Origin of the sequence: Pseudomonas sp. 14P_8.1_Bac3 (genome assembly GCF_025466085.1) — a bacterium.
In the GTDB taxonomy this organism is placed as follows: domain Bacteria; phylum Pseudomonadota; class Gammaproteobacteria; order Pseudomonadales; family Pseudomonadaceae; genus Aquipseudomonas.
This window is the reverse complement of the sequence record NZ_JANLOD010000010.1, coordinates 1-57671: the sequence shown is the minus strand read 5'-3', so window position 1 is coordinate 57671 and position 57671 is coordinate 1. Positions and strand designations below refer to the sequence as shown.

At 61.0% G+C, this 57671-nt stretch carries 44 protein-coding genes, 4 tRNA genes and 1 riboswitch; of the genes, 15 read left to right on the top strand and 33 right to left on the bottom strand.

Annotation, left to right across the window (positions count from 1 at the left end; all coding sequences use genetic code 11):
• The first annotated feature begins 123 nt into the window (after nucleotides 1-123).
• On the top strand, nucleotides 124-1122 hold the full coding sequence (locus tag NTD84_RS03970; RefSeq protein ID WP_262163710.1) for an AraC family transcriptional regulator: 999 nt from the start codon (nucleotides 124-126) through the stop codon (nucleotides 1120-1122).
• Between the two features lie 158 nt (nucleotides 1123-1280).
• On the opposite strand, the gene NTD84_RS03965 is transcribed toward NTD84_RS03970, so the two are convergent.
• Genes NTD84_RS03965 through NTD84_RS03955 form a run of 3 tightly spaced genes read right to left on the bottom strand, consistent with a single transcriptional unit; the run spans nucleotide 1281 to nucleotide 3646 of the window.
• Entirely contained in the window at nucleotides 1281-2627 is a 1347-nt protein-coding gene (locus NTD84_RS03965) for an ATP-binding protein (RefSeq protein ID WP_262163709.1), read from the bottom strand.
• A complete protein-coding gene (locus NTD84_RS03960) occupies nucleotides 2624-3301 on the bottom strand; it encodes a response regulator (protein WP_054054836.1) in 678 nt (225 codons plus the stop codon). The genes NTD84_RS03965 and NTD84_RS03960 overlap by 4 nt, the downstream gene beginning before the upstream one ends.
• Before the next feature lie 42 nt (nucleotides 3302-3343).
• Nucleotides 3344-3646 (bottom strand): hypothetical protein, encoded by a 303-nt coding sequence (locus NTD84_RS03955; protein ID WP_262163708.1) that lies wholly within the window; start codon nucleotides 3644-3646, stop codon nucleotides 3344-3346.
• Nucleotides 3647-3787: 141 nt separating this feature from the next.
• On the opposite strand from NTD84_RS03955, the gene NTD84_RS03950 reads away from it, so the two are divergent.
• Both NTD84_RS03950 and NTD84_RS03945 read left to right on the top strand, forming a co-directional pair.
• Nucleotides 3788-4579: a dienelactone hydrolase family protein gene (locus tag NTD84_RS03950; RefSeq protein WP_262163707.1), complete on the top strand. Its 792-nt coding sequence runs from the start codon at nucleotides 3788-3790 to the stop codon at nucleotides 4577-4579.
• 161 nt (nucleotides 4580-4740) lie between these two features.
• Complete coding sequence (locus NTD84_RS03945; protein ID WP_262163706.1) at nucleotides 4741-5466, top strand: 4'-phosphopantetheinyl transferase; 726 nt, start codon at nucleotides 4741-4743, stop codon at nucleotides 5464-5466.
• Between the two features lie 115 nt (nucleotides 5467-5581).
• Here the strand turns inward: NTD84_RS03945 and NTD84_RS03940 are convergent, their stop codons facing one another.
• Together NTD84_RS03940 and NTD84_RS03935 are read right to left on the bottom strand one after the other, a co-directional pair.
• Nucleotides 5582-7192 carry an ATP-binding protein gene (locus NTD84_RS03940; RefSeq protein WP_262163705.1) on the bottom strand — a complete coding sequence of 537 codons (1611 nt, stop codon included), beginning with the start codon at nucleotides 7190-7192 and terminating at the stop codon, nucleotides 5582-5584.
• Nucleotides 7189-7911, bottom strand: a complete 723-nt coding sequence (locus NTD84_RS03935) for a response regulator (protein ID WP_262163704.1) — start codon at nucleotides 7909-7911, stop codon at nucleotides 7189-7191. Before NTD84_RS03935 ends, NTD84_RS03940 begins: the two co-directional genes overlap by 4 nt.
• A gap of 736 nt (nucleotides 7912-8647) precedes the next feature.
• Here NTD84_RS03935 and NTD84_RS03930 point away from each other — a divergent pair.
• Nucleotides 8648-11542, top strand: a complete 2895-nt coding sequence (locus NTD84_RS03930) for a ribonucleoside-diphosphate reductase subunit alpha (RefSeq protein WP_262163703.1) — start codon at nucleotides 8648-8650, stop codon at nucleotides 11540-11542.
• A 414-nt stretch (nucleotides 11543-11956) separates the two neighbouring features.
• Here the strand turns inward: NTD84_RS03930 and flgE are convergent, their stop codons facing one another.
• The 6 genes from flgE to NTD84_RS03900 form a co-directional block, all read right to left on the bottom strand.
• Nucleotides 11957-13297: a flagellar hook protein FlgE gene (gene flgE / locus NTD84_RS03925; RefSeq protein WP_262163702.1), complete on the bottom strand. Its 1341-nt coding sequence runs from the start codon at nucleotides 13295-13297 to the stop codon at nucleotides 11957-11959.
• A 31-nt stretch (nucleotides 13298-13328) separates the two neighbouring features.
• Nucleotides 13329-14051 carry a flagellar hook assembly protein FlgD gene (flgD, locus tag NTD84_RS03920; RefSeq protein ID WP_262163701.1) on the bottom strand — a complete coding sequence of 241 codons (723 nt, stop codon included), beginning with the start codon at nucleotides 14049-14051 and terminating at the stop codon, nucleotides 13329-13331.
• Nucleotides 14052-14066: 15 nt separating this feature from the next.
• The gene (gene flgC, locus NTD84_RS03915; protein ID WP_262163700.1) at nucleotides 14067-14510 is read right to left on the bottom strand and encodes a flagellar basal body rod protein FlgC; all 444 of its coding nucleotides are present in this window, start codon (nucleotides 14508-14510) and stop codon (nucleotides 14067-14069) included.
• Nucleotides 14511-14513: 3 nt separating this feature from the next.
• Entirely contained in the window at nucleotides 14514-14921 is a 408-nt protein-coding gene (gene flgB / locus NTD84_RS03910) for a flagellar basal body rod protein FlgB (RefSeq protein ID WP_262163699.1), read from the bottom strand.
• A gap of 271 nt (nucleotides 14922-15192) precedes the next feature.
• Nucleotides 15193-16020 (bottom strand): protein-glutamate O-methyltransferase CheR, encoded by an 828-nt coding sequence (gene cheR / locus NTD84_RS03905; protein ID WP_262163698.1) that lies wholly within the window; start codon nucleotides 16018-16020, stop codon nucleotides 15193-15195.
• A gap of 46 nt (nucleotides 16021-16066) precedes the next feature.
• Complete coding sequence (locus NTD84_RS03900) at nucleotides 16067-16999, bottom strand: chemotaxis protein CheV (protein WP_262163697.1); 933 nt, start codon at nucleotides 16997-16999, stop codon at nucleotides 16067-16069.
• An 81-nt stretch (nucleotides 17000-17080) separates the two neighbouring features.
• On the opposite strand from NTD84_RS03900, the gene flgA reads away from it, so the two are divergent.
• The 4 genes from flgA to NTD84_RS03880 all read left to right on the top strand — a co-directional run bounded on the left by flgA (nucleotide 17081) and on the right by NTD84_RS03880 (nucleotide 19688).
• Nucleotides 17081-17842, top strand: a complete 762-nt coding sequence (gene flgA, locus NTD84_RS03895) for a flagellar basal body P-ring formation chaperone FlgA (protein ID WP_262163696.1) — start codon at nucleotides 17081-17083, stop codon at nucleotides 17840-17842.
• A 165-nt stretch (nucleotides 17843-18007) separates the two neighbouring features.
• A complete protein-coding gene (gene flgM / locus NTD84_RS03890; RefSeq protein ID WP_262163695.1) occupies nucleotides 18008-18334 on the top strand; it encodes a flagellar biosynthesis anti-sigma factor FlgM in 327 nt (108 codons plus the stop codon).
• 48 nt (nucleotides 18335-18382) lie between these two features.
• On the top strand, nucleotides 18383-18850 hold the full coding sequence (locus tag NTD84_RS03885; protein WP_262163694.1) for a flagella synthesis protein FlgN: 468 nt from the start codon (nucleotides 18383-18385) through the stop codon (nucleotides 18848-18850).
• Nucleotides 18851-18941: 91 nt separating this feature from the next.
• Nucleotides 18942-19688 (top strand): flagellar brake protein, encoded by a 747-nt coding sequence (locus NTD84_RS03880; protein ID WP_262163693.1) that lies wholly within the window; start codon nucleotides 18942-18944, stop codon nucleotides 19686-19688.
• An 85-nt stretch (nucleotides 19689-19773) separates the two neighbouring features.
• Here the strand turns inward: NTD84_RS03880 and NTD84_RS03875 are convergent, their stop codons facing one another.
• From NTD84_RS03875 to NTD84_RS03855, 5 genes are all read right to left on the bottom strand, one after another.
• Nucleotides 19774-21144 (bottom strand): MFS transporter, encoded by a 1371-nt coding sequence (locus tag NTD84_RS03875; protein ID WP_262163692.1) that lies wholly within the window; start codon nucleotides 21142-21144, stop codon nucleotides 19774-19776.
• A gap of 70 nt (nucleotides 21145-21214) precedes the next feature.
• Nucleotides 21215-22456, bottom strand: coding sequence for a glutamine synthetase family protein (locus tag NTD84_RS03870; RefSeq protein WP_262163811.1), 1242 nt, complete (start codon nucleotides 22454-22456; stop codon nucleotides 21215-21217).
• Nucleotides 22457-22654: 198 nt separating this feature from the next.
• Nucleotides 22655-23347 carry a sensor histidine kinase gene (locus NTD84_RS03865; RefSeq protein WP_262163691.1) on the bottom strand — a complete coding sequence of 231 codons (693 nt, stop codon included), beginning with the start codon at nucleotides 23345-23347 and terminating at the stop codon, nucleotides 22655-22657.
• The gene (locus NTD84_RS03860) at nucleotides 23344-24948 is read right to left on the bottom strand and encodes a tetratricopeptide repeat-containing response regulator (protein WP_262163690.1); all 1605 of its coding nucleotides are present in this window, start codon (nucleotides 24946-24948) and stop codon (nucleotides 23344-23346) included. The genes NTD84_RS03865 and NTD84_RS03860 overlap by 4 nt, the downstream gene beginning before the upstream one ends.
• 215 nt (nucleotides 24949-25163) lie before the next feature.
• Nucleotides 25164-25240 (bottom strand) — tRNA-Arg (locus tag NTD84_RS03855).
• 294 nt (nucleotides 25241-25534) lie between these two features.
• Here NTD84_RS03855 and NTD84_RS03850 point away from each other — a divergent pair.
• A complete protein-coding gene (locus NTD84_RS03850) occupies nucleotides 25535-25768 on the top strand; it encodes a hypothetical protein (RefSeq protein WP_262163689.1) in 234 nt (77 codons plus the stop codon).
• A 22-nt stretch (nucleotides 25769-25790) separates the two neighbouring features.
• Nucleotides 25791-25970, top strand: coding sequence for a PA3371 family protein (locus NTD84_RS03845; protein WP_262163688.1), 180 nt, complete (start codon nucleotides 25791-25793; stop codon nucleotides 25968-25970).
• Here NTD84_RS03845 and phnN read toward each other — a convergent pair.
• Entirely contained in the window at nucleotides 25945-26508 is a 564-nt protein-coding gene (gene phnN / locus NTD84_RS03840; RefSeq protein ID WP_262163687.1) for a phosphonate metabolism protein/1,5-bisphosphokinase (PRPP-forming) PhnN, read from the bottom strand. The genes NTD84_RS03845 and phnN overlap by 26 nt on opposite strands.
• 389 nt (nucleotides 26509-26897) lie before the next feature.
• Between phnN and NTD84_RS03835 the strand changes: the two genes are divergently transcribed.
• Nucleotides 26898-27224, top strand: coding sequence for an Arc family DNA-binding protein (locus NTD84_RS03835; RefSeq protein WP_028620557.1), 327 nt, complete (start codon nucleotides 26898-26900; stop codon nucleotides 27222-27224).
• A 101-nt stretch (nucleotides 27225-27325) separates the two neighbouring features.
• Here NTD84_RS03835 and mgtE read toward each other — a convergent pair whose 3' ends face one another.
• Entirely contained in the window at nucleotides 27326-28768 is a 1443-nt protein-coding gene (gene mgtE, locus NTD84_RS03830; RefSeq protein ID WP_262163686.1) for a magnesium transporter, read from the bottom strand.
• A gap of 320 nt (nucleotides 28769-29088) precedes the next feature.
• On the opposite strand from mgtE, the gene NTD84_RS03825 reads away from it, so the two are divergent.
• A complete protein-coding gene (locus NTD84_RS03825; protein ID WP_262163685.1) occupies nucleotides 29089-29607 on the top strand; it encodes a cell envelope protein SmpA in 519 nt (172 codons plus the stop codon).
• Nucleotides 29608-29626: 19 nt separating this feature from the next.
• On the opposite strand, the gene NTD84_RS03820 is transcribed toward NTD84_RS03825, so the two are convergent.
• The 7 genes from NTD84_RS03820 to ltaE all read right to left on the bottom strand — a co-directional run bounded on the left by NTD84_RS03820 (nucleotide 29627) and on the right by ltaE (nucleotide 35594).
• Nucleotides 29627-29703, bottom strand: a tRNA-Arg gene (locus NTD84_RS03820).
• A 71-nt stretch (nucleotides 29704-29774) separates the two neighbouring features.
• Nucleotides 29775-29851, bottom strand: a tRNA-Arg gene (locus NTD84_RS03815).
• A gap of 108 nt (nucleotides 29852-29959) precedes the next feature.
• Nucleotides 29960-30050, bottom strand: a tRNA-Ser gene (locus NTD84_RS03810).
• A gap of 62 nt (nucleotides 30051-30112) precedes the next feature.
• On the bottom strand, nucleotides 30113-30301 hold the full coding sequence (gene csrA / locus NTD84_RS03805) for a carbon storage regulator CsrA (protein WP_002554426.1): 189 nt from the start codon (nucleotides 30299-30301) through the stop codon (nucleotides 30113-30115).
• Between the two features lie 187 nt (nucleotides 30302-30488).
• On the bottom strand, nucleotides 30489-31730 hold the full coding sequence (locus NTD84_RS03800; RefSeq protein ID WP_262163684.1) for an aspartate kinase: 1242 nt from the start codon (nucleotides 31728-31730) through the stop codon (nucleotides 30489-30491).
• Between the two features lie 91 nt (nucleotides 31731-31821).
• The gene (alaS, locus tag NTD84_RS03795) at nucleotides 31822-34443 is read right to left on the bottom strand and encodes an alanine--tRNA ligase (RefSeq protein WP_262163683.1); all 2622 of its coding nucleotides are present in this window, start codon (nucleotides 34441-34443) and stop codon (nucleotides 31822-31824) included.
• A 146-nt stretch (nucleotides 34444-34589) separates the two neighbouring features.
• Nucleotides 34590-35594, bottom strand: coding sequence for a low-specificity L-threonine aldolase (ltaE, locus tag NTD84_RS03790; RefSeq protein ID WP_262163682.1), 1005 nt, complete (start codon nucleotides 35592-35594; stop codon nucleotides 34590-34592).
• Between the two features lie 197 nt (nucleotides 35595-35791).
• Nucleotides 35792-35962: riboswitch (FMN riboswitch) on the top strand.
• Nucleotides 35963-36063: 101 nt separating this feature from the next.
• Here ltaE and NTD84_RS03785 point away from each other — a divergent pair.
• A complete protein-coding gene (locus NTD84_RS03785; RefSeq protein ID WP_262163681.1) occupies nucleotides 36064-36573 on the top strand; it encodes a 6,7-dimethyl-8-ribityllumazine synthase in 510 nt (169 codons plus the stop codon).
• A gap of 121 nt (nucleotides 36574-36694) precedes the next feature.
• Here the strand turns inward: NTD84_RS03785 and astE are convergent, their stop codons facing one another.
• The 7 genes from astE to NTD84_RS03750 form a co-directional block, all read right to left on the bottom strand.
• Complete coding sequence (astE, locus tag NTD84_RS03780; protein ID WP_262163678.1) at nucleotides 36695-37705, bottom strand: succinylglutamate desuccinylase; 1011 nt, start codon at nucleotides 37703-37705, stop codon at nucleotides 36695-36697.
• Nucleotides 37706-37717: 12 nt separating this feature from the next.
• Nucleotides 37718-38005, bottom strand: coding sequence for a topoisomerase II (locus NTD84_RS03775; protein WP_262163676.1), 288 nt, complete (start codon nucleotides 38003-38005; stop codon nucleotides 37718-37720).
• 20 nt (nucleotides 38006-38025) lie between these two features.
• The gene (astB, locus tag NTD84_RS03770; protein WP_262163674.1) at nucleotides 38026-39372 is read right to left on the bottom strand and encodes an N-succinylarginine dihydrolase; all 1347 of its coding nucleotides are present in this window, start codon (nucleotides 39370-39372) and stop codon (nucleotides 38026-38028) included.
• Nucleotides 39373-39514: 142 nt separating this feature from the next.
• The gene (astD, locus tag NTD84_RS03765; protein ID WP_262163810.1) at nucleotides 39515-40984 is read right to left on the bottom strand and encodes a succinylglutamate-semialdehyde dehydrogenase; all 1470 of its coding nucleotides are present in this window, start codon (nucleotides 40982-40984) and stop codon (nucleotides 39515-39517) included.
• On the bottom strand, nucleotides 40981-42006 hold the full coding sequence (gene astA, locus NTD84_RS03760; protein ID WP_262163672.1) for an arginine N-succinyltransferase: 1026 nt from the start codon (nucleotides 42004-42006) through the stop codon (nucleotides 40981-40983). The genes astD and astA overlap by 4 nt, the downstream gene beginning before the upstream one ends.
• A 69-nt stretch (nucleotides 42007-42075) precedes the next feature.
• Entirely contained in the window at nucleotides 42076-43095 is a 1020-nt protein-coding gene (aruF, locus tag NTD84_RS03755; RefSeq protein ID WP_262163671.1) for an arginine/ornithine succinyltransferase subunit alpha, read from the bottom strand.
• A gap of 215 nt (nucleotides 43096-43310) precedes the next feature.
• Nucleotides 43311-44531 (bottom strand): aspartate aminotransferase family protein, encoded by a 1221-nt coding sequence (locus tag NTD84_RS03750; protein ID WP_262163668.1) that lies wholly within the window; start codon nucleotides 44529-44531, stop codon nucleotides 43311-43313.
• A 306-nt stretch (nucleotides 44532-44837) separates the two neighbouring features.
• On the opposite strand from NTD84_RS03750, the gene NTD84_RS03745 reads away from it, so the two are divergent.
• Together NTD84_RS03745 and NTD84_RS03740 are read left to right on the top strand one after the other, a co-directional pair.
• Entirely contained in the window at nucleotides 44838-51800 is a 6963-nt protein-coding gene (locus NTD84_RS03745) for a dermonecrotic toxin domain-containing protein (RefSeq protein WP_262163667.1), read from the top strand.
• A gap of 128 nt (nucleotides 51801-51928) precedes the next feature.
• Nucleotides 51929-56617 (top strand): dermonecrotic toxin domain-containing protein, encoded by a 4689-nt coding sequence (locus NTD84_RS03740; RefSeq protein WP_262163666.1) that lies wholly within the window; start codon nucleotides 51929-51931, stop codon nucleotides 56615-56617.
• A 4-nt stretch (nucleotides 56618-56621) separates the two neighbouring features.
• Here NTD84_RS03740 and NTD84_RS03735 read toward each other — a convergent pair whose 3' ends face one another.
• Nucleotides 56622-57602: a GlxA family transcriptional regulator gene (locus tag NTD84_RS03735; RefSeq protein ID WP_262163665.1), complete on the bottom strand. Its 981-nt coding sequence runs from the start codon at nucleotides 57600-57602 to the stop codon at nucleotides 56622-56624.
• Between the last annotated feature and the right edge of the window lie 69 nt (nucleotides 57603-57671).

Sequence of the window (57671 nt, the reverse complement as noted above, 5' to 3'; positions counted from 1 at the left end):
ACAAAAAAATGGCGGATTTCCGCCTATCCGCCAAACCTCGTCCTGCCATTTGGCGGATATCCGCCTTGTTCATCGTCAGCCGGCGTGCCTACCATCCGTCGTTCAATGACGGACTTGCCTGTTATGCGCGAACGCACCATCGCCAGTCACTTCGCCCGTGCCGCCCTGGGTGGCGCACGCCGCCTCGGGCATGACTGTTCACACCTGTTGCAACAACTCGCCATCAGCCCGGAGTTACTCGATGAACCGCGGGCGCGAATCGCCCCTGAGCAGTTCACCCGGTTGATCCAGGGTTTGTGGCTGGCACTCGACGACGAATACCTCGGCTTCGGACCGGTCCCGAGCAAAACCGGGAGCTTCGCGATGATGTGCCATGCCGTGATTCACTGCCGCAACCTCGATAAGGCACTGCATCGCGGCTTATTGTTTTATAGCCTATTCCCCGAAGGTCCGCGTCTGACCCTGAGCCGCGAAGGCGAAATGATCCGCCTGAGCCTCGACGATTCGCAGTTCCGCGACCCGGACCATTTCCTCACCGAAAGCCAGTTGATGGTCTGGCATCGACTCGGCAGTTGGCTGATCGGGCAGCGCATCCGCCTGGAGCAGGCCACGTTCAGCTACCCGAAGCCGTTGCACGGCGCCGAATATGATTTGCTGTTCCCCTGCCCGATGGCGTTTTCCGCGCCGCAGAGCAGCCTGCTGTTTCACAGTCGCTACCTGGCCATGCCGTTATTGCAGGACGAGCGCACGCTCAAGCATTTCCTTGAACGCTCGCCCGCCGACCTGCTGTCGCGTCCGGACGATGGCGACAGCCTGAGCAGTCAGTTGCGCCGTTTGCTCAGCCGCGACAGTGCACGCTGGCCTGACCTGGAAGCGGTGGCCGCGCACCTGCATGTCAGCCCGCAAACACTGCGCCGGCACTTGCGTGAAGAGGGTTCAAGCTTTCAAGAGTTGAAGGATCAGTTACGCCGGGACATTGCGATTTATCACTTGGGGCGGGCGGATCTGTCGTTGCAACAGATTGCCGAACAGCTGGGATTTTCCGAACCCTCGGCGTTTCACCGGGCGTTCAAGAAGTGGACCGGGCTGACACCTGGCGCCTATCGCGCTCAGGAGAACTGAGTTTCACGGCCAGCTTTTGGATGGATATGCGGGCCTCTTCGCGAGCAAGCCCGCTCCCACAGGTTGTGAGGTTGAATATCCAATTTGTGAACGACGCTAATCCCTGTGGGAGCGGGCTTGCCCGCGAAGAGGCCCGAAAGAATGCTAAAAAATTCAGGTCAAACCACTGGAAAATGAATGCGGAACGCCGCGCCGCCCATCGGTGAGTCGCCCAGGGTCAACGTGGCGTTGTAACTCTCGATGATGTCCTTGACCACCGCCAGGCCGATCCCCTGCCCCGGATGCTGGCGGTCCAGCCGTTCGCCGCGCTGCAATATCCGCGCACGCTGATCCGGCGGTACGCCCGGGCCGTCATCTTCGACGCACAATTCAGTACCGCTAAGGGTCTCGCGCACGCTGATACGCACTTCGCCGAGGCACAGGCGATAGGCGTTCTCCAGCAGGTTACCCATCATTTCCAGCAAGGCACCCTGCTCGATCGGCACGTAACATTGCTCCGGCAAGTCGAAGGCCACCCGCACGCGCTTGTCGCGGTAGACCTTGTCCAGCGTGTCGCAGAGGCTTTGCAGCACCGGCCGCAGCCGCACCTGATGGCGCACCAGGCCGCTTTTGCGCAGGCTGGCGCGCTGCAACTGATAGCTGATCTGCTGGCTCATGCGTTCGATCTGGGTTTGCAGCACCCTGGCCTGGTCGCGATTCTCCGGCCGCTGCGCCATGTCTTCGCTGACGCCTTGCAACACGGTCAGCGGGGTTTTCAGGCTGTGGGCCAGGTCGTCAAGAGAATCGCGATACCGGCTGCGCTGTTCACGCTCGCTGTGCAGCAGACGGTTGAGGGAGCCGGTCAGGCGCAGCAATTCGCGCGGATGCTGCTCGCTTAGGCTTTCGCGGGTGCCACTTTCGATTTCATCGAGTTCCTGGCTCAGTCGGCGCAACGCCTGCAAGCCCCAGGTCAGCCCGATCCACAGCAACGCCAGCAGCACCAGCAACGCAGCGCCGAAGCCGAGATAGAGGTTCTCCCGCAGGCCTTCCAGGGTGACTTCGTACTCGCGCACCGGTTGCAGGGCGACGATGCTGAACGCCGCGCTTTTGCCACCGAGCAGCTTGACTTCGACGTCATAGACGAAGAACTCCTGGCCGTTGGCTTCGCTGATGCGGGCAAACTCGTTGCCGCGCCCGTCGTAACGCGGCTTGTAATTGATGTGCTCTTCGCTGGTGCCTTTCGAGCGCCAGACCAGATGGCCCTCGCGGTCATAGATGTAGCCGAGCAGACGGCTGTCGGTGAGGTTGAAGCGCTCGTCGGGCAACTGCGTCGGCATTTGCAAGCGGTTGCCCTCGACCCGGGCAGCGGAGATCAGCGTGGTGACGTCCGACGCCAGGCGCTGCTCGATGGAATCCTGCAACGCAAGGCTGAATGCGCCTTGCATTGCCGGCAACAGCGCCAGCATGAACAACACCGCCAGGAGGGTGGCGGCGAGCATCAAGCGGACGCGAAGGGAACGAATCAAGTGCAGCGCTCATTGAACAGGTAGCCGAGGCCGCGCACGGTGTCGATCGGCTTGAACCCCGCCGGGCCTTCGAGTTTGCGGCGCAGACGGCCGACCAGCACTTCGATCACGTTCGGATCGCGCTCGTCGTCGTCCGGATAAAGTTGCTCCATCAAGCGGTCCTTGGCCACCACTTGCTGGTGATGACGCATCAGGTACTCGAGGATCCGGTACTCGTACGCGGTCAGCGCCAGCGGCTGGTCGTCGAGGGACGCCTGTTTGCGATTGAGGTCGAGCAACAGCGGCCCGGCGACGATGGTCGACTGGGTGAAGCCGCTGGAACGCCGCAGCAACGCGTTCAGCCGCGCATCCAGCTCTTCGAACTGGAACGGCTTGACCACGTAGTCGTCGGCACCGGCAGCCAGGCCTTCGACCTTGTCCTGCCAATTGCCGCGCGCGGTGAGGATCAGGATCGGAAAGGTCTTGCCCCGCGAGCGCAGCTGACGAATCAGGTCAAGCCCGCCCATGCCCGGCAAGCCAAGGTCGATCACCGCCAGGTCATGATTGAACTGCTCGGTCTGGTACAGCGCCTCTTCGGCGTTGGCCACGGACTCGACCACGTGGCCGCTATCTGTCAGGCGGGTTTGCAGGTGATGGCGCAACAGCGCTTCATCTTCGACGACCAGCAATTTCATAACGCTCTCCGAGGCAAATCAATCCGTGTGGCCATCCGTTGGTCAGGACAGATCATAGCGGCCCATGATGTCTTCCTGGCGAAGTTTAATGCCATTGTGCGAGACCGACACGTTGGCATAGCCGGTGCAATAATCTGCCTGGTGGCTTGGCTGGCTCAAATGTGCGCCCCAGGCGCTGTGATCGACAGTGCTGACGGCGCTGAAGCGGTTCAAAGTCAGGGACTTCTTGACCCGTTCGCCGGGCTTTCCAAGCGCGAGACTGGCAAAAACATCGTCGGAAGCCAACGCCGCGGTGCTTGCACTCAAAACGGTGAACGCCAGAATCAGGTTTTTAAAGCCAGTCATTAGGGATTTCCTCATGCGCAGATGCTTCGGGGTACGGCGCTACATTACCCATCAGCCCCTGAACTCCCCCTGAACGCAGGCTGAACCGGAGCTGAATCAAATCGACTAGGCTGTTTTGAACTTTCATCAGGAGATCCGACCATGCGCCTATTCCTCGCTGTCCTTTTGCTGGCCCTGAGCGGGCTGAGCCAGGCCGCCATCAAGACCCAGGAAATTCCCTATCAAAGTGCCGACGGGACGAAACTGATCGGCTATTACGCCTACGACGATGCGATCAAAGGGCCACGCCCGGGCGTCGTGGTGGTGCACGAATGGTGGGGGCTCAACGACTACACCAAACGCCGCGCCCGTGATCTGGCCGGTCTGGGCTACAGCGCGCTGGCCATCGACATGTATGGCGACGGCAAGAATACCGAGCACCCCAAGGACGCCATGACCTTCATGCAGGCTGCCCTGAAAGACAGCGCGGCGTCGAGCGCGCGCTTCCAGGCGGGGCTTGATCTGTTGAAGAAACAGGCGCAAACGGACCCGAACAAGCTGGCGGCCATCGGTTATTGCTTCGGCGGCGCCGTTGTGTTGAATGCCGCGCGACAGGGCGTGCCGTTGGCGGGCGTGGTGAGTTTCCACGGGGCGCTGGCGACCACAACACCGGCGACCCCGGGCAGCGTGAAGGCGAAAGTTCTCGTTGAACATGGCGCGCTGGACAGCATGGTGACGGCGGACAACGTGACGGCGTTCAAGACTGAAATGGACAAGGCCGGGGCCGACTATCAGTTCGTCAGCCTTGAGGGTGCCAAGCATGGCTTCAGTAATCCCGACGCGGACCGGTTGAGCCATGGTGACCATGGCGGGCCGGATATTGGTTACAACAAAGCGGCGGATGAACAGTCGTGGGCGGATATGCAGGCGTTTTTCAAGAAGATTTTCAGTTAGTCAGCTAGATCGCGGGGTGGCCTATCGAGAGCAAGCCCGCTCCCACAGGTGATTTGTATCCAACGCAAACCTTCTGTGGGAGCGGGCTTGCTCGCGAATGCAGCGCCGCGGTCTAACGTCAGGACTACCCAGCCTCAAGCCAACCCGGCAAAATGCCCGACATGAATCCCCTCCCCGCCCTGCCCGCCTGCTGCACCCCGCTCGACGCGCATTGGCCGCTGCCGTTTGTGCTACCCGATACGGTGCTGCTGAGCACGCACTTCGACACCTCGCAATTGGCCAGCGATGATTTCCAGCGCAGCGCCATCGAGCCACCCGCCAGCATTCAGCGTTCGGTCGCCAAGCGTCAGGCCGAGTTTCTCGCCGGGCGGATTTGCGCGCGAGCGGCCTTGCAGCAACTGGAAGGACTGACCACTGTCCCGGCCATCGGCGAAGACCGGGCGCCGGTGTGGCCGACGCACATCAGCGGCTCGATCACCCACAGTACCGGCCGCGCGGCGGCGATTGTCGCGCAGAAACGCCATTGGCGCGGTTTGGGCATGGACCTGGAAAACCTGCTCAACCCGGAACGGGCCGAACGCCTGGCCGGGGAAATTCTCACACCACCCGAACTGCAGCGCATGGCCGCCGGCCCTCGCGATCAATTGGCGTTATGGGTGACCCTGACGTTTTCGGTGAAGGAAAGCCTGTTCAAGGCGCTGTACCCGATCGTTCGGCAGCGCTTTTATTTCGAGCATGCCGAAGTGCTGGAATGGACCGGGGGCGGCGAGGTGCGTCTGCGCTTGCTGACGGATCTGTCCGCGGAATGGCGCAACGGGACGGAACTGGATGCGCAGTTTGGAGTGAAGGATGGGCAGTTGTTGAGTCTGGTCAGCATCAAGGCCTGATGAATTTGCGGTGTTTATGAGGACGCCATCGCCAGCAAGCTGGCTCCTACAAGGACTGCGTGAATCTGTAGGGGCCGGCTTGCTGGCGATGGCGGCAGACCATTCACCGCCAATTTCAGCGCTTCTCCTGATTCCGCGGCCAGCTCAAACTGAAACACGCCCCGCCCAGGCTCTTGCTCTTGCTGATCAACGCCCGCCCGTCATGCCAATGGATGATCCGTCGCACGATCGACAACCCCAGGCCATGCCCGCCCGAGGCGCGGGTGCGGCTGTCGTCCAGGCGCAGGAACGGGGTAAAGATTTTCTCCCACGCCGATTCCGGAACGCCCGGCCCGTCGTCTTCGATATCGACCCGGCAGCGCTGCTGCCCCACCTGATAACTGACGGTCACCCGCGATTGCGCGTGGCGCATGGCGTTGCTCACCAGGTTCTGGATCGCCCGGTGCAGGTAACGTGGCTCAGCCTCGACCCACGCATCGTCGCAATCCGCCGCCGACAAGCACAGACCGCGTTGCACCGTGACGTCGGCACGCAGCGGCGCCAGCTCTTCGATCACCTGGTTGACCAGCGCATCCAGGTCAATGCGCTGGAAATTCAGCGCCGGTGAACCCTGCTCCAGCCGCGCGTAGGTGAGCATCTCGTCCACCAGCCGATCGAGGTCCTCGATGTCGTGGTCCATGCCTTCGCAATATTTCTCCAGGGCCTGCTGCGTGGTGGCTGAGCCGATCATCTCCAGGCCAAACCGCAGGCGCGCCACCGGCGTGCGCAACTCGTGAGACACGGCGCGCACCAGTTCCCGCTGCACCGCCAGCAATTGCTGCAGATGCTCAGCCATGCCATTGAAGGCCGACGCCAGGCGCCCCACCGAGTCCGCGCCGCGGGCCGGAACCCGGGTTTCCAGGCTGCCTTTGGCGATGCGCGTGGCGGCGGCTTCGAGCCCCCGCAAGCGACGCTCCAGTTGCCGCACCAGCAGATAGACGATCAAGCCGATCAGGCTCAAACCCAGGGCCGCAATCAACACCAGCCACTCCGGCGGATAAGGATTCATCTGATACAACGGGCCGATTTCCAGCACCCACGGCGTGCCGACCATGCCGGCAAACACCCGGATCGAATCGCCTTCCTTGCCCAGCGCCATCACCGTGTCGCCTTCCGACACGCGGCGGCTCTGGTCTTCGTCCATGTCGGCGTCGTCGACCGTGACCAGCCGCAAATCGAAGCCGAAGCCCTTTTCTTCCTTTATCTGCGCCAGGCGTTTGGGCTGGTCGGCCACAGGTACGCGCACCAGTTCGTCGGCGAGCAGGTAAATCGTCGCCCGGGCCAACTGCTCGCTGATCTGCTGCACCTCGCCCGTCAGCACCAGTTGTTCCTTGTCACTGACCAGTCGATAGACCTTCGCCGCATGCGGCCCGGTTTGCTCCACCAGCGCCTGGCCGCGCAGCACGCGCGTGCGCTGGGTCAGGTCGAGGTCAGTCTGGGCGAAGGTCTTCAGCGCCAGCGGAATCCCGAGCAGGCGCTCCCACACCAGCAAGGCGCGGTGACGCTGGCTTTCGTTCATCGGTTGCAGGTTGTCGGCCATCAGCGAAAAGGTGCCATGGGCCAGGCGCTCGCGGTACTGCTCGCTGCGCACCTGATTGAGCATGTGCAAGGCCAGCACGCCGAGCACCGCCACCAGAATCAGCGCCGCGCACATGCCGCCATAGATGCGCAGGAAGATCGAGTTCACGGCACCGGGTCTACACAGGCTTCAGGCACGAACAGATAGCCTTTGCTGCGGATGGTCTTGATCAGCCGCGGATGGTCCGGGTCGTCGCCGATCTTCGGCCGGATGCGCGAGATGCGCACATCGATGGAGCGGTCCTGGCCGTCGTAGCCGATGCCGCGCAGGGCGGTAAAAATCTCTTCGCGGGACAGGATTCTTCCGGCATTGGCCACCAGCAGCCACAGCAGGTCGAACTCGGCGCTGGTCAATTCGATCCCGTTGTCCTGCAGCCAGGCCTCACGCAAGGCGTTGTCGACCACCAACGGGCCGAACTGCACGCGCCGGAGTTTTTCCGGGGCCGGGTCAGGCGCTTCACTGCGCCGCAACAGCGCCTGGATGCGCGCCAGCAGCAAGCGCGGGCGCACCGGTTTGCACACATAGTCGTCGGCACCCAGGTCAAGGCCGAGAATCTGGTCGGTGTCGTCGGTGCGGGCAGTGAGCATCAGGATTGGGCCGTCATATTTGTCACGAACCTTGCGGCAGATACTCAGGCCATCTTCCCCCGGCAGCATCAGGTCGAGGATCACCAGGTCCGGTTTGTCCTTGAGGATGCGCGCCGCGGCCAGGGCGCCATTGCCCTCGATCGACACGCGCAGGCCATTGGCTTCCAGGTAATCGCGGGTCAGCTCGGCCAGACGCTGGTCGTCCTCCACAATCAATACCTGCCAGGCTTCTTGCTCCACGGTGACCTCTGCTTGCCAACAACACTGATAAGGAAGGATCCGCCCGTCTTTTTGTAATGATTGGGGAGGATAAGAATGCTTGTGCACCGGCCGATTGTATAAACGTCGCCCGTCGAGAACACAAGCCGGCAAATGCGTTCGGACAGGCCGTTTTTTTGTGATAGGGTTCGCGCCCTTAAAAACCCGGCCGACTGTTTTCGCCCGTTGAAAATCAGTGAGAAATGCCTCGGTCCAGCAGTGTCGCGGCCTACACGCCTGTTCCACCTTTCACACACAATTTACGCACAGGTTTATCCACAGGTAGTACGTTGCAACACCCTCCAAAACGCATTATCTTGTACCCCGGCGCTAAAAAAACCCTACATGTAGGGTTTTGCGCCAAAAACCAAACACAAACCGGACACCGATTTCAAGCGCTTTATTGCCGCTGTCCGGTTGAACCAAACGTATTTTCGAAAGACCAAACCGCGCGTGCGGATGGCTACTGTTTTTGACCGGGAACGGCGTTAACGGTACGGGTGTTGCAGTCAACTATTGCGCCCCTAAAGGATCCCGGTGTCAGGCTCAAGGCCTGGGACCCAAGACTTCGGCATGGAAGCGGCGCCCCAATAGCCCCCTTCCTGATCTGTCCCGAAGTTGGTATGCCCGGCACCCGCCGGTTGTAGTGCTTCAGGACGGAACGGTGGGCACCGTGATGGTGCCCCAACAAACATAGAGAATGTGGAGACAACCCCCCATGCAAACCGACACAACTCGCGAGAACCCGCAGGGCACCTTGCCGCAGGCCGCTGATTCGAATTCGGATCTGTCCGCCACCGCGCCTGGCCAGCTGCGCGTGATCAAGCGTAACGGCACTGTCGTTGCTTACACCGATGACAAGATCACCGTCGCCATCACCAAAGCGTTTCTCGCAGTTGAGGGCGGCACCGCTGCCGCTTCGTCGCGAATCCATGACACCGTTGCCCGCCTGACCGAACAGGTCACCGCGACCTTCAAGCGTCGCATGCCGTCCGGCGGCACCATCCACATCGAAGAAATCCAGGACCAGGTCGAACTGGCCCTGATGCGTGCCGGCGAGCAGAAAGTCGCTCGCGACTACGTGATCTACCGTGATGCCCGTTCGAAAGAACGCGCCGTGCGTGCGCCGGCCGACGAAACCGTCAACGCCCACCCATCGATCCGCATCACCCGCGCCGACGGCACCTTTGCGCCACTGGACATGGGTCGCCTGAACACCATCGTCACCGAAGCGTGCGAGGGCCTGGAAGAAGTCGACGGCGACCTGATCCAGCGCGAAACCCTGAAAAACCTGTACGACGGCGTGGCCCTGACCGACGTCAACACCGCCCTGGTGATGACCGCCCGGACCCTGGTCGAGCGTGAGCCGAACTACTCGTTCGTCACCGCCCGCCTGCTGATGGACACCCTGCGTGCCGAAGGCCTGAGCTTCCTCGACGTGGCCGAAAGCGCGACCCACCACGAGATGGTCGACCTGTACGCCAAGGCCCTGCCGGCCTACATCGCCAAGGGTATCGAATACGAATTGCTGAACCCGGTCCTGGCCACCTTCGACCTGGAAAAACTCGGCAAGGCGATCAACCACGAACGCGATCAGCAGTTCACCTACCTGGGCCTGCAAACCCTGTACGACCGCTACTTCATCCACAAGGACGGTATCCGCTTCGAACTGCCGCAGATCTTCTTCATGCGCGTGGCCATGGGCCTGGCGATCGAAGAGAAGCAGAAAGAAGACCGTGCGATCGAGTTCTACAACTTGCTGTCGTCCTTCGACTACATGGCGTCGACCCCGACCCTGTTCAACGCCGGCACCCTGCGTCCACAGCTGTCCAGCTGCTACCTGACCACCGTGCCGGACGACCTGTCGGGCATCTACCACGCGATCCACGACAATGCCATGTTGTCGAAATTCGCTGGCGGCCTGGGCAACGACTGGACCCCGGTTCGCGCACTCGGTTCGTACATCAAGGGCACCAACGGCAAATCCCAGGGCGTGGTGCCGTTCCTGAAGGTGGTGAACGACACCGCCGTCGCCGTTAACCAGGGTGGCAAGCGCAAAGGCGCGGTCTGTGCCTACCTGGAAACCTGGCACATGGACATCGAAGAGTTCATCGAACTGCGCAAGAACACCGGTGATGACCGTCGTCGTACCCACGACATGAACACCGCCAACTGGATCCCTGACCTGTTCATGAAGCGCGTCTTCGATGACGGCAAATGGACCCTGTTCTCGCCGTCGGAAGTACCGGACCTGCACGACCTGACCGGCAAGGCCTTCGAAGAGCGTTACGAGTACTACGAAGCCCTGACCGAGTACCCGGGAAAGGTCAAGCTGTTCAAGACCATCCAGGCCAAAGACCTGTGGCGCAAAATGCTGTCCATGCTGTTTGAAACCGGCCACCCATGGCTGACCTTCAAAGACCCGTGCAACCTGCGCAGCCCGCAGCAGCACGTGGGCGTGGTCCACAGCTCGAACCTGTGCACCGAGATCACCTTGAACACCAACAAGGACGAGATCGCCGTTTGCAACCTGGGCTCGATCAACCTGCCGAACCACATCGTCGACGGCAAGCTGGACACCGCCAAGCTGCAGCGCACCGTGAACACCGCCGTGCGCATGCTCGATAACGTGATCGACATCAACTACTACTCGGTGCCGCAAGCGAAGAACTCCAACTTCAAGCACCGTCCGGTCGGCCTGGGCATCATGGGCTTCCAGGACGCGCTGTACCTGCAGCACATTCCTTACGGTTCCGACGCTGCCGTCGAGTTCGCCGACAAGTCCATGGAAGCGGTCAGCTACTACGCGATCCAGGCTTCCTGCGACCTGGCCGACGAGCGCGGCGCCTACGAGACGTTCCAGGGTTCGCTGTGGTCCAAAGGCATCCTGCCGCTGGATTCGCAACAGATCCTGATCGAGCAGCGTGGCCAGAAGTACATTGATGTTGACCTGAACGAATCCCTGGACTGGGCACCGGTTCGCGCCCGTGTACAGAAAGGCATTCGCAACTCCAACATCATGGCCATCGCACCGACCGCGACCATCGCCAACATCACCGGCGTCTCGCAGTCGATCGAACCGACCTACCAGAACCTCTACGTGAAATCGAACCTGTCGGGCGAATTCACCGTGATCAACCCGTACTTGGTTCGCGACCTCAAGGCTCGCGGTCTGTGGGACTCGGTCATGATCAACGACCTGAAGTACTACGACGGTTCGGTGCAGCAGATCGAGCGCATTCCGCAGGAACTCAAAGAGCTCTACGCGACCGCGTTCGAAGTGGACACCAAGTGGATCGTCGACGCGGCCAGCCGTCGTCAGAAGTGGATCGACCAGGCCCAGTCGCTGAACCTGTACATCGCTGGCGCCTCGGGCAAGAAGCTGGACGTGACCTACCGCATGGCTTGGTACCGTGGTCTGAAAACCACTTACTACCTCCGCGCCCTGGCCGCGACCAGCACCGAGAAGTCGACCATCAACACCGGCAAGCTGAACGCTGTTTCCAGCGGTGGCAACCACGGTGACGATTCGGTCCTGGCAGCCCCCGCCGGCCCTGCTCCAGTGCCGAAGGCCTGCGCCATCGACGAGCCGGATTGCGAAGCTTGCCAGTAAGCTGAGCCGGCAGGCGTCGCAAGGCGCCTGCCCGACAACCCCCGATCAGTCCTCTGGATTGTCGGGGGTTTTCTTTTGTCTTAAGGAATGTCGTGGGGGGGGGGGAAGACGCCCTCGCGGGCTGCAAATCGTGGGAACGATCATAGCCCCCCTGTAGGAGCGAGCATGCTCGCGAAAAACCTGAGTGCGCCACGGGCTGTCTGGCTTTGCGCGTTATCGTTGACGACCATCGTCGGAACGCCGCCCGGAGCTTGCTCACTCCTACAGGGAATCGGCGCGTCGGGTGTAGATCGCGTCTGGACGCACTCCGATGAAGGGGCCCGCCCTTACACCACATAACAATCCATCCTCACCAAGACACCGAACACAAAAAAGCCCCTCTTCCGAGGGGCTCCTTGTGCAGCGCTACCCGTATCAGGTCATCTGAATGATGGTCTGCATGATGGTGCTCTGGGTCGAAATGGTCTTGGCGTTCGCCTGGTAGTTGCTCTGCGCCTTGATCAGGTCGACCAGCTCGTTGGTCAGGTTGACGTTGGACTCTTCCAGCGAGTTGGACTGGATCGAACCCAGGCTACCGGTTCCCGGAGCGTCGTAGCCCGGGATGCCCGAGGCGTAAGTCTCTTTCCAGCTCGTGCCGCCTACCGGCTGCAGACCTTGTTCGTTGGTGAAGCTGGCCAGGGAGATCTGGCCGATCGGCTTGGTCTGGTTGTTGCTGAAGTTGGCCAGCAGCACGCCGCTGCCGTCGATGGTCAGGTTAGTGATCTCGCCAGTGGCATAGCCGTTCTGCGTCGGAATCGAACGCGCGGTATCGGCGTTGAACTGGGTGGTGTTGGCCATGGAAGTGGTGATGCCATTCGGGTTGGCGGCGGCACCGTTAGCGGTCCAGACGCCATTGGTCACTGTGCCCGGCGTCCAGTCGGTGATCTTCAGATCGCTGCTGATGGTCGACGTTGGCGGCACGGTCGGCGGAACCACAGGCGTGCTGACCGACACCAGCTTGCCCGACGTGTCAAAGGTCATGGTCGAAGGCACCGGGTCAACGGCGCCAGTGCCGGTGACCGGCGAACCGTCAGGGTTGCGACCATCGATCAGGGTGTACGTATCCCACGTGTTCGGACCGGTCTTGACCATGAACTGATCCATGGTGTGCTGGTTACCCTGAGAGTCATACACCGGGGTACTGAACTGCTTGGTGAAGGTTTCCGACTTCGCCGGATCGAACTTGTTGGCGACTACCGCCTGGTCGATGACCAGTGCAGTCGAGTTCAGGTTGATCGTCGAAGAAACCAGGCTGGTGGATTTGGGTGCCAGGTTCGAGGTATCGATACGCAGGTCAGTCAATACACCGTTCTGGATCTTGCCATTGGCGTCCACGCCGTAACCTTGCAGACGCGCGGTGCCGTCGGTGTTGGTGACGTAGCCTTCCTTGTCGACCTTGAACGTGCCGGCACGGGTGTACGACAACGAGCCGCTGTTGTTCAGCACGAAGAAACCGGAACCGTTGATGCCCATGTCCAGCACGTTGCCGGTGTTGTTGATGTCGCCCTGGGTGAACTGCTGGGAAACGTTGGCCAGGCGCACGCCGTTACCGACGACCTTGCTACCGGTACCCAGCTTGGTGGCCGAGTAGACGTCTTCGAATTCCGCACGGGACGATTTGAAACCGGTGGTCGCGACGTTGGCGATGTTGTTGCCGGTCACGTCCAGTTGTTTGTTGGCTGCATAGAGACCGCTAAGGCCGATATTGAAAGACATATTCCACTCCTTTGTGCCGTGTTAGTCGGCTCTATATACCAATGGTTTGTACTTTGGACAGGGCGATGCTGCCGAGCCCGGCCAGGTTGAGCATCAACTCGCCGCCGGTCTGGCTGATGGTCACGCTGCTGACGGTGGCCGGCAGGTACGTCACCAGCGAAGTCGCCTTGCCGTCGTAGGTCGCGCTGGCGGTGAAGTTATACGTGCCGGGCGGGGCCACTTCGCCAGTGTCGTTCTTGCCGTCCCAGATGAAGCTGGTGCTGCCGGCTTTCTGGCTGCCCAGGTCGATGGTGCGGATGAGCTTGCCGTCGGCGTCGGTGATCTTGAGCGTCACCGGCGATGCCGACGCAGGTACTGCGATGCTGCCGTTGAAGCTCTTGGCGGTGTCGACCACGGCCTTGTCACCCGGCGCAATGACCGAGCGACCGACCAGTGACGATGCCTGCAACGCCTGGGACGAGTTGTAATTGCTGGCAATGCCGGCAACGGTGTCGTTCAGCGTGGTAATGCCTTCCAGGCTGCTGAACTGCGCCAACTGGGCAACGAACGCACCGTTGTCCTGGGGCTCCAGCGGGTTCTGGTTTTTCAGCTGGGTCACCAGCAGTTGCAGGAATGCATCCTTGCCCAGGGCTTTTTTACCGGTGGCGCTGTTCGTCGCGGCCGCCAGCCCATCGTTGCTGGTGTTGGTCTTGATCGAAGAGTTGGCCAGGATGTCGTTAAGGCTAAGGCTGCTGGTGGTATCGGTAACACTCATCTGAGTCGCCCCTTATCACTGACCGAGGGTCAGGACCTTCTGCATCATGGTTTTGGCGGTGTTCATCATTTCCGCGTTGGTCTGGAACGAACGGCTCGCGGAAATCATGTCGGCCATTTCTTCCACCACGTTGACGTTCGGGTAGTAGACGTAGCCCTTGGCGTCGGCCGCTGGATGGTTCGGCTCGTAGCGCGCCTCCAGGTTGCTCTGGTCCTCGACCACGCCTAGCACCTGCACGCCCTGGCCTGCAGCGTCCTGGTTCTGGAACAGCGAATCGCTGCCGCCGCTCTGGCCGCCCTGGAACATGGTGGCGAATACCGGGTGGCGGGCGCGGTAGGTCTTGTCGATGCTCGACGACACGGTTTCGGCGTTGGCGATGTTGGAAGCGACGGTGTTGAGGCGAGTGGTCTGGGCACTCATGCCGCTACCGGCAATGTTGAAAACGCTGGACAGCGACATGATTTACTCTCCACGCAGGGCCGAGATCAGCCCTTTGAATTTGCTGTTGAGCAGGGTGAAGCTGGCCTGGAAGTTGACCGCGTTTTCCGCGTAGTTCGACTGTTCCAATTGAGCGTCCACGGTGTTCTGGTCGATCGACGGTTGCATCGGCGTGCGGTAAAGCAGCGACTCGTCGCCATTGCCCAGGCCTTCGGCTTCGATATGACGGCTGTTGGTCATGTTCAAGGCGAATGTGCCGTTCTTGGTTTTCTCGCTTTGCTCGGCGAGCACTTTCGAGAAGTCCAGATCCCGAGCCTTGTAGTTCGGGGTGTCGGCGTTGGCGATGTTGTTGGCCAGGACTTCGGCACGCTGGGCGCGGAAGCCCAGGGCTTGTTCGTGGATACCGAGCGCTTTATCGAAGCTGATGCTCATGTCGGGAAACCTTCGGGTGACCTGATTTTTCGTACGATGGACATAGCAAGCGGCGTGCCAATTCAAACAAGCCCGTAAACCGGGGCTTTGCGGACAGGGGCAAGGCGGCAATGCCAGAAAAGCGGCAACGGGTTTCCGCCGTCTGCCGCTTTTCTGCCGCTTTACCACCTGCAAACATTCGCCCACAGGGACAGTGCCGGGCAGGAAAAAAACGAGGCATAAAAAAACGGGAGCCCCTGAGGGCTCCCGTTTTTCGATACCGCCAAACGGATCACTTCGCCTGGTAAATGATCCCCGGGCTGCATTGGACCATCTGATAATGATCCGGCAAACCGTTCAGCGCTTCGGACGCACCGAGGAACAGGTAACCGCCCGGCTTCAACGTGCTGTGGATGCGCAACAGAATGTCTTTCTTCACCTCGGCGGAGAAGTAGATCAGCACGTTGCGGCAGAACACGATGTCGAACTTGCCGAGGCTCGCGTAGCTGTCCAGCAGGTTGAACGAGCGAAACTCCACCCGGCTCTTGATCGGCGCCTTGATCGCCCAACGCCCCGGCCCCTTCGGGTCGAAATAGCGCTGCAGGCGCTCGGGCGACAGACCGCGGCCGATTGCCAGGCTGTCGTACTCGCCGGTCTTGCAGTTATTCAGCATGGAGCCCGACAGGTCAGTGGCAACGATCTGCACGCCCATCTTCAACTGGCCCAGGTTGACCCGCTCGAACTCATCGATGGACATCGACAGCGAATACGGTTCCTGCCCCGACGAGCAGGCCGCCGACCAGATCCGCAGCCGCTGGCCGGGCGCGGCCTTGATCGCTTCGGGCAGCACCTTGTTCTTCAACACTTCAAACGGATAGGTGTCCCGAAACCACAGGGTTTCGTTGGTCGTCATGGCATCGACCACCGATTCGCGCAAACCGCTGCGCGGTTGGGTCTGGATGCGCTGGACCAGCTCACCCAGGGACTTGATGCCTTGCTGCTCCATCAGTTTGTTGAGGCGGCTCGAGACGAGGTACTGCTTGTTTTCACCGAGCAAAATGCCACAGGCTTTTTCCAGGAAGACCCGGAACTGTTCGAAATCCAAATTACCCGTAGACAAAGATGCCGCCTCTTAAATCGTGTTAACCGCCAGGGGCAGAAGGCCCCTAGCTGATGTCTGCTGCTTTGATCCGGTCGACTACCCGGGATGCCAGGTCATCAGGTCGAAATTTGGCCAGGAAGTCATCCGCACCGACTTTCCTGACCATCGCCTGATTGAATACGCCCGACAACGAAGTATGCAGGATGATGTGAAGCTTTTGCATGCGCGGGTCGTTGCGGATCTCGGCCGTCAGGGTGTATCCGTCCATTTCCGGCATCTCGATGTCGGAAATCATCATCAGGAACTCTTCTTCCGGCTTCTTGCCTTCGTCGACCAGCTTGCGCAGGTAATCCAGCGCTTGCCGACCGTCGTTCAACGCCACCACTTCGACACCGACCGTCTGCAGGCAACGCGTCACCTGCTTGCGCGCCACCGACGAGTCATCGACCGTCAGCACCCGCAGCGACAAGGCCTTGTGCTGGGTCTCGACGTCGACCACACCGGCGGAAATCGCTTCCGGGGTCGGCGCCACTTCCGCCAGGACTTTCTCGACGTCGATGATTTCGACTAACTGACTGTCGACCCGAGTCACAGCCGTCAGGTAATGATCGCGTCCGGTGCCCTTGGGCGGCGGATGGATCTCTTCCCAGTTCATGTTGACGATGCGTTCCACCGAGCGCACCAGGAAACCCTGGGTCTTGGTGTTGTACTCCGTAATGATCACGAAGGGATTGCTTTGATCTTTGAGCGCTCCGGACCCGGTCGCCATCGCCAGATCGAGAATCGGGATGGTTGCCCCCCGGATATTTGCCACACCGCACACGACAGGACTGGACTTGGGCATCAGGGTCAGCTTGGGGCATTGCAGCACCTCACGAACCTTGAACACGTTGATCCCATACAGCTGCTGGCCGTCGAGACGGAACAACAACAGCTCAAGGCGATTCTGCCCCACCAGTTGCGTGCGCTGGTTTACCGAATCCATTACACCAGCCATGCCCAGACTCCTACACCAACGCTAAGTGTGTTGCGACGCACATTCATCACTAAACGGCACGGCGCTTGCTTTTTAACTCTTATGAACACAGAACCGACATTTTTCCGACGCCTGACATCAACCTTCAGCAAATTGCTCTGGGCGATGTCGGCCGTTTGCCTGTTCAACGCTGGCAGCCCTGCCCTTGCTGACGCGGTTACCTTGCCTGACATGCTTATCGGCGTCACCCAGGGCTTTCTTGAATTCACCGTAGAAGACTATCTGGCCACCCGTCAAACGGAAGGTCGCTATGAAATCCAGGTCAATCAGCTCGATCCGCGACTGCGCATGCCCATGTGCGACAAGGAATTGACAGCCAGCCTGGAGAGCCCGGCCAAGCCGCTGGGGCGGGTAACGGTCAAGGTTCGCTGCGAGGGCAGCTCGCCCTGGACGGTCTTCGTACCCGCTCAAGTCCGCCTGTTTCGCGAGGTTGTGACCAGCACCCGGCCCCTGCGCCGCGCCGACATTGTCGAGCCCGCCGACGTGCTCCTGCGCGAGCGGGATATCAGCCAGATCAGCCAGGGCTACCTGACGACCCTTGACCAGGCGATCGGTCAGCGACTTACCCGACCAATGGTCGCCGATCAGGTGATCACCCTCGTTCATCTCGAACAGACCGAGGTCATCCGCAAGGGCGATCAGGTGGTGATTACCGCCCGCAGTGGTACGCTCAGCGTGCGGATGCCTGGTGAGGCACTGTCCAACGGCGGAATGGCCGAGCAGATTCGCGTGAAAAATCTCAACTCCAATCGAGTCATCAAGGCGCAAGTCACCGCGCCTGGCCAAGTGGAAGTGGCCATGTAGGGACTCTGCTCTTGAAGATGTGGCGTTGCCCGAGGCTGTTCCCTAAACTGTGCCGCATGCAGGAGACGTGCTGGCGCATGCAGGCTCATTGATAAATGAGTCTAAAGTTTTCACAGGGATGGCCGAAAACATGGCAAGCGTCCAAATACTCAGAGGTTTTTAACCATGGTCATCGATTTCAGCCGTTTGAACAGCTCCTCGTCACTTACGGGCAGTACTCGTACCAGCGTTGCCAAGGAAACCGCCGAAGCCGGCAAATCCGCAACGCTGAATACCCCGGCCGAACAGGCCAGTACCGTCAAAAGCGGGGAATCGGTACACCTCAGCAATGAGGCTCAACAGTTGCAACAGGTCACTGACAAGCTGCGCGATCAGCCTGCCGTCGACAAAGCCCGCGTGGCCGAGTTGAAAGCAGCGATTGCCGATGGCAGCTACAAAGTCGACAGCAACCGTGTAGCCAGCAAACTGCTCAACTTCGAAGCCCAGCGCTAGGCCACGGCCCGCGCCAGGCTTTTGGACGCTTAAAACCCAAGGCCAGCCATGCACGACACTAATTTACTGCAACTGATCACCGACGACTTTGCTCCAGCTCAACACTTGCTGGAACTGCTGCAAACCGAATCTATCGCCCTGCACGGTCGTGACATGCCGCTGCTCGAAGAGATTCTGGCGCAGAAACAGGCCTTGATCATTCTGCTCGAACAGCATGGCCGCAAGCGCAGTGAAATCCTCGCCAGCCTCAACCTGCCGGTCAATCGCAACGGTCTGGAGCAACTGGCCAGTCAGTCGAGCATCGGCGACGAGCTACTGACGCAGAGCGACGTGCTCACCGATCTCCTGGCTCAATGCCAGGCCATGAACCTCAACAATGGCCAGTCGATCCTGGTCCAGCAGGCCGCCACGGCCAATCAGCTGAAAATCCTCACCGGCGGTGAACCACCAGCCCTCTATGATGCCCGCGGATCAACCGCCAAACTTGCGAAGCCGCGCCCGCTCAGTCAGGCGTGAGCAGGCAATTGACCACGCCCTATCAAGACGTGCAACATGCTGGCACCATAGTGGCCATCCGCGTCATATTTTGTCTGGAGATTGATGAACCGTGTCCAATGCCATAAACGCGGAAGATGCCCCGCAGCCGCCCAAGGTGCTCACCACACCGATGGAAATCTCCAGCACTCTGGGCCAGCTCCAGGACAGCCATGATCCGCTGATCATCACCTTCCACGAACGCACCCAGCGCTTTCAGAGCTATCTGGTGGACGTGAATCGCGAAGCCGGCACGATCGTATTTGACGAAATGATCCCCCGCGATGGCGAACGTTTCCTGCTGGCCGGCGAACCCTACAAGGTCGAAGGTTTTCACGATGGCGTGCGTATTGCCTGGGAAAGCAATGGTCCGCTGACCATTGACACCTCCGACGATAGTCGCTGCTACGTCGGCCCGCTGCCGGACGAAGTGGTTTATCACCAACGTCGCAACGCCTTTCGCGCGGCATTGAAGCTGGCCCAGTTGATCGATGTCGACCTGGATGGCGAGAAATTCAAGGCGCCGATTCGCGGCAAGTTACTGGATATCTCCGCCACCGGCTGCAAGTTGCGCTTTGACGGCGACATCACCGGCCGCCTGCAGCTGGGTCAGGTCTACGACCGATTCGTCGCCGCCCTGCCCTTCGGTTCAATGACCGCACCGGTCGAATTGCGTCACCTGCACTTCGAAGAAAAAATCTCCACCACCTTCGCCGGTGTCCGCTTCCACAACATGAGCGGGCTGGTGCAGCGTCAGGTCGAACGCTTCGTCTATCAGTTGCAACGTGAAGCGCGGCGCTTCGATAAAGACGACCTGTAACATCAGGCGTCAATAAAAACGGGCAGTCCCTTGCGGTGACTGCCCGTTTTTTTGCTGGGTGTACGCACGCTTCTGCCTGGGCTTTTCAGGGCCTGGCTTCGGTGAAGCTTTGCTCGCGCCCGGTGTCCGGATCTTCCGGCGGCGCAGCGGCTGGTGCCTCGGCCTCAGGCTCGGGACTCGGTTCGGGATTGGCCGGCGTTTGCATCTGGTCCTGCACCACTTGTTCATCGACCCGCGGATCAAGACACGCCACCAGTGGCGAACTCGACATGCTGTCCGGCATCGCCACGTGATGCAGCGGCGCGTCGTCGACCTGATGCAGGTTGGTGACCGCTTTCGGGCGAATCCGCCACACCAGCACCAACGCGAAGAAACTGAAGAAGGCATACAGCATCTGACTGCCGAACATCTTCATCAGTACACCGGCGACCAGCGGCCCGATGCTGGCGCCGATCCCGTAGGTCACCAGCAGCATCGCCGTCAGCGACACTCGTCGATCAGCCTCGACGTGGTCATTGGAGAACGCGACCGCGAGCGGGTACAGGCAGAACTTCACCAGCGAGCAGATGAAACCGGTGATGAACAACACCTCCAGCGGCACCTGTTGCATGATCGCCAGCGGTAACGCGGCAACGGCCAGCACCAGGGCAAAACAGCGGATCAACAGCGCCCGATCGTAGCGGTCGGACAACCAGCCCAGCGGCCACTGCACCAGCAGGCCGGCAAAAATGCAGCTACCCATGAACAGACCCACCTGCTCCGTGGACAAACCTTGCTGCGAGGCATACAGCGGCGCCAGACCGTAGAACGAACCAATGATCAACCCCGCCCCCAGCACCGTACTCAAGGATTGCGGCACGCGTTTGATGAAGAACCGCGGTTCCATCGGCGCCGGGTGCAGGGCGGCCGGGTGAATCCGCCGGGTCAGGGCCACCGGCACCAGGCACAAGGCGAAGCACAGCGCGACCAGCATCAGCAGCTCAAGACCGAGCGCCGGGTGCATGACCAGAATCAATTGCCCCAGCACCAGCCCCAGGTAGGACGCGATCATGTAGCCGCTGAACACCGTGCCCCGCTGCGACGCTTCGGCCTGCTCGTTGAGCCAGCTTTCAATGACCATGTACTGGCACATCATGCCCAGGCCGACGATTACCCGCAGGAAGATCCAGGCTGGCAGGAAGTCCACCAGGCCATGACCCAGCACCGCCGCGCCGACGATCCCGGCGCACGCGGAATAGGCGCGGATATGCCCGACCCGGGCGATCAACCGGTGACCGATCTTGCCCCCCAGCACCAGGCCGAAATAGTTGGCCGCCATCAGCGCACCGACCCACAGGCTGTCGACGTGATCAGCCGCCAGGCGCAGACCCAGGTACGTGCTCAACAGACCGGAGCCGATCAACATCATCAGCGAGGCAAAATACAGCGCTCGAAAGGGTTTCCAGATTTGGCGCATCGGCGTTCCGAGCGGCTCCTTGCGGTGAGAAACGGGCTACCCGAAAAGATAGCCCGAAGACGAAGGTTCGTCAGGCCTGGGCAGCCAGAACACGGCGTTCCCAGGGGGTAATTTCATCAAAGAAGCTGGTCAGCTCCATGGTCTTCGAAGCGACGTAGCCTTCGATGAACTCCTTGCCGAACAGTTCCTTCGCCAATGGACTACGTTTCAGACGCTCGAGAGCGGCATGCAAGGTACACGGCAACGAAAGATTATCCGGCACGTCGAACTCGCCCTGGATCGCTTCGCTTGGCTCCAGCTGGTTCTCGATGCCGTGCAAACCCGCGGCGAGGCTCGCGGCAATCGCCAGGTACGGATTCGCATCCGCGCCCGGCAAGCGGTTCTCGACCCGACGAGCGATCGGTGAACTGGCCGGAATGCGCAAACCCGCCGCCCGGTTGTCATGGGACCAGCAGGCATTGTTCGGTGACGCGAACGGATGACACAAGCGCTGATACGAATTCACGTTCGGCGCAAACAATGCGGTGAAGTCCGCCATCGCGGCCTGCTGACCGCCGATGAAGTGACGGAAGGTCGCAGTCGGCTGACCGGCCTCGTCGCTGAACACGTTACGCCCGCTGTCGATCTCGACGATGCTCTGGTGGATGTGCATCGAACTGCCCGGCGTGTGCGCCAGCGGCTTGGCCATGCAGACCACGGTCAGGCCGTGCTTGAGCGCGACTTCTTTGAGCAGGTGCTTGAAGAGGAAGGTCTGGTCGGCGAGCAACAGCGGATCGCCATGCAGCAGATTGATCTCGAACTGGCTGACGCCCATCTCGTGCATGAACGTATCGCGCGGCAGGCCCAGCGCCGCCATGCAGGCATAGACTTCACTGAAGAACGGGCGCAAGCCGTTATTGGAACTGACGCTGAACGCCGAATGCCCTTCCTCGCGGCGGCCGTCGAGGCCCAGCGGCGGCTGGAACGGTTGCGTCGGATCGGTGTTAGGTGCGAAGACGAAGAACTCCAGCTCGGTCGCCACCACCGGCACCAGGCCGAGGGCGGTGTAACGGGCAATCACCGACTTGAGCTGGCCGCGGGTCGACAGGCGCGAGCTTTCACCGCTTAGCTCGTCGGCATCGCAAATGGCGAAGGCGCGTGGCTGGGCGCTCCAGGGTAACCGGTGGATCTGCGTGGAATCGGCCACCAGGGCCAGATCGCCGTCGTCGCTGCCGTAAAAACGCGCTGGCGGATATCCGCCCATGATGCATTGCAGCAGCACACCCCGCGCCATCTGCAAACGCCGCCCTTCGAGAAACCCCTCGGCCGTCATGACCTTGCCACGAGGCACACCGTTCAAATCCGGCGTTACACATTCAATCTCATCAATGCCCGTCAATCGCTGTGCGAGTGAACCCTGGCCACCGGTTGTCATGACGCAATCCTTGTTGTTGTGCGGGCCGCGAACGGCGACCGTACAAAATAGGCTCCGCCTGTTCGGAATATCAAGCACCGGAAAACAAAAAGAACGTCACGGCAGATAAAGGCTGAACACGCCGCCGCCCAATGGGCCGCCATTGCTGATTTCGGTGCGCCCGCCGATGCCGTTGCGCTGATGCAACGCGGCAATGCGCCCGGCGAAGTACAGGCCCAGGCCAGTGCTGCCGCTGCTATGGTTGATGCCCTGCACGTAATCGGCCTGACGCTCGATCATCTCGGCAGGATAACCGTCGCCGTCGTCATTGATCGTCAGCACCAGTTGCCCGGCCTCATCGCTGACGCTGATCAACACCGCGTGGCGGGCGTAACGGATGGCGTTGTTGATGCAGTTGCCCAGCACCGACGCGACCAGCTCCCGATCGAAGAAACCCAGCGGGCTCAACGGATCCACTTCATACGTCGCCATGATGCCGCGGCTGGCGAACACGTCCTGATGGCAGGCCAGTTGCGCTTCGATGAAGTCGTCCAGTTCGTGGTAGGCCGGTTGCAACGGCATCTGGTTGACGCCGAGTTTGTACAGCCCCAGCAACTGCACGAGCATGCCGTTGAGGTGAGCGAATTCGAACTCGATCACGCCCTGTTCAGGCGTGTGCCGAGCCGGGTCGGGCAAGCGCGCCAGCCATTGGCTGTGGGCCTGCATCAGCATGGCCAGTGAGTTCTTCATGTCGTGCACGGTGGAAGCAATCACCGTGGAGAAATCCAGTGTCGGGTTGTCGTGACTCATGCGCCGAACGCCTTGATTTTCAGTTTCTGGTAACGCGCATACCGCGCATCGGTGACGGGCATCAGGCCGACCATTTTCAGGCAGGCTTGGCACTCTTCCAGTTCCGCCGACGCCACGCTGGTGTCGGTGCCATGCAGCAGCGACTGCGCCATGTTCAGCGCGATGCTGATGTTCTTCGATTGCAACGCCAGGGCTTTGCGGAACACCGCCCGGGCTTCCATCAGGTTACCGGCCTTGTACTCGCGCACGCCCTGACGATTGAGTTCCGCCGCATCGTTGCCGGCGCTGAGGATAGCCGGGTCATCCGTCAACTTGGCAATGCCTTGCATCACCACCGGATCGTCGCCGTAGATTTCCGCGCAGCTTTTCAGCATCGAATTCCCCGCGTCAGCCTGACCGAGCATTTGCAACTGCTTGGCCACCAACAGCGCCGCTTCGGCACTCATGAACTGCTCCATGCCATCCAGGCGCAGCATCGCCTGCTCGGTGAGCTTTTCCGCGGTTTCGGCATCGTTGAGTAACAGGCTGGTGGCCTTCATCAGCCGCGCGCGAATCTGCAGGCCCGGGTCGGACGGGTTTTCCTTCGCCACCGCGCTCAGCGTGGTGTTGATCTCCAGCCGCGTGCGGGTATCCAGCCCCTTTTCACTGCCTTTGCTGATCAAGGCATGGGCCAGGCCAAGATTGCTTTCGGCGTCCTTGAAACGCGATTGCGCGCCCTGGCTGACTGCTTGTCGATAGGCTCTCGACGCGGTTTCGAAATCTTCGTTGGTCATCGCCAGCTTGCCCAGCAGCGCCTGCCGACGCACGGCCAGCGGCGACAAGCGAATCGCTTCTTCCAGCACCTGCTGCGCCGCCCTGGTATCACCTTCGGCGATCAGCACATCGGCCATGCCATCGTAGAGCGCTGGCATCATTGGAAACACTTTCAGGGCTTTTTCGTAGACGCCTTTGGCCTGGCTCACCTGGCCGCGCTTGAACAGCAACTTGCCCAACCCGGCAAACGCCCAAGGCAAAGGCCGATCGGCAATGATGCTGTCGTAAAGACGTTCCAGCGCCTCATTCTGATTCAAGTCGCGCAGGGCGTCGGCGCGATAACGCAGGCACAGCGGCGAATAACGGATGTCCTGTTTGCACAGCGCGATGCAGGCATTGAGCACTTCGACCGGCTTGCCGCGATCGAGGGCCTGCAGGATCGGCTTGAGCAAGGTCTTGCGTTGCTCCAGACGCTCCAGTCGCTGGGCCAGGCCCGAGCGGTTGAACGGTTTGGTCAAGTACGCGTCGGGCTCGTGCTCCAGAGCGCTGAGCACCATGGCCTGGCTGGTCTCGGCGGTGACCATGACGAATACCGCCTCATGGCTGATCAGCTTCTCGACCATCAGGTCTTCGAGCACCTGCTGGCCGTTCTTCTTGCCATCGCCCAGGTGGAAATCCTGCAGGATGAAATCGTAGGACTTCTGCGAGCACATGCGCAGCGCCTGCTCGCCGGTGTCAGCGGTGTCGACGTCCTTGACGCCCAGTTCGCGCAGCATGGAACGGACCGAACTGCGAAAATCAGAGAAATCATCGACGATCAGAAAACTCTTTTGGTGATACGACAGCATCGAAGATTTCCAGGCAATTTTAAGAAGAAGACCATGACTGTTCGGGTTATCGGCCAGCAGGACGATTCACTTGAGTTTCGCGGATTGGCCTGATCGCGTGCAGCCAATAAAGACAAGCATGTTGCTAAGAAACGTAGGGCGAGCACGCATGAAAAAGCCCCGTCGGACGGGACGTCCTGGCGGAGCTTTTTGACAGCCACGGGGCTGGAATTTGATGGTGTCCCAGGGCAGGTTCGAACTGCCAACCTTCCCCTTAGGAGGGGGATGCTCTATCCAATTGAGCTACTGAGACACGAATCGCTCCGCGAGAAAAACGCGGTGCGAAGGACGGCGTGCATGTTAACGGGCAGGCCTGCGTTTGTCATGTCGTCCGTCCGGCTTTTTAAGTGTAGGCAGGCGCCCTGCAACGGCGCGGGATTTGTTAACCGTGCAAATTGCATCACTGCAAAAAGCCACCCATGCAAATTGCACTACAGACATTTCCCACTGGTAGCCTAACTTGTTGTTTTTATAGACTTTAACAAGCGTTAGACTCTTGGCACGTCGGGTGCTTCAACTGTTCTCACGAACAACGGAGGCCCGCCTCATGAACAGCGTCCTTTTACTCTCGAATGTAATCGCTCTGGCGATTCTGCTGGGTTTTCATTTTGCCCCTGAGAGCGGCGCCGAGGCGGTTGCTCAACGCATGCCGCACTACCTGCAATTGCAGAAGACGCCGCAACTGGCGGTGCTGAGTGATCAGCGCGGCTTCGTCGGTCAGGAAGTAAGCCAGGAGAATGTCCTGCTGCCAGCGCAGTCTCCGGAACGCCTGGTATTTTGATCAACCCCTTCAGGAGCACAGCATGTCCAAATCAGCCGCAGGATTTTTCGTCCTTGCCTTACTGAGCGGCATTCTTCATTTGTCACTGGTCCAGGAGTCGGCTGTCACCCTGCCACTGATTGCCTGCGGCGTCTTCACTGCGCTGTTTGTACTGGCGCTGATTGCGGGCCGCAAGTTCAAGTTCGATCCAGTCCTGCGCTGACGCGTAGCAGATTCAACAGGTCGGCCACCGTGGTGAGGAGGTCGGCCGAGTTGTCGAGTCGATGTATGTGCCTGTCATCGTCAGCCGTGAACAGTTCATTTCGCCGCAATCGCGCCTCTATTTCCGCTAGGCTTTCACGCCCCCGCCGCAGCAATCGCTCGCGCAAAACTTCTTCCTTGACCGTCAAAAGAATCGGCAGCAACGTCGGATAGCGCGCCATTGCTTGGTCCAGGTGCCCACGAGAGCCGTTGACCAGCACGTCGCGACCATTGCCGAGCGATTGATCGATCGAGATCGGAATTCCGTAATCCAGGCCGTTGGCATTCCAGTACAGCGCGAAGTCACCCTCGTCTCTGCGGCGCGCGAACTCTTCCCGGGAAACGCCGATGGCATCCTCTCCCACCGATTCCGCCGAGCGGGTGATGATCCGTCGCACCACTTCGCAGCCCTGAGCCCGCAAAGGCTCGCGAGCCGCCTCGATGAGGCTGTCCTTGCCGGACCCGGAAGGGCCCATCAAGTAAATCAGTCTGCCATCCATCCTGAAATAGCCTCCCATGATGGGGTTGCCACTAGTAAATCGGCCAATTGCCACTATCCTGTATAACTATGGAATCGTGATCGAATCCGCATAGCATGCACCTTACAGGCGTCCACGGGCATCACCCTGTCGGGCGACAGGATGCGGCCAGTGGTTCGGACTTGGGCAATCTTTTGAAAACCAGTCCGCATTTCTGACAATTGGTGCTGGCATAACGCCGGTATCCAGTTCAATATTTGTCACAGAATTGACGCCAATGAACTGGCTATGTTGAGGCATGATGCGAGCCTCTATCAATTCAGGTTGAACATTTGGCCGGAGTCCTTGTCCTATCAGACATCCTGCGGCCAATCCCGAGAACCGCTCCCCTGAACTAACCGGTTAAATATATGCGCCCATTGAAACAGGCAATTTATTCCAGCCGTACGGCTGACAAGTTCGTCGTACGTCTGCCAGACGGAATGCGTGAACGCATTGCCGAGGTGGCTCGCAATCATCATCGCAGCATGAACTCTGAAATCATTGCGCGCCTTGAGCAGAGTCTTATTCAGGAAGGCGCACTGGGCGAAGAGTTGAGCATGCGCCTGGACAGCCCGGAGCTGTCACTGCACGAACGTGAACTGCTGCAGCGCTTCCGCCAACTTTCCCATCGCCAGCAGAACGCACTCGTTTCGCTGATTGCCCATGACGCCGAATTGGCCGCAGACGCTTCCTGATTCATCCGAATGCCCAAGCCAGCTTAATCGCTGGCTTTTTTTTGCCTGGATGCGGGCACAAAAAACCCGCCAATGGCGGGTTTATTGTCTCTGTAGGAGGCTCAGAGCAGGAAGATCGTCGCCAGCCCGAGGAAGATGAAGAAGCCGCCACTGTCGGTCATGGCCGTGATCATCACGCTGGCGCCCATTGCCGGATCGCGTCCGAGGCGCGCCAGGGTCATAGGGATCAACACGCCCATCAGGGCCGCCAGCAGCAGGTTGAGCGTCATGGCGGCGGTCATCACCACGCCAAGCGACCAACTGCCGTAAAGCATATAAGCGACCACCCCAATCACGCCGCCCCACACCAGGCCATTGATCAAACCTACCGCCAGCTCCTTGCGCATCAGGCGCGAGGTATTACCGGTGCTCACCTGATCCAGTGCCATGGCGCGCACGATCATGGTGATGGTCTGGTTACCCGAGTTGCCGCCGATGCCCGCCACGATCGGCATCAGTGCCGCCAGCGCCACCAGTTTCTCGATCGAGCCTTCGAACAAACCGATCACGCGAGAGGCAATGAACGCGGTGATCAGGTTTATGGCCAGCCAGGCCCAACGGTTGCGCAGGGACTTCCAGACTGACGCGAAAATGTCTTCTTCTTCCCGCAGACCCGCCATGTTGAGAACTTCGTTTTCGCTCTCTTCACGAATCAGGTCGACCATTTCATCGATGGTCAGACGGCCGATCAGCTTACCGTTCTTGTCGACCACAGGCGCAGAGATCAAGTCGTAACGTTCGAACGCCTGGGCGGCATCGTAGGCGTCTTCATCCGGATGAAAGCTCACCGGGTCGCTGGCCATGACCTCCGCGACCTGCTTTTCCGGGTCATTGACCAGCAGACGCTTGATCGGCAACACACCCTTGAGCACGCCGTCGTAATCGACCACGAACAGTTTGTCGGTGTGACCAGGTAGCTCCTTGAGTCGGCGCAGATAGCGCAAGACCACTTCGAGACTGACATCCTCGCGGATCGTCACCATCTCGAAGTCCATCAACGCACCGACCTGCTCCTCGTCATAGGACAACGCGGAGCGAACGCGCTCACGCTGTTGACCGTCGAGGGTTTCCATCAGTTCGTGGACAACGTCCCGTGGCAACTCGGAGGCCAGGTCGGCCAGTTCGTCGGCGTCCATGTCCTTGGCGGCAGCCAGGAGCTCGTGATCATCCATGTCGGCGATCAGGGTTTCCCGCACCGAGTCGGACACTTCGAGCAGGATGTCGCCGTCACGATCGGCCTTGACCAATTGCCAGAGCGTCAGACGGTCGTCCAGCGGCAGGGCTTCAAGGATGTAGGCGACGTCGGCGGAGTGCAGATCGTCGAGCTTGCGTTGCAGCTCGACCAGATTTTGCCGGTGAACCAGGTTCTCGACCCGATCGTGATGCGGGCCTTCCTGACGATGAGTCAGGTCTTCGACCACCCGCTGACGCTGCAACAGCTCGACGACTTGAGCGAGGCGGTCCTGCAGGCTTTCTTGCGTTTTCTTTACTTCAACTTCAGACATAGGCGAACTCCACTCCCAGCAGCGGGGCACGCCGGAAGGATCAATCAGTCAATTCATGATTGGAAAAACGGTTTACTGAGTTTCTACTGGGTAAGTCCATGGAGGTATTCCACAAGCCCCGGCGGGGCTGACGGGCGCAATGATACACCGCCCGACGGTTTTAAACGTTAAAAAATCTCGGCTGAAACAAGCGCTTGCGGGACAAACTTGAGCGCCGTCCTGATCCATGAAAATGCGACGACTCATTCTGAAAAGAAAACACAAAGGCACTAAAAAATGTAACGACTACCCTTGAGTCAGACCGTCATGGAGGACGTTTGATGCTATTGAATGGACATTGTTTTTTGCTGATCGCCTTACTCTGTGTGTCGCTCGATACACGCGCAGCGACTGTTCACCGCTGTGAGGCAGCCAATGGGCGCATTACGTTCACCACATTGAGCTGTGCGGCCGGGGACAGCCTTTCACTGCAGGAAGTGCGCACGTTCACGCCCGGCAGCGCCGTCGCCCTGATGCCAGAGGCTGACAATCGCACAGCATCAGGTATGAACGTCCCGAGGAGAGAGCCGGGAATCGTCGGCCAGGCCGAGGACAAATGCGGAAACCTGATCAACGCTCGCGAGCGCCGCGAGGCGATCATCAACCAGCGGGTTGTCCCGGGCATGAGTCAGCAGGATGTTGAAAGTGCACTTGGCAAGCCGGACAAGATTACGGTGCGTAACTCGGCCACAAGTTACCGCTACGACACCAAGCGAGGTCACAGCGCTCACGTCGAGTTCGATGAGAAAGGATGCACGAAGGGAAAAGCCAAATCCCGGACGGCAAAAAGCCCGCGTTAAACGCGGGCTTTTTGGTGTTTGGTGCACTCGACAGGATTCGAACCTGTGACCGCTCGGTTCGTAGCCGAGTACTCTATCCAGCTGAGCTACGAGTGCATGTGTGGTTTTATACCAGATCACAACTGGTTGAAGCCAAGCCTTTCACATTGCTGCAAATGACTCTTAAATGGTGCACTCGACAGGATTCGAACCTGTGACCGCTCGGTTCGTAGCCGAGTACTCTATCCAGCTGAGCTACGAGTGCATTTGTTGCCGCGCATTATAGGCCGTCGAATCTTTTTGTAAAGCGCTTTTTTCTAGTAATTTCAACAACTTACCGAAGAAGCCAGATCAAAACGTACTACGCAAATAATGGCGGAGAACGGGGGATTCGAACCCCCGACACCCTTTTGAGGTGTACTCCCTTAGCAGGGGAGCGCCTTCGGCCACTCGGCCAGCTCTCCGCAACACGGGGCGTATATTAACCAGCTTCTTCCCCGTTTGCAAACATAAAAAACGATAAAAATTAATGGCTTGGTTCTTCGTCCTTCTCTTTCTTTATACGCAGGTAAATTTCCTCACGGTGGACCGCAACCTCTTTCGGGGCGTTGACACCGATACGCACTTGATTTCCTTTAACGCCGAGCACGGTCACGGTGATTTCGCCATCACCAATAATCAGGCTTTCTGCGCACCGACGAGTCAGAATCAGCATACCTTTCTCCTCACGCATTTCATTTCAGGGACAACAGTCTGCAAAAAAAAGGCATTCGACCTACAACCTGAAAGGTCGCAGCCCTACATGCCTGAGTATTGACCAGCGCGGGCAAAAAAACAGTTTCCAGCCGCACTGCTCAAAAAAACAAAAGGGCGCGGTCAGACCGCGCCCTTCGGCTAACGCATCACTCGCCCTGTCGGGCCGGCGCGTCCAGTTCGAAAGCCGTGTGCAGCGCGCGCACAGCCAGTTCCAGGTACTTCTCTTCGATCACCACGGAAACCTTGATTTCCGAGGTCGAGATCATCTGGATGTTGATGCTTTCTTTCGCCAGGGATTCGAACATGCGGCTGGCCACGCCAGCGTGGGAGCGCATGCCGACACCGACGATCGACACCTTGGCGATCTTGATGTCGCCCACCACTTCACGGGCACCGATCTCGCGAGCGGTGTTTTCCAGCACGGTTTGCGCGGCCTGGAAGTCGTTGCGGTGCACGGTGAAAGTGAAGTCGGTGGTGTTATCGTGCGCAACGTTCTGCACGATCATGTCGACTTCGATGTTCGCGGCACTGATCGGCCCGAGAATCTTGAATGCAACGCCCGGGGTGTCTGGCACGCCACGGATGGTCAGCTTGGCTTCATCGCGATTGAAAGCGATGCCGGAAATGATCGGCTGTTCCATGGTTTCCTCTTCATCAATAGTAATGAGGGTGCCCGGACCCTCCTTGAAGCTGTGCAGTACGCGCAGCGGAACGTTGTATTTGCCGGCGAACTCGACCGCACGGATCTGCAACACCTTGGAACCGAGGCTGGCCATTTCCAGCATCTCTTCGAAGGTAATCTTGTCCAGGCGCTGAGCCACGGACACCACGCGCGGGTCGGTGGTGTAGACACCGTCGACGTCGGTGTAGATCTGGCATTCGTCAGCCTTCAAGGCTGCCGCCAGCGCCACGCCGGTGGTGTCGGAACCGCCACGACCGAGGGTAGTGATGTTGCCGTGCTCGTCGACACCCTGGAAACCGGCGACAACCACCACGCGTCCCGCCTTCAGGTCACCGCGAATCTTCTGGTCATCAATCTGCAAGATCCGCGCTTTATTGTGCGCGCTATCGGTGAGAATCCGCACCTGGTTGCCGGTGTAAGACACCGCCGGCACGCCGCGCTTGATCAACGCCATGGCCAGCAGTGCAATCGTCACCTGCTCGCCGGTGGAAACAATCACATCCAGCTCACGGGGAACCGGTTGGTCGTCGCCACTGATTTGCTTGGCCAGATCGATCAGACGGTTGGTTTCGCCGCTCATTGCAGACAGCACAACCACCAGGTCATCGCCGGCATCGCGGAATTTCTTAACCTTGTCGGCGACCTGCTCGATTCTCTCGACAGTGCCGACCGAGGTGCCTCCAAATTTCTGTACGATCAAAGCCATTTCAAAGCCGCCTCTGCCCATGAAGGGCGCCCAAATAATCACTCAAACAGCGTTCCGGCCCGCCACTAGACTGCGGGCCGGAAACGCTGCCTTATAAACCCTGCTCTACGAATGGAACGGTCAGGGCCAATGCGGCATCCAGTGCGCCAGCGTCGGTACCACCGCCCTGCGCCATGTCCGGACGACCGCCGCCCTTCCCGCCCACTGCCGCAGCGGCTTGCTTCATCAAATCACCGGCTTTGAGTTGGCCAGTCAGGTCTTTGGTTACGCCTGCAACCAGAACGACCTTTTCCTCATGGACACTGCCGAGCAGGATCACTGCGCGGCCGAGTTTGTTTTTCAGTTGATCGACCAGCGCCAGCAGTGCCTTGCCGTCCTGACCGTCCAGACGCACGGCCAGCACTTTCACGCCCTTGACGTCCAGGGCAGCGGCCGACAGATCGTCGCCCGCCGCGCTGGCAGCCTTGGCCTGCAGCTGCTCGAGTTGTTTCTCCAGCAGACGATTGCGCTCCAGCACAGCCGACAGCTTGTCGATCAGGTTGTCGCGGCTGCCCTTGACCAGGTTGGCCGCTTCCTTGAGTTGTTCTTCGGCCGCGTTCAAGTAAGCCAGTGCCGCGGCGCCGGTGACGGCCTCGATACGACGCACACCTGACGCGACACCGCCTTCGCTGATGATTTTCAGCAGGCCGATGTCGCCGGTACGGTTGGCGTGGATACCGCCGCACAGCTCGACGGAAAAATCGCCCATGCTCAGCACGCGCACGTTGTCGCCGTATTTCTCGCCAAACAGCGCCATGGCGCCTTTTTTCTTGGCGGTTTCGATGTCGGTTTCTTCGGTTTCAACCGCGGAGTTCTTGCGGATCTCGGCGTTGACGATGTCTTCCAGTGCCTTAAGTTGCTCAGGCTTGATGGCTTCGAAGTGGCTGAAGTCGAAGCGCAGGCGCTGACTGTCGACCAGCGAGCCTTTCTGCTGAACGTGCTCACCCAGCACTTTGCGCAACGCAGCGTGCAGCAAGTGAGTGGCCGAGTGGTTCAAAGCGGTGGCGTGACGTACTTCAGCTTCAACGTGAGTGTCCACCGGGGCGCCAATGGTCAGGCTGCCGGACGCCAGCACGCCGTGGTGCAGGAACGCGCCGCCGGTCTTGGTGGTATCGCGCACATCGAACCGACCGCCGCTGGCTTGCAGGTAACCGCAATCGCCAATCTGGCCGCCGGACTCGGCGTAAAACGGAGTCTGATCGAGAACGACCACGCCCTCTTGGCCTTCGCTCAAAACGTCGACCGCCTGGCCGTCTTTATAGAGGCCAATGACTTTCGCCGAACCGCTGGTGGCTTTGTAACCGGTGAATTCGGTGGCCACGTCAACCTTGACCAGGCTGTTGTAGTCCATGCCGAAGGAACTGGCGGAACGGGCGCGGACGCGTTGGGCTTCCATTTCGCGCTCGAAACCGGCTTCGTCGAGAGTCAGGTTGCGTTCGCGAGCGATGTCGCCGGTCAGGTCCATCGGGAAACCGTAGGTGTCGTAGAGTTTGAACACCACGTCGCCCGGCACCACGTCGCCTTTGAGTTCGGCCAGGTCCTGCTCGAGGATTTTCAGGCCCTGCTCCAGGGTCTTGGCGAACTGCTCTTCTTCGGCTTTCAGGACGCGCTCGATGTGCGCCTGCTGGGATTTCAACTCAGGGAACGCTTCGCCCATCTCGGCGACCAGGGCCGCGACGATCTGGTAGAAGAAGCTGCCCTTGGCGCCGAGCTTGTTGCCGTGACGGCAGGCGCGGCGGATGATCCGGCGCAGTACGTAACCGCGGCCTTCGTTGGACGGCAGCACGCCGTCGGCAATCAGGAAACCGCAGGAACGGATGTGGTCAGCCACGACTTTCAGGGAGGCCTGGTTGTCGTTGCTGCAACCGATGGCCTTGGCCGATGCGCTCAACAGGCTCTGGAACAGGTCGATTTCATAGTTCGAGTGCACGTGCTGCAGTACGGCGCTGATCCGCTCCAGGCCCATGCCGGTGTCGACCGACGGCGCTGGCAGCGGGTGCAACACGCCATCGGCGGTGCGGTTGAACTGCATGAACACGTTGTTCCAGATTTCGATGTAACGGTCGCCGTCTTCTTCCGGCGAGCCCGGCGGGCCGCCCCAGATGTCGGCGCCGTGATCGTAGAAAATCTCGGTGCAAGGACCGCACGGGCCGGTATCACCCATGGTCCAGAAATTGTCGGACGCGTACGGCGCGCCTTTGTTGTCGCCAATGCGCACCATGCGCTCGGCCGGAACTCCGATTTCCTTGGTCCAGATGTCGTACGCCTCGTCATCGCTGGCGTAGACGGTGACCCAGAGCTTTTCTTTTGGCAGGTTCAGCCATTTGTCGGAGGTCAGGAAGGTCCAGGCATAGGTGATCGCGTCGCGCTTGAAATAATCACCAAAGCTGAAGTTACCCAGCATTTCGAAGAACGTGTGGTGACGGGCGGTATAGCCGACGTTTTCCAGGTCGTTGTGCTTGCCGCCGGCGCGCACGCATTTCTGGCTGCTGACGGCGCGGGTGTACGCGCGCTTTTCCTGGCCCAGGAAGCAGTCCTTGAACTGGTTCATCCCCGCGTTAGTGAACAGCAGGGTTGGGTCGTTGCCCGGAATCAAAGAGCTGGAGGCTACACGGGTGTGGCCTTGCTCTTCGAAGAAGCGAAGGAAGGCTTCACGGATTTCTGCGCTTTTCATTAGGTTCTTCCACGGAGGCTGCGGCCAAAGGCCTGTGCGAAACGTCAACAGACGAAGCAACGGCAAAGGGCCGCATTATATCGGCCCTGCGCGCGGGGTACAGCGTGTTTATACGATAGAAACGGTCAATTGGACGGCTAACGCTGTCAGTTGCGCGAAAACTCGACGAATGTCGCGACGACTTGCTCGATTTGCGCGCGGCTGACGTCCATGTGCGTGACCATTCTCAGGCGGCCGGCGGCGCTGAGCTTGATCTCGCGCTCAGCGGCAAACGCCTTGAGTGCCTCGGCCCTGTCACCGATCTGCACGTAAACCATGTTGGTCTGTACTGGCTCGACGTCGTAGCCGGCCTGGCGAAGTCCGTTGGCCAGGAACTCGGCGTTGGCATGGTCGTCGGCCAGACGCTCGACGTTGTGATCCAGTGCATACAGCCCCGCCGCCGCGAGAATCCCGGCCTGACGCATGCCGCCGCCGACCATTTTGCGCAGGCGCCGCGCCTTGCCGATCAACGCCACAGAGCCGCACAACACCGAGCCCACTGGCGCACCCAGGCCTTTGGACAGGCACACCGACACCGAGTCGAAATGCTCGGCGATTTCGCGGGCATCCACGTCCAGCTTCACCGCCGCGTTGTACAACCGCGCGCCGTCCAGATGCAGAGCCAAGCCGTGTTCATGGGTGAAACGGCGCGCCCGGGCCAGGTACTCGAGCGGTAGCACCTTGCCTTGCATGGTGTTTTCCAGCGCCAGCAAACGGGTGCGGGCGAAATGGAAGTCGTCCGGCTTGATCGCCGCCGCCACCTGGGCCAGGTCCAGCGAACCATCGGCCTGCACTTCCAGCGGCTGTGGCTGGATCGAACCGAGCACCGCCGCCCCTCCACCTTCGTACTTATAGGTATGCGCCTGTTGGCCGACGATGTATTCCTCGCCGCGCTCGCAATGCGCCATCAACCCCAGCAGATTACTCATGGTGCCCGTCGGCACGAACAGCGCCGCGGCAAAGCCCAGGCGTTGCGCCAACTCGGCTTCCAGGCGATTGACCGTCGGGTCTTCGCCATAGACGTCGTCACCGGTGACCGCCTTGGCCATCGCGTCGAGCATCCCTTGGGTCGGTTGGGTGACGGTGTCGCTGCGAAGATCGATAACGCTCATGAATCTGGCCTCGGTAAGCAGGGGAAAATCCCTTTCAAGAGGGAATTACTGCGGTCATGGGTCTGAATAATCAACCCTTATCCCAGGAAAAATCGCGCTGTTCGAGTGAAAAAGTCGATAGCAATCATCAGAAAGGCGCGATGCGCTGCGCAGAAATATGTGTTAAAAACGCTGCGCCGCCAGACAATCTGCCGGCAAAACGTTCTCAGGGCGGGGTGCAACTCCCCACCGGCGGTAATTGCGCGCAATGCGCATAGCCCGCGAGCGCTTGGTGACGACGCGGCTTCGGCGGTGATCGGCGACAAGGTCAGCAGACCCGGTGTGATTCCGGGGCCGACGGTCATAGTCCGGATGAAGAGAGAACGGGATTGACGCCAAAGGGCTGTCCGCGGCATTAGTGCGAGCGTGCGTACCCTTAAATCCCCTTCGATTCATATGCCCTGTTTTTTAATTAAACAGGAGTCAGAACATGCAACCCACCGCAATCGATAGCAAAAGCAAAAACCATCAGGGCGAGCGCGTTGCGTTCATCCAGGCCTGCTGGCACAAGGAAATCGTCGACCAGAGCCGTAAAGGCTTCGTCGCGGAAATGATTGCCCAGGGTTATCAGGAATCGGACATCGATTTCTTTGAAGTCGGCGGCGCCTTTGAAATGCCCCTGCACGCCAAATTGCTGGCCAAGACCGGTCGTTACGCCGGCATCGTCGCGGCAGCCCTGGTGGTGGACGGCGGGATCTATCGTCACGAGTTCGTTGCCCAGTCGGTTGTCAGCGGCCTGATGCAGGTTCAGCTGGAAACCGAAGTGCCGGTCTTCTCTGTGTCGCTGACCCCGCACCACTTCCACGCTGGCGAAGAACATCAGAAGTTCTTCTTCGAGCACTTTGTGCACAAGGGCCAGGAAGCAGCGAAGACCTGTGCGGATACGTTGCACAAGATCCGCGCGCTGCGTCGCAGCGAGCCTCGGGCCGTGGCGGTCTGATTCTCTCCAGAATCTAACCGTGGGAGCGAGCCTGCTCGCGATTGCGGAGTATCAGCCGGCCCATAGGGGTCTGATACATCGTAATCGCGAGCAGGCTCGCTCCCACAGGGTCACAACCGCTTCAGGCGAGGTTTTCTTCGGTGGCCGGGACGATCAGGATGCCGGCGCGCAGGCCGTTCTTGACCTTCGGGTTGGGGAAGATGATGCGGGCGCCCTCTTCTTCGATGATCCACCGCGTCTGGGCGATGTCTTCGGCCAGCAGGTAACCCACTTCCAGTTCCGAAAAATTCTCGATGTCCGCCGGCAGGTTCAGGCGGAAGCTGTCGCTGTGCTTGATAATTTCCCGCGCCACGCTGAACAGCTGCAAACCGTCGAGCGACGCTTCGGCCAGCGGCGGTTCGTTGCCTTCGATGATCTGCTTGAGGCGGGTTTCCAGCAGGTCGACATTGACCCCGGCGTTCTGCCCGAACGGCCGCGCCTTGCCCAGTTCCAGCGTGAAAGACTCGGCACCCAGTTTGTCGTAGGTGTAGGAACTGAAGACGATGGACGGCTTGTTCTGCAGCAGCACCGCTTCCATGCCGGCGGCGCGCAGCCGCGCCAATTCCTGACGGGAGTGCTGGCGACCTTCCTTCCACGGGTACAAGGCGAACTGCTCGATCTTCGAGCCACGGATCGCCGTGTGCAGGTCGTAGTGCAGGCGTTCACGGTCCGGCAAGCTGAAGAAACTCGCCGCCAGGCGCTCCAGCTCACAGGCGCGCAGTGCCTCTGATCCGCTGCTTTGTTCATGCCGACCGTTAAACAGCCGGTTGACGTCCTGCTCGACGAAACGCTCGCCTTTGCGAATCGCTTCCGGGTTGCCGAACAGGAACAGAATACGGGCGCGCGGCTTCAGGTCGCCGCGGGCGATGTCATGCAGCAGGCGATCGAGCAACTCGATCGGCGCTGTTTCGTTGCCATGGATGCCGGCTGACAGCAGCAGGTCCAGGCCATTGTCGCGAGCTTCAGGTGGCCGGACTTCCAGCGCACCTTCGCTCAGCCAGCGCATCCGCACGCCTTCGACAGTCAGTTGAGTCTTCTCCGCCGGTTCGCGGCCGGCGAGGGTCAGTTCAAGCAGTTTGCCGAGGGCGAGCATAGAGCGGTTTCCTTAGTGGTCGTGATTGCAATCCGGGCCGTGAACGTGTTCTTCGTCACCGACATCTGCCGGTTCCATTTCCAGTTGCAGACTCACCAGATTAGTCGCCAATGGGCGCAGCAGCAGGTTGGCGTATTCCGCGTCACCCTCTTCGACGTCCACGCCGATCAGCAACTGGCCGCGGCCGTCGTGCTGGATCCACAGCTCTTTGCCTTGCCAAATGACCGCGACGCGGGTGCAGGAAGTTTCCAGTTGCGTGCCGTCGGTGTCTTCAAGGATCAGCTGCAGGGTATCGCTCATGTTTTCTACGCTCTCGACGTTCAATTGATCTGGAAAGGATAAACCGCGCCCAGTTTAAGGATTTGCGTCAGTTCATCCAGTGCCGTCCGGCACTCAAGCAACAATTGCGGGTCCGCCAGATCGTTTTCGGTCATGCGGTCGCGGTAGTGCTTGTCGACCCATTCGGTCAGCGTGCCGTACAACGGTGCGGTCATGATAACCCCTGGGTTGACGGCCGCCAGTTCGGTTTCATTCAGCGCCACGCGCAAACGCAGGCATGCCGGGCCACCACCGTTCTGCATGCTTTGCTTGAGGTCGAAGACCTTGACTTCACGGATCAGGCCGCCAGAACTGGTCAGGCCTTGCAGGTATTGCCAGACGCGCTCGTTGCCACGGCATTCTTCCGGCACGATCAACAGCATCGAACCGTCAGGACGCGACAGCAGCTGGCTGTTGAACAGGTAGGAACGCACGGCGTCTTCCACGGTGACCGCGGAACGCGGAACGCAGATCGACTGAAATTTCCCACCGACCCTGGCGAGTTTGCCTTGCAGCTCGGCGAGCATCTGCTCGGTGTCGAGGAACGCGTCCTCGTGATAGAACAGCACTTCGCCGTTACCCACCGCGATCACGTCGTTGTGGAACACGCCCTGATCGATCACCGAAGGGTTCTGCTGGGCGTACACCACGCCGTCATCGCTCAGGCCGTGCAGACGGGCGACCGCTTGCGAGGCTTCGAGGGTCTGGCGCGCCGGGTACTTCTGCGGTGCCGGGTAGCGGGTATCGAACGCACTGCGACCGAACACAAAGAACTCGACGCCGGCCTCGCCGTATTCACGGCAGAAACGCGTGTGGTTGGCCGCGCCTTCGTCACCGAACTGCGCCACCGCCGGCAATGCCGCATGGTGAGCAAAATGTTTCTGATCAGCGAACATCGCGCCCAGCACACGGCTGGTGGTCGGGTGTTCGATGCTGCGGTGGTATTTGCAGTTGAGGTTGGCAGCGGTGAAGTGCACGCGACCGTCGGCGGTGTCAGCGCTCGGGCTGACCGTGGCGGCGTTGGCCACCCACATGCTGGACGCCGAGCAGCTGGCAACCAGCAGCGGCATCGCCTCTTTCGCGGCGCGTTCGATCACTTGCGCGTCGGTACCGCTGAAGCCCAGGCGGCGCAACGCGGCGACGTCAGGGCGCTCTTGTGGGGCGAGAACGCCTTGCTGAAAGCCCATTTCCATCAGCGCTTTCATTTTCGCCAGGCCTTGCAGCGCGGCTTCCTTCGGGTTCGACGACTGCTGGCTGTTGCTCTGCGACGCGACGTTGCCGTAGGACAAACCGCCGTAGTTATGGGTCGGCCCCACTAGACCGTCAAAATTGACTTCATAGGATTTCATCAGCGAGGCTCCACGAGAATCTGTTGTTATAGGCTTCAGTAACTAATCTTTAAGACCGAGGCGCGGTCATCGCCAGCAGGCTGGCTCCCACAGGTGTGAGACGCCACCGAACCTGTGGGAGCCAGCCTGCTGGCGATGGGCATCACGCCATCTTCACGCCAGGCGTCAAAGCGGCTGGCAACACCAGGCTCGGCGTTTCCAGCGACGCCACCGGGTACGCGCAGTAATCCGCCGCGTAGTAGGCACTGGCGCGGTGGTTGCCCGAGGCGCCGACACCGCCGAAGGGCGCGCTGCTCGCGGCGCCGGTCAGCTGTTTGTTCCAGTTGACGATACCGGCGCGGCTTTCAAGCCAGAACTGCTGGTAACGCGCTTCGGAATCCGACAACAACCCCGCCGCCAGGCCATATTCGGTGTCATTCGCTTCAGCAATCGCCGCTTCAAAATCAGCGTAGCGGATCACTTGGAGCAGCGGGCCGAACAACTCTTCGTCCGGGCGATCGGCTACCGCCGTCACGTCCAGAATGCCCGGGGTCAGCAACGCTGCCTGAGCCTGCGGCTGGGTCATTTCCAGCAGCGCCACTGCGCCGTTGGCCAGCAGATGTTCCTGGGCGTCCATCAGGGCTTTCGCCGCGCCGAGGGAAATCACCGAGCCCATGAACGGCGCCGGTTGCTGATCGAACGCACCGACGTCAATCGTCGAGCTGACCGCCACCAGTCGCGCCAGCAGCGTGTCGCCCCAGGCACCTTGCGGCACCAGCAAGCGGCGCGCACAGGTGCAGCGTTGACCGGCGGAAATGAACGCTGACTGGATGATGGTGTAGACCGCAGCATCCACATCAGCCACTTCATCGACCACCAACGGGTTGTTACCCCCCATCTCCAGCGCCAGGATCTTGTCCGGACGACCGGCAAACTGCTGGTGCAAATGATTGCCAGTGCGGCTCGAACCGGTGAAGAACAAACCGTCGATGCCCGGGTTCGCGGCCAGGGCGATTCCGGTTTCGCGCGCACCTTGCAGCAGGTTCAACACGCCGGCAGGCAGGCCGGCTTCGATCCAGCACTTGACCGTCAGCTCGGCGACTTTCGGCGTCAGTTCGCTTGGCTTGAACAACACGCTGTTACCGGCCAGCAGCGCCGGAACGATGTGACCGTTCGGCAAGTGGCCGGGGAAGTTGTAAGGCCCGAACACCGCGACCACACCATGCGGCTTGTGGCGCAACACGGCGGTGGCGTCGCCCAGCGGGCCGCTCTTCTCGCCGGTGCGTTCGCGGTAGCTCTGCACCGAAATCGCGATCTTGTTGACCATGCTGGTCACTTCGGTCGCCGATTCCCACAGCGGTTTGCCGGTTTCCTCACCGATGCAACGCGCCAGTTCGTCAGCGTGGTTTTTCAGCGCCGCGGCAAATGCCTCCAGCACGCTGATGCGCTCGTCCAGGGTGCGACGGGCCCAGCCCGGAAACGCCTGACGCGCGGCTTGCACGGCGGATTCAACCTGGGCGGCGGTGGCGCCCTCGCCGGCCCACAGCACTTGCTGGGTCACCGGGTTCAGCGACTGAAAGGCGTCGCCCTGGCCGGCCAGCCATTCACCTGCGATGTATAGCGAATTCATTATTTCGACTCCCGAGCAGCGGACAACGGAACGGCGCGCACCTGATCACCGGCGTTGAGTTGAAGACGTTTGGCGGTCAGCGGGTCGACCACCAGCGTACCGGCGGCGAAGCGTGCGGGGGCGGCGGTGATCCGGCAGTCTTCGCGCTTGCGGTTGTGAATCAGGAACGGCGTGGCGTCGTCACCCGGCGTGCCCACCGCCAGCACCAGCGCCTGGCTGTCGCGCACCGCGCGGATCTTGCCGGTTTCGCATTCAACGGCCGGGCCGGCGTCGAAGATGTCGACGTAGCCCTGATAGCTGAAGCCTTCGCTCTTGAGCATCGACAGCGCCGGCTCGGTGTCCGGGTGCACCTGGCCGATCACGTTGCGTGCATCCGGCGACAGGAAGCAGGTGTACAGCGGGAATTTAGGCATCAGTTCGGCGATGAACGCCTTGTTGCCCACGCCGGTCAGGTAATCGGCCTGGCTGAATTCCATCTTGAAGAAGTGCCGACCGAGGCTTTCCCAGAACGGCGAACGCCCGGCGTCGTCGGACACGCCGCGCATCTCGGCAATGATCTTGTTGCCGAACAGCTGCGGGAATTCGGCGATGAAGAGCATCCGCGCCTTGGCCAGCATGCGGCCGTTGAGGCCGCTGCGGTAATCGGCGTGGAGAAACAGCGAGCACAGCTCGGAGTTGCCGGTCAGGTCGTTGGCCAGGAACAGCGTCGGGATTTCGCGATAGATGTTCAGCTCTTGCGAAGCGCTGACGGTCAGGCCGACGCGGAAGTTGTACCACGGCTCGCGCAGGCCGACGGCGCCGGCGATGGCGGAAATGCCGACGACACGGCCGTCATCGTCTTCGAGCACGAACAGGTAGTCCGCGTCGCCGCGCCCGGCTTCGCCGCGAAAGGTCTTCTCGGCCCAGCCGACCCGATGGGCCAGACGTTCTTCGTTGGCCGGCAAGGTGGTCAGGCCGGTGCCGGTGCTGCGGGCCAGGTCGATCAGAGCGGGTAAATCGCTGCTGCGTACGGGACGAACGATCATGCTATCTCCTCAAACGGGCCGCCAACGCCACCCGCGAAACAACTTTCCAGGATACTTTCCAGACAGGCCTTAAACCGCCACCAGGCGCACGCTGGCACCCTCACCGACGCCCAGGGCTTCGGCCGCTTGCAGATCCAGGGTCACGGGTTTGCCCGGCGCGTAATCGAGTTCGAGCAACACGGCGCGGTAATCCTGCAACTGGGCGTTGGCCACCAGGTATTGACGGCCGATGCCTTTGGCCGGCTCGCCGATTTTCACTGGCACCACGCGGCTCTGGGCGATCGAACGGATCCCCGAGACACGGGCGTGCAAGGTCGGGCCACCATCGAAAATGTCGATGTAGTGATCGGTCTCGAAGCCTTCGCGCATCAGGATGTCGAAGGTGATCTGCGCCCGTGGATGCACCTGGCCCATGGCTTCCTGCGCGGAGTCCGGCAGCAGCGGCACATAGATCGGGTAGTGCGGCATCAGTTCGGCGAGGAACGTGCGGCTCTTCAGGCCGCACAGGCGCTCGGCTTCAGCGTAGTTGAGGTCGAAGAAGTTGCGCCCGATGGCGTCCCAGAACGGCGAGTCGCCGTTTTCGTCGCTGTAACCGACGATCTCGGTCACCACGGAATCGGCAAAACGCTCCGGGTGGCTGGCGACGAACAGCAAGCGGCCCCGGGAATTGAGTTCCGCCCACGGCGAACCGACCAGCTCGCGCTGCACGTAGAAACTGGTCAGCAGGCTGTTGCCGGTCAGGTCGTGGCACTGCGAGAGCACGTGAATCTTGTTATGAATCTTCAGCTCGCGGGAGGCGTGCACGAAGGTTTCATTGCGAAAGCTGTAGAACGGCTCGGAATAACCGGCCGAGGCAACAATGGCCGAGCAGCCGGCGAGTTTGCCGGTGGTGCTGTCTTCGAGGACGAAGAAGTAGCTTTCTTCACCGTTGAAGCTGACTTCGGCGGCAAACGACGCTTCGCTTGCGGCGATCTTGTCGCTCAGGCGTTCAACGTCATCCGGCAAGGAAGTGACACCAATCGGGCTGTCCGCAGCCAGACGCTGTACCTCGCCCAGATCAGCCATTTGCGCGGGGCGCATCACCAGCATGGTGTCACTCCTTTCTCGAAAAACTCTTGGGGAAAAATAGTCCAGACCCGGCACTGCAACATTGTGGGAGCGGGCTTGCTCGCGAAAGCGGTGTATCAGCCACCCACGATGCTGACTGATACACCGCTATCGCGAGCAAGCCCGCTCCCACATTTAAACCGGTCTGGCATACAAATTGGGATCGACGCCTGAATCGTCAGGCGTCGAAAGGTCTATCAGGCTTGCGTCAGTTTCGCCGCGGCGCGTTCGAAGCGGTCCAGGCCTTCGTCGATGTCAGCGTCTTCCACCACCAGGCTCGGGGCGAAACGCACCACGTCCGGGCCGGCTTGCAGGACCATCAGGCCTTCACGCTCGGCGGCGTTGAAGATGTCCTTGGCCTTGCCTTTCCAGGCATCGCTCAGCACGCAACCGATCAACAGGCCCATGCCACGCACCTTGGTGAACAGGCCGTATTTCTCGCCGATCTGTTCCAGGCGCGCCTTGAACTTGTCGTGCTTGGCGTTGACGCCCGCCAGGACTTCCGGGGTGTTGATCACGTCGATCACCGCCTCGGCAACGGCGCACGCCAGCGGGTTGCCGCCGTAAGTGGTGCCGTGGGTGCCGACGACCAGGTGTTTGGCCAGGTCTTCGGTGGTCAGCATCGCCGCGATCGGGAAACCGCCGCCCAGGCTCTTGGCGCTGGTCAGGATGTCCGGGGTCACGCCGTAGTGCTGATAGGCGAACAGCTTGCCGCTGCGGCCCATGCCGGTTTGCACTTCGTCGAAAATCAGCAGCGCGTTGTGCGCGGTGCAGAGTTCGCGGGCGCCTTGCAGGTATTCAAGTTCAGCCGGGATCACCCCGCTTTCGCCCTGGATCGGCTCCAGCACCACGGCACAGGTCTTGTCGGAAATGGCGGCTTTCAGCGCGGCCAGATCGTTGTACGGCACGTGGGTGATGCCGGTGATCTTCGGACCGAAGCCGTCGGAGTACTTCGACTGGCCACCGACGTTCACGGTGAACAGGGTGCGGCCGTGGAAGCTGTTGAGCGCGGCGATGATTTCGTACTTCTCGCTGCCGAACCGGTCGAAACCGACCCGACGGGCCAGCTTGAACGCGGCCTCGTTGGCTTCGGCGCCGGAGTTGCAGAAGAACGCACGCTCGGCAAAGGTCGCGTCGATCAGCTTATGCGCCAGGCGCAGGGCCGGCTCATTGGTGAATACGTTGGACACGTGCCACAGCTTGTTCGCCTGTTCGGTCAAGGCACCGACCAGCGCCGGGTGCGCATGACCCAATACGTTAACGGCAATCCCGCCGGCGAAGTCGATCAGCTCGCGGCCAGACTGGTCCCACACGCGGGAACCGGCGCCACGCACAGGAATGAAGGCGGCGGGCGCATAGTTGGGAACCATTACCTGGTCGAAATCGGCGCGTTCTACCGCAGCGTGCTCAACGGACATCGGAGTCTCCTGAAGAGGAACACTCGCCTGAAACTGGCGAGCGATGGGGGGATTGTAAGGACAGTTCTCAGCCCGGCCTTGCCGCCAAGCGACAACTTCTTATAGCGCAAACCCCGGTTTCAGCCGGGTTTACGGCAATGCGACATATAGCGTCGCAAAGGCGCAGTTTAAACTGCGGGCGGGGTTAGAGGCAGGGTTGCCGGGATTTGATTTCAGCCCTACCCGCATCCGATAACTATGTACCGCCTGAGGGACGCCGATCCTTGATTTCCTTTTGCAATCTTTAACTGCTCAAGGAAAAGCACGATGCAGGTGCCCCAAGATTCGTCGGCCACGGTGACCGCGGCGCAATTTGAACATCCCGACAGCCATTATCAGCACCTCAAGAACGCCCTGCCCGACTGGGTCGGCCAGGCCACGCTCGCCCGCCGGAAGGCGTTGAAAGCCGCGCAGCCACGGCTCACCGCTGCGCTGAAGTCAGCTTCGAGCGCACAGCATCAGGCACTCAAGACACTGACGGCCGATCACTGGACCGCACAAAATGCCGTCGACCAACGCCTGGCCCACCTGCAAGACGCCAGTGCCTTCGCCGAGCCGTTGCTCAAGGAGGCGTTGAAAAAACGCTTCGATCTGGACCTGGACGTCAGAACGACGTTCCTGCGTCTGTACATCCCCGTGACGGTGCCCGGTTTTCCGATCAACACCGGCACGCGGGAATGGACGGTGTCGATGCTGGACGCGGCGCTGCACAACTTCGAAGCCAGGGAAGCCGAGGACGATGCCTATGAAACGCATTCGACCTTCATCACCGCGCCGTCCGCGACAGGGCAATTCGACACGTTGCCCCAGATCAAGGAAAAACTGAGCATCCCGGCATTTATCAAGCTGTGCCGGTCGCTCGACATTGGCGCGCAGTATCAAGCCGCTCTCAAGGAAGCGCTGGGTTTTTCCGAACCGGTGGGCGCCGCCGTGTTGCGCCTGAAAATAGACGCGAGCCAGCAAGCCGCCCTCAAGGCCGCGCTGCAATGGGCGCGGATGAACGGCGATGTCAGCGAGCAATACGCGCGCCTGATCGGCGGGCTGGCCGATGGCCTGCAAGGCATGCGCATCGATGGGCAAGCCTTGTTGTGTCATGACCTGACGCTGATGTCCGCCCGACTCACCGGCATTGTGGTGTTCGCGCCGGACCTCGAACAGGCGCGGAAAGCGGTGCGCGTGGTGGCGTACCTCCCGGACGACCCCGAGCACCCGCTCAAGGAATACGCCTCCACGGCGGAGATGGCGGTGGAACTGATCCGCCAGCTGCGCTCCCCCGATTACCAACCCTTCTTCAGCCGCTTCGTCGACCACGAACACCGCGGTGTGTTCTTCGCCACCCTGAACAGCCGCCTGAGCAAACTGGAATGGCACGAACCGGTTCAGGGCAGCGCCCTGCCCGCCTGGCGGGAAACCCCCATCGACAACCCGAACCTGCAGTTTGCGATCACACCGATCGGCGGCAACCTGTGGCTGCATCTCTACCAAGGGAAACTGAACAAGATCCTCAACGACGCACAAACCCTCGCCGTCGAAACCGCCCGCGCCGACCAGAAAGCGCGCTGGGCGCTGTGGGATTCATTCGTCGACATCGCCTCGGCGATCCTCCAGGCCGCCGCGCTGGTCGTGGCGCCGTTTGTGCCGGTGCTGGGCGAATTGATGATGGGCTACATGGCGTATCAACTGCTCGATGAAACCTTTGAGGGCGTGATCGAATGGGCCGAGGGGCAGTCCACCGAAGCGTTCGAGCACCTGATGGGCGCCGTGGAATCGCTGGTGCAGTTGGGCGTTTTTGCTGCAGGCGCGGCGATCGGTGCCGGCGAATACCGCAAGGTGCTGCCCAAAGAAGTCGTCGCGTTCATTGACCGCTTCAAACCGGTCAAGCTCGCCAATGGTCAGACCCGTTACTGGAAACCGGACCTCAGCACCTATGAAACGTCGCCGCCAGCCGCCGATAGCAAAGCCAATGAACTGGGCCTGCGTCCGCATCAAGGCAAGCACCTGCTGGCCCTCGATCAGGTGCATTACGCCGTGAGCGAAAGTCCGATCAAGGGCCAGTACCAGATTGAACACCCGATCCGGCCCGACGCCTACCAACCGCAACTGCGCCACAACGGCGACGGCGCCTGGCACACCGAACTCGAGGAACCGCTGGAATGGGACAGTGCCACGGCGCTGCGGCGCATTGGTCATGGCGTCGAAGGGTTTTCCGACGCGCAACGCGAGCAGATCCTCCAGGTCAGCGGCGTGCCCGAGAACGCGCTGCGCAAGATGCACGTCAATCAGGAACCGTTGCCGCCGCTGCTGGCCGACAGCATCAAGCGCTTTCGGATCGATCAGGACCTCGGACACTTCATCGAGCAACTGGACAGCGACCTGCCCGATCAGTACCTGCACGCCGACCCGGTCAGCCAACTGCAACTGCTCACCGAGCATCACCGCTGGCCCTCGAGCAAACGCCTGCGCTTTATCGATGAACACGGGGACATCGTCTGGACCTCATCGACCGACGACACCCTGCCCGTGACCGTCCTGCGCCAGGACCGTCTGACGGACGGCGATCTGCTCAAGACCCTGCTGCAATCCCTCGACGAAAGCGCAGCCCAGGCGCTGCTGGGTGAACCGTTCGGCAGCCCGACGCCACCGCTCGACGTACGCGCCCGCACCCTCAGAAAACAATTGGCGCACCTCGCCAGAGCGCACCGATCCGCCCTGTTCGAATCCCGCTACACCACGCTTGAGCAAAACAACGATCCGCTGTTCCGCCAGATCGCGCTGCACGATCCGCGACTGCCCATCAGCGTCACGCGGGAATTGCTCGACACCGCCACCGGCGAAGAACTGATACAGATCCGCGCAGGCCAACTGCCCGCGCGCCAACAAGGCTTGATCGACCTGGCCAACCAGGAAGTGCGCGTCACCCGCGCCTTCGAAGGCCTGGCGCTGGACTCGGTGAACAATCCGGACACCGACACGCTCGCCCTGCACAGCCTGCAACAACTTACCGGCTGGACCGGCGACGTGCGCATCGACGTACGCGATCGCAGCGTCGACGGGCCGCTGCTGGACAGCACCGGCCAGCCACAGGCTTCCGTGCAGAAAGTCCTGGTGCGCCAGGCCGACGGTCGCTATCAAGCCTTTGATGATCGCGGCCAGGCGCTGCATTCGGTCAGCGATTTTTACGCCAGCGTCCTGTACGCGCTGCCGGACACCGAGCGCCAGGCGCTGGACCTTCACATCGGCCAGGCAGACCAGCTGAAAGCGTCGATCCGCCGACATCCCTTGGATCGAAACGCACTGCGCGTGACGATTGCCCATCCGCCGATTCAGGCCCCGGTCACCGACACCCTGCGCCTGGTGCGCGCTCAGGGGTATCGACGCCTGTTGCGCACGGTCAACGCCGCCAACGAACAGCCGCTCACGCTGCAACAGCGGATTCAGCAGCTGTACCCAACCTACTCGCCGGAGGACATCGAGACGCTGTTGGCGGTCCTGCGGGACCACCCCGACGGCCCGCGAACCGTGTTGTCGCGGCTGCGCAACGAATTTACCCGACAGGCCGAAGACCTGACCCGCTGGGTCTACGACGTGCCAACCGTAGACCGCAACGGTCGCACGCTGACGGACGCCGAATTCCAGGCCGCGCGCCAGACCCGCCGGTTGTTCAAGCGACTCCTGCTGCAATGCTGGCGCCGGGAAACCTACGGCCCGATTGGCTACACGCTGCACGTACCGGGCTCGATCCTCGGCGACTTGCCGCCCTTGAGCGCCGACTTCAGCCATGTCGACCTGCTACAGATCAATGGCAGCGCCGGCACCCGTGGCCTGAATGATTTCCTGCAGCACCTGTCCGGCTTGCAGCACCTGGAGATTCAAGACTTCGCGCTGCCAGACCTGCCCTCGGCCATCGCCTCGATGCCGAATCTTCGGCAATTGGTGGTGCGTAACAGTGGCATCACCCTTTCACTGGCCGACCAGCAGTTGCTGCCTTCGTTAAAAACGCTGTCGGTGCTGGACCTGCAGGACAACCCGCTGACGCTCACCCCGGATCTGCACGACATGCCCGCGTTGCGCGACGTCAACCTGGCCAATACCGGGATTTCCATGGTCCCCGCCAACCTGCTGGATCACCCGCAGCTGATCATCGGCAACTTCGCCGGCAACCGCCTCACCGAATTGCCGGAACCGCTCTATACCCTCAACGCCGACCTCAGCAACGGCTTCAATTTTGCCAACAATCCACTGTCCGCCGCAGCGCGCGAGCGGATCAAGGCGCACTACCTGCGCACCGGCAAACATTTCGGGGTGGTGGCCGAGCAAGCGGATACCGACCGCGTGCGCGCGCTGTTTGTGCAGCACAACGTGCGTCAGGCGACCGATTTGCTCTATCGCCTGCCGGGTACGCTGGCCGACGGCCGCGCGCAACTCACGCGGTGGGAGACCGAGCTGACCCGTTTGCTCGAGGACCTGGGGCGCTGGCAACATGAAGTTGCGGATCGCCATCCCGCGACGGGCCGGTTGCTCAATATCAACGAAACGTTCAACGAACATGTCGCCAGGGAAACCTTCGCCCGGCAGGTGGAGCAGTTCTGGCGCACTCGAATCAGCAAACATCCGGACCGCTTCAGGGCGGACCTGACATTCATCGGCGAGCTGCCGGTGCTCACCGCGGATTTCAGCCATGTTCCCGGCCTGATCCTGACCGGCAATGCCCACGTCAGCGGCGTCGTCCCGTTCCTGCAACGCTTCACCGGCCTGCGCAGCCTGACGCTCAGCCAATTCGCCCTCGATCAGGTGCCCCAGGCGATCACCCACATGCCGTTACTCGACACACTGCTGCTGGATCATTGTGGCGTGGTGCTCACGCCCGAGGGGCAAGCGGCGCTGGCTTCGCGGCCGAATCTCAAGTCCCTGGAACTGACCCACAATCCATTGGGCACGGCACCCGACCTCGCGTCGCTGCCCGAGCTGACCTACCTCGACCTGTCCTACAACGCACTGACCGCGGTGCCCGCCGGGCTGGCCGAGCACCCGAACCTGAGGACGACCGTGCTCGAAAGCAACCGGATTACTGAGCTGCCCGAGGCGCTGTTCAGCCTGCCCGCCGAGCGCATCGATGGTCTGGACTTTGCCGACAACCCCTTCTCCGCCGAAACCCGCGAGCGCATCAAAACCTGCTTCCAGGCCACCGGCCAAGACTTCGGCGTGCACGCGGACCCAGCGGACATCGCGCTGATCATGGAACTGTTTTCAACCCTCGACGAGCAGGACTCGAGCGATGTGATCTACAGCTTGCCCGGCACCCTGGAGGCAGGCCGCGCGCAAGTCAACCGGTGGCAAGCGGAACTCACCCAATTGACTGACCAGCTTAAAGACTGGACCCGTGCCACGCCCAGCCACCACCCTGTCACCGGTCAACCCCTCACCATCGAGCAGATCCACACCGATTTCCTCGCCAGGAACGAGTTCGCCCAGCGACTGCAACAGTACTGGCGTGATCGGCCCGACCCTGTGCAGAAACGCGAAGACAACTTCAACCTGGAGCTGATCTTCGTCGGGGACCTGCCCCGGCTGACGGCTGACTTCAGCCATGTGTCGACCCTGACCCTCAACGGCAACCCCGCGATTACAGGCACCGAGGCCTTTCTCGAGCTGTTCCCGAACCTGCACACCCTCGACTTGCAGAACTTCGCCCTGGAGCGAATGCCCCAGGCCCTGACGCAAATGCCCGAGCTGCGGGAGCTGATCATCAACCGCTGCCAGCTGCCGATGACCAGCGAAAGCCAGGCTGTTCTGTCGTCACTCGATGGCCTGGAAGCGCTGGACCTGAGTGAAAACCCGCTGGCCGTCGCGCCCGATCTGACGCGCATGCCGCTGCTCAACGAACTGCGCCTGTCCAACACCGGGATTACCCGGCTGCCCAACGGTTTCAGCGACCTCGACAACCTGCGAATCGCCTCGCTGCACGGCAACCGGATCAGCGAACTGCCCGAAGAGCTGTTCTCGGTCAGCCCCGAGGTCGCCGATGGCATCAACCTCAGCAACAACCCGATATCGGCCGCCAGTCGCGAACGGATCAAGACCTGGTACGCCAGCACCGGCATCGATTTTGTTGTGCTGGTCGAAAAAGCCGATATCGATCGGGCGCAAGCGCTGTTCCCGAGCCTGGACCGCGAAGACGCCAGTCACATGGTGTACAAGCTGCCGGGGACACTGGCGGACGGTCGGGCGCAGTTGACCCGCTGGGAGCTTGAAATCGCCCAAATGACCCGCGACCTGAAACGCTGGGCCGGCGACATTCCGGCGCAACACCCGACGATGGGGCATGCACTGACGGGCACTGAACGCTTCGGCGAAAGCGCCGATCGAAAACTGTTCGCGAAAAAGCTCGAGCAACTCTGGCGCCACCGGCCGCCAGAAGCACCGGAGCTGCGGGAAAACACCTTCATTGCGCATCCGGCGTTTATTGGCGACATGCCGTCACTGAGCACCGATTTCAGCCATGTCACGATGTTGTCCCTGACCGGCCACGCGGCGTTGAGCGTCAATGCGCGGTTCCTGGAGTGCTTCAGTGGCCTGCAACACCTGGAACTGCGTAATTTCAACCTGGGGCGGATTCCCCCGTCGGTCACCGGCATGCACTCACTTGAGTTTCTGGTGCTGAGCCGCTGTCGCGTGGCGCTGGGCTCGGAGGGGCAAGCCGCGCTGGCCTCGCTGTCGCGCTTGAAGATGCTCGACCTGTTCGACAATCCGCTGGGCAGCGTCCCCGACGTCACGCCGTTGCAAGCGCTGACGTTCATCGACCTCTCCAATACCGGCATCGACCGCGTGCCCACCGGCGTGGCAAATCCTGCGCAATTGCGCACCGTTCTGCTGCGGGATAACCGCATCAGCGAGCTGCCCGAGGCGCTCTATCAATTGTCCGCAGAGGCGGCCGACGGCTTTGATTTCTCCAACAACCCGCTGTCCGCAGCGACGCTTGATCGCCTGAAAACCTATCAGCGACAAACCGGCAGCGATTTCGGCGCCTGGGCCGACCCGGCCGACATCGAACACGTCATCGCGCTGTATCCGCAGATGACGACCAGCGAAGCCAGCCACTTCATCTTTGGCCTGCCCGGCACGATAGTGGACGGACGCGCCGAACTGGCACGCCTCGCCGCTGAATTCGAGCGCACCGGGACCCGGCCCGACAGCCGCGCCGCGCGGGGTGATACCGCCATGGAACACTGATCCACCGTTCATCGCACCGGGTCCCTGTGGCCCGGTGCGATGACCCGGCCCGCCATAACTATGTACCGCACCCGCCAGTACACCGTCTGTTTTCCTTGGGGTTCAATCAACCGCTAAGGACTGGCGCCATGAATCAACAGGAACTCGAAGCGACGGCTCAGCCGGACGCGCATTATCACCACGCCTTCAACAACTTGCCCGACTGGCTGCTCAAGGCCTCGCCGACCACACGCAACGCCTTGAAAAGTAGCGAGCTGCAACGGCCGCAATGGCACGACACGGCGCCCCGCGAACAACTGCAAACGCTGAAAAACGCCAGCGAAGCACACTGGGCCCAGCGCAACCGCCTGGAGGCGCGGCTGGATAAACTGCAGAACGCCCGGGACTTTGCCGAACCGCTGCTCGTCGCCGCATTGAAAAAACGCTTCGGCGTCGAACTGGACGTCAAGACCACATTCCTGCGCCTGTACCTTCCGCAAAGCATTCCGTGGTTTCCGATTTCTTCCGGCGCGGCGCGTACCTGGACCGTGTCGCTGGTCGATGCCGCGCTGCACAATTTCCAGGAGTCGGAAACTCGCGCAGAAGCCTACGAGCCCGACTCAACGTTCATCACCGAGCCCTCCCCCGGCGGCCAGTTCGATACCTTGCCGGCGGTGAAACGCACGCTGTCGATTACCGCGTTCACCCGCTTGTGCCGCGAGCTGGACATCGGCGGGCAGTACGCGGCTTACCTCAGGGAGTCGCTGGGACTGAAGAGCCCGGTGGCCACCGAAGTGCTGAAACTGAACGTCATCAACACCCACAAAACCGCCCTGCGCACCGCGTTGCACCTGGCGCACATTCGGAAGGATCTGCCCGACGATGCGCATCAAGCGCTGCTCGGCCTGCTCGACGGTCGCAACAACGCACGACTGCACGCGCATGACCTGACCATGATGTCCTCGTTGCTGACCGGCATCGTGGTGTTCGCGCCGGACCTGGCACCCGCGCGCGGAGCGACGCGGATCGTGGTCTACATTCCCGATGACCCGGAGGCGCCGCTCAAGCATTACCCCGACTCGCTGACCTTCATCCAGGATCTGACCCGCAAGCTGCGCTCGCCGACCTATCAGGCGCTCTTCAGCCGTTTCGTCGATCATCAGGAACGCGGGTATTTTTTTGCCGGCCTCGCACGCCGCTTGAGCCACGTGATTTGGCATGAACGCCAGCACGGCGACCCGCTGCCCAACTGGCGCGACACGCCCATCGACAAACCGCATTTGCAATTCTCCGTAAGCCCGATCAAAACCGCGCTGTGGACGCACCTCTATCAGCAGCAACTGAACAAGCTCCTCAACGACGCGCGCACCGTGGCCGTCTCCACCGCCAGCGCCGACCGTGCGGCCCGTTGGGCACGGTGGGACGCCTTCAGCAAAGTCGCCACCGAGATCCTTGAAGTGGTGTCGTTCGTGGCCCTGCCCTTTGTGCCGTTTCTCGGCGAAGCGATGCTCGCCTACATGGCTTATCAGGTCCTCGACAACACCTTCGAAGGCATCGTCGACTGGGCCGAAGGCTTGCAACGCGAAGCGCTTGAACAGGTGATCGGGCTGACGGAGTCGGTGGTGCAACTCGGGTTGTTTGCAGTCGGTGGCGCCATGGCCGCCCAGGCGTTCAGCCGCGTGTTGGCGCCGGAAACGCTGAAGCTGTTCTCGTCGCTCAAACCGGTCGAGATCGCCAAGGGCAAAAGCCGTTACTGGCGGCCGGACCTCACGCCCTACGAGCAATCGATCCAGCTGCCGAAAAGCGCCAGGCCGGATCACCTCGGTTTGTATCAGCATCAAGGCAAACAGCTGCTGCGCCTGGAGGACAAGCTGTATGCGGTGAAACAGGACGGCGGGCGCTTTCAGATCGAACACCCTGAACGGGACGATGCCTGGTCGCCACCTTTGCGGCACAACCATCACGGCGCCTGGCAGACCGTTCTCGACGAGCCATTGACGTGGGACCGGGACACGGTGATGCGTCGCATCGGCCATCATGTCGAGTCGCTCAGCACTGCCGAACGCGAACTCATCCTGCGCATCAGCGGCTTCCACGACAACGTGTTGCGCGAGACCCACGTCGAGCACCAGCGCCCGCCGTCGCTGCTGACCGACACCCTCAAGCGCTTCAAGATCGATCGCGATCTTCAGGCGCTGATCGAGCAGCCCGGCCATCCCGAGCGCGAGCGCGCATTGAGCCAGCGACTGTCGTTGTTCGAGGAACGTTACCGCGCAATCGAGCAGACCGATGACCGCAACGTCCAGCTGTTGCAAGGCCACGTGCAAGGGCTGCCGACCGACATCGCCGAAGAACTGGTGAACAACGCCACCGGCAGCGAGCTGATGGACATGCACAACGGACGCGTGCCCCGGCGCTTGAAAGACGTGGCGCTCAAGGCGATGGACGCGGTGCGTACCGCGCGTGCCTATGAAGGGTTTTATCTCCACGGCATGGAAACCGTGGACACCCGCCGCCTGGCCTTGCACAGCCTCGAATCGATGCCCGGCTGGCCGGCGGATCTGCGCATCGAGGTCAGAGAGTATTCCCCCACCGGCGCGCTGCTGGACAGCGTTGGTCCGGACGACGCCACCGTGGTCAAGACGCTGGTGAATGCCGAGGACAGCACGCCTCACCTGCAAGGCAGCGGCGATCAGGACGGCAGCTTTTATCAGGCCATTGTGCAGGCGCTGAGCGAGGCCGAGCGCAACGCACTGGGCCTCTCGGGCAACGATGCCGCGGCACTCAAACAGCGCATCATCGATCAGGCCGCGAGCACCCCGGCGTTGCGCACGTTGCTGGTCAAACACCCGCTGCGCAAACCGTTTTACGACCCGGCGACCATGCGCCTGCCCGGTGGCTCGGAAGGTTACCTTCGTCGCCACACTCCGACACCCACGCTGGCAGATCGGGTTCGCGAGGTGTACCCGGGCCTGGACGAGGAAGAACTGGGTTCCATCGTCGCTCGCCTGCAACGCCACCCGGACGGCCCGCGCACGGAGCTTTCCCGCCTGGCCAGCGAGCTCTATCAACTGCATTGGGATCTCGATCGGTGGGTCAGCGAGGCACCGACCGTCAACCCGGATACCGGGCTGCCACTGGGCGACCTGGAGCAACAGGCCATGCGCCACAATCGGCGGTTGCTGGCCCAGGAATTCCAGCGCACCTGGCGGCGCCAGTCGGGGCGGGATGTCGAAGCACCCGAAGGCACGGAAGGTTATGTGCTGCGTTTCACCGAGCCGGTCCCGGGAAGCCTGCCCGAGCTGACGGCCGACTTCAGTCATGTGTCAGCGCTCATCCTTGAAGGCAATCACGCGGCACACGGCGCGCCACGCCTGCTGCAGCAGTTCACCGGTCTGCGACGACTGGAGCTGCGCGGGTTTTCGTTTGAGCGGCTGCCGGACGCCATCGGGCGAATGGAGAACCTTGAGGCCTTGATCCTCAGCGACTGCGGCACCCCGTTCGACAGCGCCGCATGGGCAAAACTGTCGTCGATGAGAAAACTGAAGCGCCTGGACCTGCAGGGCAATCCATTTGAAGTTGTGCCGCCGATCGAATCCCTGTCGGAGCTCGCCCACCTGAACCTGAGCAATACTGGCCTGACCGCCATCCCTGACGGCGCGCTGCGACACCCCGGGCTCAATACCCTGCTGTTGGCGAACAACGCCATCAGCGAGCTGCCGGCTGAACTGTTCGACAGCCCGGTGCATGAAAAACGTGGCGTGCACCTGATGAACAACCCGCTCAGCGAGGCGGCGCGGGAACTGATCAAGCAACATTACTTCGAGACTTCCTACGACCTGGGCGTGGCGGCGCCCGAAGCGGATGTTCAGCGGGTCATTGGCTTGTACCCGGACCTGGAACCGGCACAGGCCAGCGACCTGGTGTACGCCATGGCCGGCACATTGGCGGACGGCCGGATCGAGATTGGCACCCTGGAAGTGGAGCTGGCGCAGATGAACACCGATCTCGCGGCCTGGACCGCTGACCTGCCACCGGTGCATCCGCTGACGGGCGAACCGTTCACGGCCCACCAGGTGTTTGTCGAACAGGTCAAACGCGACACGTTCATGCAGACGCTGCAGCGCTGCTGGCGCCATCAGACGGAACTGGATGAGTTCGACGAGCTGCTGGAGCCGACCTTCGAGCTGGTCTTCGACAACGCAATCAATGGCGACCTGCCGACCCTCAGCGCCGACTTCGGCCATGTGTCCGCCCTGGAGCTGACGAGCGCCCATGGCGTGACCGGCATCGGCCGGTTCCTTGAGTCGTTCCCCAAGCTCAAGCGCCTGAAGCTGCGCGACTTCAACCTGGGGAACATTCCGGACGCGGTGTTCAAGATGGATCGGCTGTATTCGTTGTCGCTGCAGAACTGCCGAATCACCCTGACCGCGGAATCGGCCAGCGCCCTGGCCGGCATGGAAGACCTCGAATACCTGGACCTGGCCTTCAATCCACTGGCGCACACGCCGGACCTGAGCCGTATGCCGAACCTGGCGACCCTCGTGATCCATGACACCGACATCAGCGAAATTCCCCATGGCTTGCAGCACAAACCCGTACTGGATTGGGCCGACCTGAGCAATAACGCGATCACCGATGTCTCGAACGAGATGCTGGCGTTACCCCGCGACGTGGCCAACAACATTCACCTGCAGGGCAACCCGTTTACCGAGGAAGCCCTGCAGCGCTTGATGGCTTACTACGAAAACACCGGCGTCGATTTCGGTATCGATGAAGTGGTCAATCAAGACGAAGCGCAGGGGTCGACCTCGCCAGCGGCGGAGGTCGACGAGTAAGGGCTCAGCCGCGCTCGGACGGCACCGAGGACAATTCGAACGGGCTGCTGCTGCGCCGTTGGTTGCGATCTTCCCGTGGCGTGGCGCCGAAGAAGTTGCGGTAGGCACTGGAGAAATGCGGCCCCGAGGAGAAGCCGCAGGACAGGCCGATCTGGATGATCGACTTGCTGGTCTGCATCAACATCTGCCGGGCCTTGTTCAGGCGCAGCTCCAGGTAATACTGGCTTGGCACGCGGTTGAGGTATTGCTTGAAGATCCGCTCCAGCTGGCGACGGGACACACACACGTGCTGGGCGATTTCGTCGGTGGTCAGCGGTTCTTCGATGTTGGCTTCCATCAGCAACACGGCTTGAGTCAGTTTCGGATGGCTGGAGCCGAGACGGTTCTGCAGCGGAATGCGCTGACGCTCGCCGCCTTCACGGATGCGCTCGACCACCAGTTCCTCGGACACCGCGCCGGCGAGTTCGGCGCCGTGATCACGGGCCAGCACCGCCAGCAGCAGGTCGAGCACCGAGAGGCCGCCGCACGCGGTCAGGCGATCGCGATCCCAGTCGAACAAATGGCTGGTGGCGATGACTTTCGGGAAGCGTTCGGCGAAATCGTCCTGCCAGCGCCAGTGCACGGCGGCGCGATAACCGTCGAGCAGACCGAGCTGGGCCAACGGGTACACGCCGGCCGACAGACCGCCGATCACACACCCGGCGCGCACCAGTTGCTTCAACGTGCTGCTGAGCGCCGGCGCCAACGTGGTCGGTGGCTCGTCAGCGAGCAGGAACAGTTTCTGGAAATTCTCGAGCTTGCCGGCCCACGGTTCACCGGGCAATTGCCAGGCGCCTTCGCTCGACGGTTCGGCCTGCAGGAACGACAGCTCGTAGACCACGTCCGGATGCACACGCTGGGCAACACGCAAGGCCTCCTCAGCCAGCGCAAGCGTCAGGGCTTTAGTGCTGGGCCAAATCAGGAAACCAATTCGATGGGCAGTCATGGCGGGCAATCCGAAACGAAACAATGATGAAGGCATGGGCCAATGCTAGCCCGTAAATCAACGCAAATC

Excerpts from the sequence above, each read along its gene's own strand:
- NTD84_RS03775 (WP_262163676.1), bottom strand. The coding sequence starts at position 38,005 with ATGAGCGATACCCTGCAGCTGATCCTTGAAGACACCGACGGCACGCAA.
- NTD84_RS03875 (WP_262163692.1), bottom strand. The coding sequence starts at position 21,144 with ATGCGCCAAATCTGGAAACCCTTTCGAGCGCTGTATTTTGCCTCGCTG.
- NTD84_RS03745 (WP_262163667.1), top strand. The coding sequence starts at position 44,838 with ATGCAGGTGCCCCAAGATTCGTCGGCCACGGTGACCGCGGCGCAATTT.
- flgA (WP_262163696.1), top strand. The coding sequence starts at position 17,081 with ATGAACACAGAACCGACATTTTTCCGACGCCTGACATCAACCTTCAGC.
- NTD84_RS03885 (WP_262163694.1), top strand. The coding sequence starts at position 18,383 with ATGCACGACACTAATTTACTGCAACTGATCACCGACGACTTTGCTCCA.
- NTD84_RS03870 (WP_262163811.1), bottom strand. The coding sequence starts at position 22,456 with ATGACGGCCGAGGGGTTTCTCGAAGGGCGGCGTTTGCAGATGGCGCGG.
- mgtE (WP_262163686.1), bottom strand. The coding sequence starts at position 28,768 with ATGTCTGAAGTTGAAGTAAAGAAAACGCAAGAAAGCCTGCAGGACCGC.
- NTD84_RS03850 (WP_262163689.1), top strand. The coding sequence starts at position 25,535 with ATGAACAGCGTCCTTTTACTCTCGAATGTAATCGCTCTGGCGATTCTG.
- NTD84_RS03960 (WP_054054836.1), bottom strand. The coding sequence starts at position 3,301 with ATGAAATTGCTGGTCGTCGAAGATGAAGCGCTGTTGCGCCATCACCTG.
- flgE (WP_262163702.1), bottom strand. The coding sequence starts at position 13,297 with ATGTCTTTCAATATCGGCCTTAGCGGTCTCTATGCAGCCAACAAACAA.
- phnN (WP_262163687.1), bottom strand. The coding sequence starts at position 26,508 with ATGGATGGCAGACTGATTTACTTGATGGGCCCTTCCGGGTCCGGCAAG.
- NTD84_RS03735 (WP_262163665.1), bottom strand. The coding sequence starts at position 57,602 with ATGACTGCCCATCGAATTGGTTTCCTGATTTGGCCCAGCACTAAAGCC.
- flgM (WP_262163695.1), top strand. The coding sequence starts at position 18,008 with ATGGTCATCGATTTCAGCCGTTTGAACAGCTCCTCGTCACTTACGGGC.
- flgD (WP_262163701.1), bottom strand. The coding sequence starts at position 14,051 with ATGAGTGTTACCGATACCACCAGCAGCCTTAGCCTTAACGACATCCTG.
- aruF (WP_262163671.1), bottom strand. The coding sequence starts at position 43,095 with ATGCTGGTGATGCGCCCCGCGCAAATGGCTGATCTGGGCGAGGTACAG.
- NTD84_RS03750 (WP_262163668.1), bottom strand. The coding sequence starts at position 44,531 with ATGTCCGTTGAGCACGCTGCGGTAGAACGCGCCGATTTCGACCAGGTA.
- NTD84_RS03900 (WP_262163697.1), bottom strand. The coding sequence starts at position 16,999 with ATGGCTGGTGTAATGGATTCGGTAAACCAGCGCACGCAACTGGTGGGG.
- NTD84_RS03835 (WP_028620557.1), top strand. The coding sequence starts at position 26,898 with ATGCGCCCATTGAAACAGGCAATTTATTCCAGCCGTACGGCTGACAAG.
- ltaE (WP_262163682.1), bottom strand. The coding sequence starts at position 35,594 with ATGAGCGTTATCGATCTTCGCAGCGACACCGTCACCCAACCGACCCAA.
- NTD84_RS03825 (WP_262163685.1), top strand. The coding sequence starts at position 29,089 with ATGCTATTGAATGGACATTGTTTTTTGCTGATCGCCTTACTCTGTGTG.
- astA (WP_262163672.1), bottom strand. The coding sequence starts at position 42,006 with ATGATCGTTCGTCCCGTACGCAGCAGCGATTTACCCGCTCTGATCGAC.
- NTD84_RS03970 (WP_262163710.1), top strand. The coding sequence starts at position 124 with ATGCGCGAACGCACCATCGCCAGTCACTTCGCCCGTGCCGCCCTGGGT.
- NTD84_RS03845 (WP_262163688.1), top strand. The coding sequence starts at position 25,791 with ATGTCCAAATCAGCCGCAGGATTTTTCGTCCTTGCCTTACTGAGCGGC.
- csrA (WP_002554426.1), bottom strand. The coding sequence starts at position 30,301 with ATGCTGATTCTGACTCGTCGGTGCGCAGAAAGCCTGATTATTGGTGAT.
- NTD84_RS03800 (WP_262163684.1), bottom strand. The coding sequence starts at position 31,730 with ATGGCTTTGATCGTACAGAAATTTGGAGGCACCTCGGTCGGCACTGTC.
- NTD84_RS03930 (WP_262163703.1), top strand. The coding sequence starts at position 8,648 with ATGCAAACCGACACAACTCGCGAGAACCCGCAGGGCACCTTGCCGCAG.
- astB (WP_262163674.1), bottom strand. The coding sequence starts at position 39,372 with ATGAAATCCTATGAAGTCAATTTTGACGGTCTAGTGGGGCCGACCCAT.
- NTD84_RS03740 (WP_262163666.1), top strand. The coding sequence starts at position 51,929 with ATGAATCAACAGGAACTCGAAGCGACGGCTCAGCCGGACGCGCATTAT.
- alaS (WP_262163683.1), bottom strand. The coding sequence starts at position 34,443 with ATGAAAAGCGCAGAAATCCGTGAAGCCTTCCTTCGCTTCTTCGAAGAG.
- NTD84_RS03945 (WP_262163706.1), top strand. The coding sequence starts at position 4,741 with ATGAATCCCCTCCCCGCCCTGCCCGCCTGCTGCACCCCGCTCGACGCG.
- astE (WP_262163678.1), bottom strand. The coding sequence starts at position 37,705 with ATGCTCGCCCTCGGCAAACTGCTTGAACTGACCCTCGCCGGCCGCGAA.
- flgB (WP_262163699.1), bottom strand. The coding sequence starts at position 14,921 with ATGAGCATCAGCTTCGATAAAGCGCTCGGTATCCACGAACAAGCCCTG.
- NTD84_RS03950 (WP_262163707.1), top strand. The coding sequence starts at position 3,788 with ATGCGCCTATTCCTCGCTGTCCTTTTGCTGGCCCTGAGCGGGCTGAGC.
- flgC (WP_262163700.1), bottom strand. The coding sequence starts at position 14,510 with ATGTCGCTGTCCAGCGTTTTCAACATTGCCGGTAGCGGCATGAGTGCC.
- NTD84_RS03785 (WP_262163681.1), top strand. The coding sequence starts at position 36,064 with ATGCAACCCACCGCAATCGATAGCAAAAGCAAAAACCATCAGGGCGAG.
- NTD84_RS03955 (WP_262163708.1), bottom strand. The coding sequence starts at position 3,646 with ATGACTGGCTTTAAAAACCTGATTCTGGCGTTCACCGTTTTGAGTGCA.
- NTD84_RS03860 (WP_262163690.1), bottom strand. The coding sequence starts at position 24,948 with ATGCTGTCGTATCACCAAAAGAGTTTTCTGATCGTCGATGATTTCTCT.
- NTD84_RS03865 (WP_262163691.1), bottom strand. The coding sequence starts at position 23,347 with ATGAGTCACGACAACCCGACACTGGATTTCTCCACGGTGATTGCTTCC.